A 57,671-nucleotide genomic window follows, 5' to 3' on the forward strand; every position below is an offset into this window, starting at 1 on the left:
ACCTGGCTGCCGGCGTGGCGGTGGGCGTGCTGCTCAGCGGCGTGTTCTTTATGTTCAAGGTGTCCAAACTGCTGCAGATCGAGCGCCGTGGCGATGCGCAGCTGGTGTATGCCGTGCGTGGCCAGGTGTTTTTTGCATCGGCCGATCTGCTGGTCGATGCCTTTGATGTGCGCGAGATCGAGTGCCGGCCGGTGTGCATCGACATGGCCCAGGCGCATCTTTGGGACGTTACTGCTGTGCAGGCGCTTGGCAAGGTTTGCGAACGCCTGCGCAAGCATGGCAGCACCGTGCAGGTGCTGGGCCTCAATGCCCAGAGCCAGGCGCTGGCCGCCCGGCTGGACCTGCGTCTGGACGGCATCTAGCCACGAGCTAATGCGGCCGTTGCCGGGAGATTTGCCCCCGGCGGTGCTGGCGGCGTAATCTTGACGCACAATAGCCGCAGTTGCTGCCTGGCCCGCCTGCGCAGCGTGTATATGCCCACCTCAGGAGAGCTTTATGAAAATGATTACCGCCGTTATCAAACCTTTCAAGATGGACGAGGTGCGTGAAGCTCTGGCGGATGTGGGCGTGACCGGTCTGACCGTCAGCGAAGTCAAGGGCTTTGGCCGCCAGAAGGGCCATACCGAGCTGTACCGCGGTGCGGAATATGTTGTGGACTTTCTGCCCAAGGTGAAGATCGAAGTCGCCGTGAAGAATGAAGATGTGGACCGCTGCGTGGACGCCATCGTCAATGCGGCCCGCACCGGCAAGATCGGCGACGGCAAGATTTTCATCACCGAGATCGAGCGCGTGATCCGCATCCGCACCGGTGATCTGGACGAAGCCGCAGTCTGATACCGACCGCGCCGTTATCCGCGAAAAGCGCTTGGGCAACCAAGCGCTTTTTTCATGTCTGCTGCCGGTTGCTGGGCAGCGGGTTCAGGGCTTGATCGTGGTGTGTGAGCAGATCCACAGCACCTGTGCATCCTCATCGCCGCCCGAGATGCAGGCATGGCCCATAACGCTGTCGAAGTAGCAGGAATCACCAGCGGCCAACTCCAGCGGCGCATAACTGTCGGTATGCACTACGACGGTGCCGCGCATCACATACAGCATCTCTTCGCCGTCGTGGCTCAGCAGCTGCGGGAAGGCGCTGCGCTCATGGGCTTTGATAGTGGTCAGCAGCGGGATAAAGCGCTTGTCCGCCAGGTCGGCGTGCAGCAGTTCATACACATACTGCGGAGTAGGGTGGACGAGGCCTTCGCCCCGGCGGGTGACGCTGCGCCGGGCGCGTAGCCCCGCTTGCTGCAGGGGGCTGAACAGCTCGCCCACATCCACCTCCAGCCCGCGCGCCAGGGCCGCAATCTTTTCATAGGTGGGGGAGAGCTGGCTGTGTTCGATCTTGGACAGCGCGGATGCCGAGATGCCGCAGCGCTGGCTGAGCTGCTGCAAGGTCAGATCGGCATTGCGCCGCAGCAGGCGCAACTTGGTAGCCAGCACATCGGTCGTGGCATCGGCGCCGGCGTTGTGGTGGGGAAGGGGGGCGTGGGGCATGGCAGGCTCTTATGGTGCTCGCCAGTGTAGGGCGCAAAGGCGCGGGCCCGTGGGCGAGCGCAGGTCTGGCGGCAGTGTTTGGGGTTCAATTCTGGGGTAAACCCTAGATATAAAGAGTGAATCCAAGAAATTAATTGTCTCAAACTGCATTAAATTTCGTATACGAAAATTATTTCTCTTTAGTAGATTATTGCCGTATGCAGATTCTGGACTCCGCCCACACCACGCAACAGCTGCCGATGGCCGCCTTGATCGACTGTCTTGAGCAGATGTTTATCGAAGGCTGCGAAGTGCCGCTGCGCCACAACCATAAGATCGCCGGCCAGACGGGTGGCGAAGACGGCATTGTGCTGCTGATGCCCGCCTGGCAAACCGGCAAGCGCATGGGGGTCAAGACGGTGTCCATCTTCCCGGGCAACCAGGCACGTGGCCTGCCGGGTCTGCATTCGGTGTTCATCCTGTACGACGCGACCACCGGAGCTCCCCTGGCCGTGCTCGATGGCGATGCGATCACCTCGCGTCGCACGGCTGCGGCATCGGCCTTGGCTGCGCGCTGGCTCAGCCGGCCCGATGCCAGCCATTTGCTGGTGGTGGGCGCGGGGCGGGTGGCCAGCTTGTTGCCAGAGGCCTACCGCTGCGTGCGTGCTATCCAGCAGGTACAGGTCTGGGATATCCGCCCCGAGTCGGCGCAAGCCATGGTGGAGCGCCTGCAGGCCCAAGGCATGCAGGCCTCGGTTGCCACCGATCTGGAGCCGGCCGTGCGGGCTGCCGACATCATCAGCTGCGCCACCCTGGCTACCGCGCCACTGGTGCAAGGCGACTGGCTGAAACCGGGCGCGCATCTGGATCTAATTGGCAGCTTTACCCCGGCGATGCGCGAGAGCGACGATGCCTGCTTTGCCCGCGCCACCGTGTTTGTTGATACGCCTGAGGCGCTGATGAAGGCGGGCGACATTCTGGAGCCCATTGCCAGCGGCGCCTGGGATGCAAACCGCCTGGGAGCCACCCTGGAGCAGCTGTGCCGTAGCCAGCATGCCGGCCGCAGCAGCGCCGACGAGATCACCTTGTTCAAGGCCGTAGGCACGGCGCTGGAAGACCTGGCCGCTGCATCGCTGGCTTTTGATGCCTACACCGCCACGCGCGGTTGATGTTCCGGGCTTGCACTTTCTCTATTTCTTTTGTTCTCTGATTCATCTCCAGCCATGCGCACATCTACGACCGAGCCCGCTGCGACTGCGGCCACCCATAAGCGAGTTCTGATTGCCAGTTTGATGGGCAGCTCCATCGAGTGGTTTGATTACTTTTTGTACGCCACCACGGCCGCTCTGGTCTTTGGCAAGGTGTTCTTCCCCACGGCCGATCCGGTTGTGGGGCTGATGCTGTCCTACCTGACCTTCTCGCTGACCTTCTTTATCCGGCCGCTGGGCGGCTTTATCTTCTCGCACATTGGGGACCGCATCGGGCGCAAGAAGACCTTGGTGATCACCTTGTCGATGATGGGCGGCGCCACGGTGCTGATCGGCCTGCTGCCAGGCTATGCGCAGATAGGGATATGGGCGCCGATCCTGTTGATCCTGCTGCGCCTGGTGCAAGGCCTGGGCATTGGCGGCGAGTGGGGCGGCGCGCTGCTGCTGGCCTATGAATACGCACCGAAGAACCGCAAGGGCTTGTTTGGCAGCGTGCCGCAGATGGGCGTGACCATCGGCATGGTGCTGGCCACCCTGTCCATCACCTTGATGAGCACCTTGCCTGATGAGCAGTTCCTGGCCTGGGGCTGGCGCGTGCCTTTCCTGCTGAGCGCCGTGCTGGTGTTCCTGGGCCTGTGGATCCGCAAGGGCATTGATGAGACCCCTGCCTTCAAGGAAGCCAAAGCCAGCGGCAATGTGGCCAAGATCCCACTGGTCGAAACGCTGCGCTACCACTGGCGTGCCGTGCTGGTCGCAGTGGCCATCAAGTTTGTCGAGACGGCGCCTTTCTATATCTTCTCGACCTTTATCGTCAGCTACGCTACGGCGACCCTGGGCTTTGAGCGTATCTCCGTGCTCAATGCCGTGACCATTGCCACCTTGCTCACCACCGTGATGATTCCGATCATGGGGCGCCTGTCGGACAGCATTGGCCGCAAGCGCATGTTTGTGGCCGGCACCTTGGTGATGGCGGCCTTTACCTTCCCGTACTTCATGCTGCTGGAGCAGCGCACGATGACCACCTTGGTGATCGCCACCGTTATTGGCCTGGGTCTGGTGTGGGCGCCCATTACTGCCGTGCTGGGCACTTTGTTTTCGGAGATTTTCTCGACCCGTGTGCGCTACACCGGTATCACCATGGGCTACCAAATTGGTGCGGCGCTGGCAGGCGGCACCGCCCCCTTGCTCGCCACCTGGCTGCTCAGCAAGTACAACGGCTCCTGGGTGCCGGTGGCCTGGTATATCGTGGCGACGGCGGTGATCTCGCTGATTGGCATCGCTTGTGCGAAGACCGTGGCGGACAACGACTAAGCACGCGCTCCCGTCGCTGCTGCCTCTTTATTCCAACAGGGGCTGGTGGCAATGGTGCCAAAGCAATCGGCCCGTTCAACGGGCCGATTTTGCGTTTGCTGGGCGCGGTTTAAATCACTTCGCGCAGTGCATCGTTTTGGCGCGACAGGCCGGCTTCTTCCACCAGTTGCTCCAGCAGGGTGGCATGGTTGTCGCCGCTCTTGATCAAGCCCATCTGCCACTCGTCCATAAAGCCCTGGCCCACGCATTGCTGCAGGAACTGCAGCATGCCGTCGTAATAGCCATGGGCGTTGAGGATGCCGATGGGCTTGTCGTGGTAGCCCAGCTGGCGCCAGGTCCAGATCTCGTACAGCTCTTCAAAGGTGCCGATGCCGCCAGGGATGGCGATAAAGGCATTGCTGCGCTCGGCCATCATGGCTTTGCGCTCGTGCATGGTGGTGACCACATGCAGCTCGTCGCAGAGCTCATTGGCCAGCTCGCGGTCCACCAGGGCCTTGGGGATCACGCCGACCACGCGGCCGCCAGCCTCGCGGGTGGCGCGCGCCACCGTGCCCATCAGGCCGGATTTGCCGCCGCCATAGACCAGTTGGCCGCCGTGGCTGCCAATCCAATGGCCAACGGCGTCGGCGGCCTCGCCAAAGGCGTCCAGCTTGCCGGGGCGCGAGCCGCAGTACACACACATCGAGAACGTGGGGGAAGTCGTCATTTCAGCAATCTTTCATACAAGGCAGGGAGCCACACCGCTGCGCAGAGCACCAGGGCCAGGAATACCGCCGCGCTGCCCATGTCCTTGGCCTTCTTGGCCAGTACATGCCATTCGGGGCCAAAGCGGTCCATCGCCATCTCGATGCCGGTGTTGAGCAGCTCGGCAATCAGCACCAGAAAAATGGGGGTGATCAGCAAGGCCCATTCGCGCCAATCTCGGGCCAGCCAGATGGATGCTGGCACCAGCACGAAGGCCAGCATGGCCTCCATGCGGAAGGCCTTCTCATGCCAGCCGGCCCGCAGGCCCTGCAGCGAATACCCAGCGGCATGCCAGACGCGCGACAGCCCCGTGCGGCTTTTTTGCGGGTTGGCGGCATGGGTGGCTTTCAGGCTGTGGTCTGGTTGGCCGGGGCCTTGGGGTGGGCGGGGATCGATCGGATTCATGGGCGGGGTCGTCATCGCCCATCATGGCACAGGGCGGGCAGGCTAAGCGATATTATTGCACTGCAGCATTGGTGCTGCGCGCATGCCAGACCGGCAATAAGCCTGCCTTATACCCGCGTCGAAAGAAATCTATGCCGATGGGTGGACCACTGGGGTTGCCGGGGCAGGGCGCTCCGCACTGACCAGGCGCGTGCCCGCCAGTACGTCGTGCCAGAACTGACCCTGCGGATGCAGCCGGCTGGCCAGCGCCCACACAACAATCCAGCCGGTGAGCAGCACCAAAATCTCTTTGACCGGCAAGCCAAAAGGCAGGCTGACGACCAGCGGCGGCAGAAACCACAGCCAGCTGCAGACATAGCGCAGCATGGCGCGGCCTTGGCTCAGGGGTTGGCCGTTGCGGCTGACGATGCGGATATGCCAGGTCTTCATCGCCAGGGTCTGGCCCTTGTGCCAGAACCAGGTGAAGTAGATGCCAAAGATGATAAACAGAAACAGCTGAAGGCCATGGCGGTTGTCCAGCCCATGGCGGGTCTGGCTCAGCGCGCTGTACAGGTAGCCGGCCATGAAGACCACGCCAAACATCAGCATGCCTTCGTACAGCCAGCAGGCCATGCGCCGGGTGAGGCGGGGCGCACGCAACAGCGGCTGGGCAACAGCACTGGGGCTGGTGGGTGGTTCTGCTGGGCGGGCGTCGGGCTGCATGCTGCCAGTATCAGGTAGGCGGGTGTACCGGGCTGTCGCTGCTGCGCGACTGCGGTGCGCTCATCGGCGGCCGGCTTGGGCTGTCGAGTGGCGGCAGCGGCGATGAGGTCACCGGCGCCGGCATCTGGATGGGGGCGATCTCCACCACGGGGGCCGCAGGCGCAGCGACCGGTGGTGCAGGCAAGGGAGCCGGTGCGCTGGGAGCCGGTGCCGGCGTGGGGGCAGGGCCCGTCAACGGTCCCACTTCCACCGGGGTGACCATGCCGCGCGACTGCACGCGGATCTCGGGCGGTGGCAAGATCTTGGGTGGATTGGCGCGGTTGGGATTGATGGCCGCTGCCGGCACCTTGACCAGGCGGCCCGCACTGCGGGCCGAGGGGCGGGGCGCCAGCGCCACGCCTCCGTGGTAGAGCACGCCGCCTTGGGCCAGGCGCTTGCGCTCACGGGCGCTCAAGGCCTGGTAGTCTTCCCAGAGTTTGCGTTTTTCTTCCGCAGTCAGGCTGCTGATGTTGCTGTAGTTGAGCCGCGCCTGGCTTTGGTCCGTCAGGCTGAACTTGGCCCATTCCTTCATGTGCTCGGCAATGCGCTGCTGCTCTTCAGGTGAAAAGTCGTCAAAGCTGTCGGCAATCATGGTCCAGCGGTTTTTTTGCTGGGTGGTCAGCCAGTTCCACTGCTCTTGGAGAGGGGCCAGCACGGTTTGCTGGTCGTCATCGAGCGCATCCCAGCTGGGGCCTTCGTTGCGGGGGCTGATGGAGCGGGTGACGCTGTTGGCGCTGACCAGGTCAGTGGCGGCGCTGCCGTAGATGTTGGCGGCCTTGTTGCCGGCATAGACGCCCACAACAGCAAAAGCAGCCAGCAAAATACTGGCTGCTATTGCGGGGATGGCCGAAGGGGCGGGCGTGCTGCCGGCTACCTCGTCGTTATCGTAATCGTGTCTCAACGCTTGTCATTGGGCTGCTTTTGGGCAGCAATCTTCAGAAACTGGGTAAAGCCAGGATCAGTATAGGCGCTTGGCGGCAGCTCGTCAGCCAGCAAGGTGGCATCGTACTCGGCCATTTCGCTGGCACCTTCATCGGCTTGCACGCCATTGAAGAAAGCCAGACCCGCGACCATGGCGCTCAGCGGCACCGCGGACACCACGGCGCGCCACCAGTTGCGCTTGCCAGAAGGCGCAGCGGCCTCTTGCTGGGGCTGGCGTGCAATGGCCGGCACCGCCACCACCTTGCGGCGTGACAGCGCGCGCTCCCGAGCCGCTCGCAAACGTTCGCTGATGTCGTAGTCGAGATCAGCCTCGGCTTCGCTCAGCCGGGCGGTAACGCGGCGGGCAAAAATTTCAGCATGGACAACGGTTTGGGCGGTGTTTAAGCGGTTCATAGCACGATTCCTTTGGCCTTGAGCACCTTACTCAAGGTTTGGATGGCGCGAAAGCAGTGGGTTTTTACACTTCCCTCTGAGCAGCCCATGGCTGCGGCAGTCTCTGCAATGTCCATCTCTTCCCAATAACGCATCAGGAACGCTTCGCGTTGACGCGCTGGCAACTGTTGTATCTCTTTTTCTATTAATGCAAGGGTTTGTTTGCGGTTGGTGTGGTCCTCGGCACTTTGCTCCGCGTCTCCATTGTCGGCGTTGTAGATATCGAGCAGGTTGAATTCCCCCTCGTCATCCGGGCCTTCAAAGTCGCTCATCGTCGTAAAGAGCGCATTGCGCGTCTTTTGACGGCGGAACCAGTCCAGAGTGCTGTTGGACAGGATACGCTGAAACAGCATGGGCAGCTCGTTGGGCGGCTTGTCCCCATAGTGCTCAGCCAGCTTCATCATGCTGTCTTGCACGATGTCGAGCGCGGCTTCCTGGTCGCGCACATGAAAAAGCGAGCGCTTGAAAGCTCGCTTTTCAACGCTTTTCAGAAAGTCGGACAGTTCTCGTTCTGTGGCCAAATCGTACCCAACACCGTGGTTATTCAGAGATTTCTCGCTTTTTACCCGGGCAAATAAACCAAGTGTGGCAAAAAACACCGCATCAAGCCCTAGATTATCGCATCCTATCGAAAAAAAATCCGTGGCTTGTCGCAAAGCAATGCTGCAGTGCGATAATGTATAAGCATCAAAAAGCAAAAGGGTCACGGTCCGGCGTCGCAAGCATCTCGCCTATGTCCGTTGGCCTCAAGTTCCAAGCAGGCTCCACAAGAGCTGGGCGAGGAGCACCAGAGGTTTTTCGTTAGAGAAATTCACAAAGGTTGATCATGGAAATGTCCAAGGCCGAACAGAACTCGGCGCAGGCGGCGAACCAGTCCGCACAAAAATCACAAGAACTCATGGGCGCTGAAGTGCTGGTCAAAGCACTGCAGGCCGAAGGCGTACAGCAGCTGTGGGGCTACCCCGGCGGTGCCGTTCTCTACATCTACGACGCGCTCTACAAACAAGACACCATCAACCATGTGCTGGTACGCCACGAACAGGCGGCCGTGCATGCAGCAGACGGCTTTGCCCGCGCCACAGGCGAGGTGGGTGTGGCCCTGGTGACCTCCGGCCCCGGCTTGACGAATGCAGTCACCGGTATTGCCACTGCTTACACAGACAGCATCCCGATTGTGGTGATTTCTGGTCAGACATCGACGACGGCCATTGGCTCCGATGCCTTCCAGGAATGCGACACCGTCGGTATCACGCGCCCCATCGTCAAGCACAATTTCCTGGTCAAGGATGTGCGCGATCTGGCGCTGACGATGAAAAAGGCTTTCCACATTGCACGCACGGGCCGCCCTGGCCCCGTGGTGGTGGATATCCCTAAAGACGTTTCCTTCAAGAAGGTGGCCTACAGCGGCTATCCCTCGACGGTGGAAATGCGCTCCTACAACCCGGTCAAGAAGGGCCACAGCGGCCAGATCCGCAAGGCGCTGCAGCTGCTGTTGGCGGCCAAGCGCCCCTATATCTATACCGGCGGCGGCGTGCTGCTGAGCGGCGCTGAGCAAGAGCTGCGCACCTTGGTGGATCTGCTGGGTTACCCGGTGACCCACACCCTGCTGGGTTTGGGCGCCTACCCGGCGAGCAACCCCAAGTACCTGGGCATGCTGGGCATGCACGGCACCATTGAAGCCAACAACGCGATGCAGAACTGCGATGTGCTGCTGGCCGTGGGTGCGCGCTTTGATGACCGCGTGATCGGCAATCCCAAGCACTTCATGTCGGTGGATCGCAAGATCATCCATATCGACATCGACCCGTCGTCGATCTCCAAGCGCGTCAAGGTGGATGTGCCCATCGTCGGCGACTGCAAGGAAGTGCTGGCCGAGCTGATCGCTATGGTGCGAGAGAGCGTGGCCGGCCCCGATGCCGACGCGCTGCAGAACTGGTGGAAGACTATCGAAGGCTGGCGCAGCCGCGACTGCCTGCGCTACGACCGCAGCAACACCGATGTCATCAAGCCACAGTTTGTGGTCGAGACGCTGTGGCAGATGACCCGCGATGCGGACTGCTATGTGACCTCGGACGTGGGCCAGCACCAGATGTGGGCGGCGCAGTACTACCGCTTCGAGGAATCGCGCCGCTGGATCAATTCGGGCGGCCTGGGCACCATGGGTGTCGGTATTCCGTATGCCATGGGTATCAAGCTGGCCAAGCCTGATGCCGAGGTGTTCTGTATTACCGGCGAAGGCTCGGTGCAGATGAACATCCAGGAGCTGGCCACCTGCCGCCAGTACGAGACGCCGATCATCATCTGCGCGCTCAACAACCGCTTCCTGGGCATGGTGCGCCAGTGGCAAGAGATCGAATACTCTGGCCGCTATAGCCACAGCTACATGGATTCGCTGCCTGACTTCGTCAAGCTGGCCGAAGCCTATGGCCACGCGGGCATTCTGATCGAGAAGCCCGAGGACGTGGAGCCGGCCCTGCGTGAAGCGCGGCGCATTGCCCGCGAAGAACGCAAGAGCGTGTTCCTCGACTTCCGCACCGATCCGACCGAGAACGTCTTCCCGATGGTCCAGGCCGGCAAGGGCATCACCGAGATGCTGCTGGGCGCGGACGATCTGTAAACGCGGTCCCTGCTGGGCGCGCGTTGTTGTCAGCGCGTGCCCTAGCACCCATCGATTTTCCCTTTCTGACGAATCTATTGTCTACCGAGCCCTGCGCTTACCGGCGCCGGGGGAGGGTAGCGAAAAGAGGACGCTGTTCTTATGAAACACATCATCGCTGTTCTCCTGGAGAACGAACCAGGCGCACTGTCGCGCGTGGTGGGCCTGTTTTCGGCCCGTGGCTACAACATTGAGTCGCTCACCGTGGCGCCGACCGAGGATGCCTCGCTGTCGCGCATGACGATCACTACCACCGGCTCGGACGACGTCATCGAACAGATCACCAAGCACCTCAACCGCCTGATCGAAGTGGTCAAGGTGGTGGACCTGACCGAAGGCGCCTATACCGAGCGTGAGCTGATGATGATCAAGGTGCGGGCGGTCGGCAAGGAGCGCGAAGAGATGAAGCGCATGGCCGATATCTTCCGGGGCCGCATCATTGATGTGACCGAGAAGAGCTACACCATTGAGATGACTGGTGACCAGGCCAAGAACGACGCGTTTTTGAGCGCGATTGACCGCTCGGCCATTCTTGAAACCGTGCGCACCGGTGCCAGCGGCATCGGTCGCGGTGAACGCATCTTGCGCGTGTAATGCGCTGGTGTCACCGGCTGCGACGCCATGCCCGCCAGGCGCTGGGGGTGGTGCTGCTGCTGGTGGGGCTTGTGCTGGTGGAGTCTTCGCTACAGCAAGATGATCCGGAATGCTCCTGGGAACAGGACGGCTGGACCCAGATTCGCCAATGCGATCCACTGCTTTCACAGGCCGATGCCTTTGCTACCCCTGGCTCCCACTTGTGGTTGTCCCTCATAGTAGGATTGGGCGCTTTTGTAGCGGGGGCTTATTTGCTGGCGTCAGGAAACACCGCAAGGCCCCCTGACGATACAGATTCTTGAACAAGTGTTTGTTTGCATTTTTGACTGATACCAACGGAGCGAAGCATGAAAGTTTTTTACGACAAGGACTGTGACCTGTCCCTCATCAAAGGCAAGACCGTGGCCATCATCGGCTACGGCTCGCAAGGCCATGCGCACGCGCAAAACCTGAACGAAAGTGGTGTGAAGGTCATCGTCGGTCTGCGCAAGTCCGGCGCTTCCTGGCCCAAGGCCGAGAAGGCCGGCCTGACCGTGATGGAAGTCAACGACGCCGTCAAGGCCGCTGACGTGGTCATGATCTTGCTGCCTGACGAAGACATCTCCAAGGTGTACAACGACAACGTCAAGGACAACATCAAGCAAGGCGCTTCGCTGGTGTTCGCACACGGCTTCAACGTGCATTACAACCAGGTCGTGCCCCGCGCTGATCTGGATGTGTGGATGGTCGCGCCCAAGGCCCCTGGCCACACCGTGCGCAACACCTACACCCAAGGCGGCGGCGTGCCCCACTTGATCGCTGTGCACCAGGACCAGTCCGGCAAGGCCCGTGACCTGGCTCTGTCGTACGCGATGGCCAATGGTGGCGGCAAGGCTGGCATCATCGAGACCAACTTCAAGGAAGAAACCGAGACCGACCTGTTCGGCGAGCAAGCCGTTCTGTGCGGTGGCGCGGTTGAGCTGATCAAGATGGGCTTCGAGACCCTGGTGGAAGCCGGTTACGCCCCTGAAATGGCCTACTTCGAATGCCTGCACGAGCTCAAGCTCATCGTGGACCTGATCTACGAAGGCGGCATTGCCAACATGAACTACTCGATCTCGAACAACGCCGAATACGGCGAGTACGTGACCGGTCCTGAAGTCATCAACGAAGAGTCGCGCAAGGCCATGCGCAATGCGTTGAAGCGCATCCAGGACGGCGAATACGCCAAGATGTTCATCCAGGAAGGCCGTCTGAGCTACCCATCGATGACCGCCCGCCGCCGCAACACTGCCGATCACCAGATCGAGCAAGTGGGTGGCCAGCTGCGCGCCATGATGCCTTGGATCGCCAAGAACAAGCTGGTCGACCAGACCCGCAACTAAACAGTGCCGGCCGCCGCTGCAGTGCAGTGGCGCCGACCTGGTTTTGAAGGACTGCTTTGGCAGTCCTTTTTTCATGGGCATGCCCGCTGGGCGCTGGCTGCCGAAAAGCTACACTGTAGGCCATGCTCCGGTGGGGTGACGCCCTCTGGAAACACTAAAATAAGCAGCTGTTTGCGCAGATATAGCTGGCGCTGGAGTGGATTGAATGCTGGACGATAACGAAACCAAGCCCAAGGCGGGCGCGCAGGCGCTGGCACAGGGGCAGCGCAATTGGCGCAAGGGCATTTATGTGCTGCCCAACTCCTTCACCCTGGCCGCCTTGTTTGGCGGTTTTTACTCGATTGTGATGGCCATGAATGGCCGCTTCGAGGCCGCTGCCGTGGGCGTCTTCTGTGCGATGGTGCTCGACAGTTTGGACGGCCGCGTAGCGCGCATGACGCACACGCAAAGCGCCTTTGGCGAGCAGATGGATTCGCTGTCGGATATGGTGTCTTTTGGCGCCGCGCCTGCGCTGATCGCTTATGAGTGGGCACTGCGCCCGCTGGGCCGCTGGGGCTGGATTGCGGCCTTTGTTTACTGCTCCTGTGCAGCCTTGCGCCTGGCGCGTTTCAACGTCAACACCGGTGTGGTGGACAAGCGCTATTTCCAGGGCATGCCGTCGCCTGCCGCAGCCGCGCTGGTAGCGGGCTTTATCTGGCTGACCAGTGCGCTCTTGGTATCGCACCGCGATGTGCCGATTTTTGGCCAGGTGATTGCGCTGTTTGGCGGTTACCCGGCCAGCCGCGATGACCTGTCCTGGATCATGTTTGCGATCACCTTGCTGGCAGGGCTGACCATGGTGACCAATATCCCGTACTACAGCTTCAAGGATGCGGGCGCTGCCAAGAGCGTGCCCTTTATCTCGCTGGTCGTGGTGGTGCTGCTGCTGGCCTTGGTCAGTATCGAGCCGGCCACCATGCTGTTCTTGATCTTTGTGCTGTATTCGCTCTCGGGCTATGTGATCTATGCCTGGCGCCGCTTTAAGGGTCAGCCGGTGTCGATCGTGGCGACCTCGACCGACGAGCCCGATGAACGCGGCCTGCATGACCACTGATTTTTTTGCACACAGCTGTGAAAACCTGTGTTAGAGTGATTGCCATGCAAAACCTGTCCCTAGCTCTACTACTAATGTCCAACGGGCAGGTAGAGTAGCGCGCAGTTTTTCACCCCTACACCTCGGCCCGTTTGCACCAGCAACGGGCCGATTTGCATTTCAGGTTGCTGGTTTCCTACCCCGAATTCTTTGATTCGATGCGAAAGACCAGACAACCATGTTGACCCAACCTTCCAGCAAATACCGCGCTTTTCCAGCCATTGCGTTGCGTGACCGCACCTGGCCTGATGCCCAGATCACCCAGGCACCGATCTGGCTGTCCACCGATCTGCGCGACGGCAACCAGGCGCTGATCGAGCCCATGGATCTGGCACGCAAGCTGCGGATGTTTGACATGCTGGTCAAGATTGGTTTCAAGGAAATCGAAGTCGGCTTTCCCGCTTCGTCGCAAATCGAATTTGACTTTGTGCGCCAGTTGATCGAGGGAAAGCGCATTCCCGCCGACGTCACCATCCAGGTGATGACCCCCGCCCGCCCTGAGTTGATCACTCGCACAGTGGAAGCCCTGCAAGGCGCGCCGCGCGCCATCGTCCACATCTACAACGCGGTGGCCCCCGTGTGGCGCAAGGTGGTATTTGGCATGAGCGTGCCCGAGGTGATGGCCTTGGTCAAAGACCAGGTGACTCATCTCAAGGCCTTGACCGATGCCCAGCCTGGCACCAAATGGGTCTTGCAGTACTCACCCGAGACTTTCTCGCTGGCAGAGCTGGAAGTGTCCTTGGAAGCCTGCGAGACGGCGATCGCCGCCTGGGGCCCTGGCCGCGACATCATCCTGAACCTGCCCACCACAGTAGAGAACGCCACCCCCAATGTGTTTGCCGACCAGATCGAGTGGATGGTGCGTAAGTTCGCCGACCGCCCTGAAGTGGTCGTGTCCGTACACCCGCACAACGACCGCGGCACCGGCACGGCCAGCGCTGAATTGGCTTTGATGGCTGGCGCCCACCGGGTCGAAGGCTGTTTGTTCGGCAATGGCGAGCGCACCGGCAACCTCGACATCGTCAATGTGGCCTTGAATATGTATGTGCAGGGCGTATCGCCCCAGCTCGACTTCTCCGATATCGATGCCATCCGTGCCGAGGTGGAGTACTGCAACCAGTTGCCTGTGCCGGCCCGCCACCCCTATGCCGGCGATCTGGTCTACACCTCGTTCTCGGGCTCGCACCAGGATGCCATCAAGAAGGCCTTTGCCGCCCGCCAGGATGCCGATATCTGGGCGATCCCCTACCTGCCGATTGACCCCAAGGACCTGGGCCGCAGCTACGAGGCCGTCATCCGCGTCAACAGCCAGTCGGGCAAGGGTGGTATCTCTTACCTGCTCGAAGAAGCCTATGGCTTGGCCATGCCGCGCCGCCTGCAGATCGAGTTCAGCCAGGTGGTGCAACGCGCTATGGACACCGCAGGCACCGAGTTCACCGCCAAGGATTTGTGGCAGATCTTTGAGCGCGAGTACCAACTCAGCGCCAACCACGCGCTGGCCCAGTACCGCGTGGAGTCTGACGATAGCGATGAAGTGCGCATCAGCGGCAAGCTGCAGTGGGCCGGCCAGCCAGTCAGCATTGCTGGCCAGGGCAATGGCCCCATCGATGCCTTTGTGCAAGCGGTCAGCAGCGCCATCGGTATCCCCGTGCGTTTGCTCGACTACAGCGAGCATGCGGTGGCTGCCAGCGATGCGCGCGGCGACAAGGGCGCCAATGCCACGGCTGCAGCCTATATCGAGCTGCGCGTGGGTGAGAACCAAAGCCTGTACGGCGTGGGCATGGACAGCAACAGCACCCAAGCTGCTTTCCGTGCAGTGATGAGCGCGGTAGCACGTAGCGGTGCTGTCGCCAGCGTGCAAACGGCAGCGCCACAAGCGGCTGCTCAAGAGGCTACTGTCTAACCACAGGCAGAGCAAAGCACGTAAACTGTAGCGCGGTTGATGCAGGCTGCAGGAGAGCGAGCAGATCGCTTTCCTGCAGCCTGTTTTAGAGATTCCACTCACCCACGGTGGCAGCACGGCGGCAGCGCATGATCAATGCCATGGAGAACACACGATGAGCGACCAACTGATTATTTTTGATACCACCTTGCGCGATGGCGAGCAATCGCCCGGCGCGTCGATGACCAAGGACGAGAAGCTGCGCATTGCGCGCCAGCTCGAACGCCTCAAGGTGGATGTGATCGAGGCCGGTTTTGCCGCCAGCTCCAACGGTGATTTTGATTGTGTGCAGAGCATCGCCTCCATCATCAAGGACTCGACCATCTGCTCGTTGGCGCGCGCCAATGACCGCGATATCGCCCGCGCTGCCGAGGCCCTGAAGCCCGCCAACCGTGCACGTATCCACACCTTCATTGCGACCAGCCCCTTGCACATGGAGAAGAAGCTGCGCATGTCTCCGGATGAGGTGTTTGAGCAAGCCAAGCTGTCGGTGCGCTTTGCCCGCAACCTGGTGGGCGATGTCGAGTTCAGCCCGGAAGACGGCTACCGCAGCGACCCCGATTTTCTCTGCCGCGTGATTGAGGCGGTGATTGCCGAAGGCGCCACCACCATCAATGTGCCTGACACCGTCGGCTACGCGGTCCCTGAGCTGTATGGCCAGTTCATCCTCAACCTGCGAGAGCGCATTCCCAACAGCGACAAGGCTATCTGGTCGGTGCACTGCCACAACGACCTGGGCATGGCGGTGGCCAACTCGCTGGCCGGCGTCAAGATCGGTGGCGCACGCCAGGTGGAGTGCACCATCAACGGCCTGGGCGAGCGTGCGGGTAACTGCTCACTTGAGGAAGTCGTCATGGCCGTGAAGACGCGCCGCGACTACTTTGGCCTCGATGTCAACATCGACGCCCAGCACATCGTGGCGGCCAGCCGCCTGGTGAGCCAGACCACCGGTTTTGTGGTGCAGCCCAACAAGGCGGTGGTAGGGGCCAATGCCTTTGCCCATGCCTCCGGCATCCACCAGGATGGCGTGCTCAAGGCCCGCGACACCTACGAGATCATGCGTGCCGAAGATGTGGGCTGGAGCGCCAATAAGATCGTGCTGGGCAAGCTCTCGGGCCGCAATGCCTTCAAGCAGCGCCTGCAGGAGCTGGGCGTGGTGATGGACAGCGAGAGCGAGATCAATGCCGCGTTCACGCGCTTCAAGGACTTGGCCGATCGCAAGAGCGAAATATTTGACGAAGACATTCTGGCGCTGGTGCACATGGAAGGCGCCGAAGCGCAGGCCGAAGCCTACCGTTTTGTGTCGCTGTCGCAATCGAGCGAGACGGGTGAGCAGCCCAAGGCCAATGTGGTGCTGATCGCCAACGGCCAAGAGGTGCGCGGCGAGTCCACTGGCAACGGCCCGGTCGATGCCTCGATGAAGGCTATCGAGTCGCAGGCGCACAGTGGTGCAGAGATGGTGCTGTATGCCGTCAACGCCATCAGTGGCTCGACCGAGAGCCAGGGCGAAGTGACGGTGCGCCTGCAAAAGGGTGGCCGCGTGGTCAACGGTGTAGGCGCAGACCCCGATATTGTGGTGGCGTCAGCGAAGGCTTACATCGCGGCCCTTAACAAGTTACAAAATCCTATCGAGAAGGTAGCTGCACAAGGATGACACTTCGGAATATAATTTCACTTAAATAATTGAAGCGTCGCGTAAGTTCATGAATTTACGCAATTTTTCAAATCGAAATTTCCGCTGTCAGCTATCGTTTTTGTAGGGAGCAGAATAATGGCGCTACGTCATCGCAGTGTTTTGCGTCGTTTTTCACATTTGTTTGCAATTTGTGCCCTCGCCTTTGGTCTGGCCGCGCCCGGCGCCCATGCCAGCACCAAGAGCAAGGCAGCGCCTAAAGCGCAGGTGCAGGCCAAGGCAGGCAAAAAGCAGGCGGCTGTGGCCTCCAAGGGTGAGCGCAATGGCCGCCACAAGCAGGCCGCTGCCCCCGCTTCCAAAAAGGTGGCCGCCAAGGGCGTGAAGGGCAAGACCACGGTTGCCAAGGCGGGCCGCCATGCCGCCCGCGCTGCAGTGGCTGCGGCCGTCATCATCCCCGAACGCCAATCCTTTGGCCAGCTGGCCGGTCTGCATGATGTGACCGATCCGCTGGCGCTCAAGTCCAGCGTGGCCCTGGTGCTCGACCAGGATACGCATGAAGTGCTGCTGTCCAAGAACGACCACGCCGTGCTGCCGATCGCATCGCTCACCAAGCTGATGACCGGCCTCATCATCTCCCAGGCCCAGCTGCCCATGGACGAGATGATCACCATCACCCAGGATGATGTGGACACCGAAAAGCACAGCAGCTCGCGTCTGCGTGTGGGTACCACCTTGATGCGTGGCGAGCTGCTGCACCTGGCGCTGATGTCCAGCGAAAACCGTGCAGCCCATGCGCTGGGCCGCACCTACCCCGGTGGCATGCAGACCTTTGTTGGCCTGATGAACATGAAGGCCAAGATGCTGGGTATGGCCGATACCCGCTATGTCGAGCCCACCGGCCTGTCGAGCTCCAACCAATCGAGCGCCTTTGACCTGGCCACCCTGGTGAACGTAGCGCACTCCGATCCGCTGATGCGTGATCTGACGACCTCGCCTTCGTACCAAGTGGAAGTGGGCGAGCGCACCGTACAGTTCAACAACACCAACCGCCTGGTACACAACCCGGAATGGAATATTGGCCTGCAAAAGACCGGCTATATCTCCGAAGCAGGACGCTGCTTGGTGATGCAAACCCAGGTCGCTGGCCGCAAGCTGATCATGGTGTTCCTGGATTCGGCCGGCAAGTTCGGCCGTCTGGCCGATGCCGAGCGCGTGCGCCATTGGGTCGAAGGCTCGGGCACGCAACTGCTGGCGAAGCACTGAGCGGCAAGCACCCCTTAAAAAAACCTGCCTCGGCAGGTTTTTTGCGTCTAGAAGCTATGAATTTTGAGAAGCGGGATTGGCCTTAGCGTGCGCTGGGCTGGCGCTGCTGGTCAAAGCCCAGTGCCGACGAGATCTCCGTGGCGGTGGCCTGCAGCCGCGTGGTCCAGGCGTCTTCCAGCCGGTCAGCAGGGGCGGAGACGGACAGGCCCGCTACCAAGCGGCCCTGGTCGTCATAGATGCCCGCGGCCATGCAGCGCACGCCCAGCTCCAACTCTTCATTGTCGCGTGCCACGCCGTACTGGCGGGTTTTGGACAGCTCGCGCTCCAGTACCGCCAGGTTGGTGATGCTGTTCTTGGTATTGCCTGCCAGGCCGGTGCGCATGGCATAGGCCCGCACGCGCTCGGGCTCGTCGTCTGCCAGGAAGAGCTTGCCGGTAGAGGTGAGGTGCAAGGGGGCATGGCCGCCGATGGCGCGCACCACCTGCATGCCAGAGCGCTCACTGAAGCTGCGCTCCACATAGACGATCTCATCGCCCTGGCGCATGCTCAGGTTGATGGCCTGCTGGGTAGCCAGGTGCAGTCGGCGCATCGGCAGCAAGGCCACTTCCCGCACATTGATGCGGGCCTTGACCAGGTTGCCCAGCTCCAATAGGCGCATGCCCAGGCGGTAGCTGCCCGATTCGGGGCGGTCCACAAAGCGGCCGATGGTCAGGTCGTTCAAGATGCGGTGGGTGGTGGAGGGGTGCAGGCCGGTGATCTCGCTGAGCTCTTTCAGAGACACCGCTTCCTCGCGCGTGGCGAGCACGTCCAGCAGCGTAAACATGCGTTCGAGCACTTGCACGCTGGGCTTGGTGACGGTGTCATGGGTTGTTTTGGTCATGCGTAGACTGGCGCTCAAATAACAAAAATAGGGGTGGCTGCTGGATCGGGCAGATCAAGCGGCGCCATGGTGGGCGAGCTGGCCCGGCTGCCAGCGCTGGTCAATGTAGACCTCGTAGGGCTGGTAGTCGGCCTTGTACTGCATCTTGGGGCTGGCGGCAATCCAGTAGCCCAGGTACAAATAAGGCAGGCCCATGGTGCGGCACTGGGCAATCTGCCAAAGCACGTTGTAGGTGCCGTAGCTGGTGTGGGCCTCGGGCTCATAGAAGGTGTAGACGGCTGACAGGCCGTCGTTGAGGATGTCGATGATGGAGACCATCTTCAAGGCACCGGGTTGCTGCGCATCGCCGGGCTCGCGGAACTCCACCAACCGGCTGTTGACCCGGCTTTGCAGCATGAACTGTGAATACTGCTCAATGCTGTCCTCGTCCATGCCGCCGCCGGTGTGGCGCGCCGATTGGTAGCGCAGGTAGAGCTCATAGTGCTCGCGCAAAAAGCCCAGGGGCAGCACGCGCACGTCCAGGGCCTCATGCTGTTTTTGGGCCCGGCGCTGGTGGCGCTTGGGCTTGAAGTCCTGCACATGCACACGCAAAGGAACGCAGGCCTGGCAGCCATCGCAATAAGGGCGGTAGGTAAACAGGCCGCTGCGGCGAAAACCTTGCTGGATCAACTCCGAATACACATCGTTCTGGATGGCGTGGCTGGGCGTGGCTACCTGAGAGCGCGCCATGCGCGCTTCGAGATAGCTGCATGGGTAGGGCGCTGTCGCATAAAACTGCAGTGACTGCAGTGGTAGTTCGTTCAGCCTACTCATCCGGATGCGGAGATGTCATTTCAGATAGTGGGATTATGTCAGTCCAATCGCCAGATGCAAGCTCCCAACACATAGGCGGCAGTGCTATTTGCGCCTCTACGCTGGCGACAAACTGGCTGCGTGGCATTTCGGCAGCGCCCATGAAGGCCAGGTGCCCGGTATTTTGCTGGCAGTCGATCATCGGCACCTGCTCGCGCTTGCAGATCTGCACCAGCGCTGCCAGCGCAATTTTGGAGCCATTGGGGATGGTGGTGAACATCGATTCGCCAAACACCGCGCGCCCTATGGCCACGCAGTACAGGCCGGCGACCAGGCGGCCGCCCTGCCACACTTCCACGCTGTGGGCATAGCCGTCGCGGTGCAACTGGGTGTAGGCGGCCTGGATGTCGTCGACGATCCAGGTGCCATCCTGGCCTTCGCGCGGCTGCTGGCTGCAGGCGGCAATCACCGCGGCAAAGTCGCTGTCGATGCGCAGTTCGCAATCGGCCTGCTGCGCAAATTTGCGAATCGCCTGTTTGAGCGAGCGGTGCAGCCTGAACTGGGCCGGCTGCAGCACCATGCGCGGATCGGTGGACCACCACAGAATCGGCGAGCCCTCGCTGAACCAGGGAAAGATGCCCCGGCGGTAGGCCTGCTGCAGATGGGCGCTGTCGAGCACGCCGCCGGCGGCCAGCAGGCCAGGGTGGATGGTGTCCGGGCCCCAGGCATGGTCAACGGGTGGAAAGGCGTCGTCGGCTTGCAGCCAGGCGAGAGGGGGGGTGTGGTGGTCGGCGCTCATGGTGTGAGCTGCCATGGTAGCGGCCAAATGGCAGGCGCCGGGCGCCCTGGCGGGCAGCGAGGGCACAAAACCGGCAGATCTATCGCCCTGTGGGCTGCGCTGCGATCGGCGCAGGCGCGCGCAGAAACAAAAAAGCCTGCACACGGGGTGCAGGCTTTTCGAATGGCTCCTCAACCTGGGCTCGAACCAGGGACCTACGGATTAACAGTCCGGCGCTCTACCAACTGAGCTATTGAGGAATAACGGTGAACAGGCTTTGTGCGATTGCAAAGCCAAAAATGCTTTGGCTCCTCAACCTGGGCTCGAACCAGGGACCTACGGATTAACAGTCCGGCGCTCTACCAACTGAGCTATTGAGGAACAAATTTTTTGGTGTTGCCCTGAACGATTGCAGGGCAGATAAGTGATGGCTCCTCAACCTGGGCTCGAACCAGGGACCTACGGATTAACAGTCCGGCGCTCTACCAACTGAGCTATTGAGGAATATCGGTAAACAGGCTTTGTTCGATTGCAAAGCCAAAAAATTCTTTGGCTCCTCAACCTGGGCTCGAACCAGGGACCTACGGATTAACAGTCCGGCGCTCTACCAACTGAGCTATTGAGGAACAAGACTGCGATTATAGAACGTTTTTTTGGCCTGAAAAAGCGACGAGGCCATTTTTTGCCGCAGCGTGCTGGCTTGCGACAGGCTGACGCTCAGTGCGGCGCCTGTGGCTCGGGCCGGCACCACAGCCAGGCCAGCACGCAGGCCATGCAGCTGATCGACAGCACTTTGGCCCAGACGGGGGCTGGCACCAGCAGCATGATGACGGCGCACACCGCCATGGTGATGCTGGCGCTCCACTTGGCTTTGCGGCTGACAAAACCGCCTGCTGCCCAGTTGCGCAGCATGCCGCCAAACAAACGGTGTCGCCACAGCCAGGCATGCAGGCGCGGGGAGCTGCGTGCGGCGCAGGCGCCGGCCATCAGGATGAACACCGTCGTGGGCAGGCCCGGCACAAAGATGCCAATGATGCCCATCGCCAGGCAGGCCACCGCCGCCAGCAGCAGCAGCCAGCGCAACACCGGACTGCGGATGGGGCAGTAGGCCGGCGTCTGCAGGTCTTGCAGCGCAGTGGAAGAGGCTCCGGGCTCGTTCATGGTCTCGCATTGTGCATCGCGCCGCATAACAGTGTCTTGATGCTGGGCAAGGTCGGCATAGCGCTGCAGTGCTGCAACGGCGCGCTGCGGTGCTGGAGCTTTGGATGGCAAAAGGCAGCAAATGGTCGGGCCCGCTGCGCTACCATGCCGGCATGGCGATCTATCCAATCTTGAAAATGGGCGATGCCCGTTTGCTGCGCACTGCGCAGCCCGTTACCGAATTCGACACCGATGCGCTGCACCAGCTGGTGCAGGACCTGCTCGACACCATGCGCGATGCCAATGGAGCAGGCCTGGCGGCGCCTCAGATCGGGGTGGACCTGCAGGTGGTGTTTTTTGGCTCGCCCGATCGCAACCCGCGCTACCCGGATCGCCCGCTGGTGCCGCCTACGGTGCTGATCAATCCGGTGATCACGCCCTTGTCGGACGAGGAAGAGGATGACTGGGAAGGTTGTCTGTCGGTGCCTGGCCTGCGTGGCATGGTGCCGCGCTGGCACAAGATCCGCTACACCGGTTTTGACCAGTATGGCGACCCGATCGACCGAGTGGCCGACGGCTTCCATGCCCGGGTGGTGCAGCATGAATGCGACCACCTCTGGGGCAAGCTCTACCCGATGCGGGTGCGCGACTTCAGCCAGTTTGGCTTTACCGAGGTGCTGTTCCCCGGCATCAGCGCGGCTGAGGACGACTGAGTACGGTCCACTTTCAAGCGGCGGCGCCGCTGCCCGTCGCCGCCAGCGCCCAGAGCAGCTCGGTTTCAATCGCGATCTGGCTCACATTGTTCTGCAGCTCCGGGCCCTGCAGCAAAAAGCTGTCTTCCACGCGCTCGCCCAAGGTACTGATCTTCGCCAGCTCCACGCTCAGCTGGTGGCGGGCCAGGATGCGCGCGACGGTGTAGAGCAGGCCGGCACGGTCGGCGGCAGAGATCGACAGCAGCCAGCGCTGGCCCTTGTCATCGGGCCGCAGCAGCACGCGCGGTGCCACTGGAAAGCTCTTGACCCGGCGCGATACCCGACGCTGCGCTGGCTCGGGCAGCGGCTGGGCGTCCACCAGTACCCGCGTCAGCTGGCTCTCCACCAGGTTGATCAGCTCGCGGTAGCTTTGCGGTACATCGGTAGCGACCACCTGGAAGGTGTCGAGCGCATAGCGATTGAGGGCAGTGTGTACCCGGGCATCCAGAATCGAGAAGCCCGCTTGGTCGAAATAGCTGCAGATGCGAGCAAACAGATCGGGCTGGTCAGGTGCATACACCATCACCTGCAGGCCTTCGCCAGCCAGCGACTGGCGGGCGCGGACCAGAGCGGACTTGCTGCCCACTGCGCGTGACAGATGGCGGGTGTGCCAGGCGATATCGGCAGCGTCATGGCGCAGGAAGTAGTCCAGGCCCAGGGTGTCCCACAGCGCCTTTTGCGATTCATGCGGCTGGGCCGACAAGGCCAGCAGCACCATCGCTTCACGCTTGCGGATTTCCACCTGCGCAGCCACATCGGGCGCCCGGCCGCCCAGCACGCGCAAGGTGGCGCGGTACAGGTCTTCCAGCAGCTTGCCTTTCCAGGCGTTCCAGACCTTGGGGCTGGTGCCACGGATGTCGGCCACGGTCAGCAGGTAGAGGGCAGTCAGCCGGCGCTCGTTGCCCATGCGCTGCGCAAAGGCGGTGATCACCTCGGGGTCGGAGGTGTCCTGCTTTTGCGCCACCTGGCTCATCGTCAGATGCTCGCGCACCAGAAACTCGACCAGTTGCCGGTCTTCCTTGGCAATCTGGTGGTCGCGGCAAAAGCGCTTGACCTCCAGCGCGCCAATCTCCGAATGGTCGCCACCCCGGCCCTTGCCAATATCGTGGAAGAGGGCGGCCAGGTACAGAATCCAGGGCTTGTCCCAGCCAGCGGCCAGCTGGGAGCAATACGGGTACTCATGCGCATGCTCGGCCATGAAAAAGCGGCGCACATTGCGCAGCACCATCAGGATGTGCTGGTCCACCGTGTAGACATGGAACAGGTCATGCTGCATCTGGCCCACGATGCGGCGGAAGGGCCAAAGGTAGCGTCCCAGCACGGAGGTCTGGTTCAACAGCCGCATCGCATGCGTGATGCCCTGGGGCTGCTGCAGGATCTGCATGAAGGTGGCGCGGTTGACCGGGTCGCGGCGGAACTTGGCATCCATCAGCTGGCGCGCATGGTAGAGCGCGCGGAAGGTGCGGGCCGACAGGTCTTTCAGCCCCGGCTCGGTCTCGTAGAGCAAGAAGGTGCGCAAGATCGCATGCGGGTTGCGCTGGTAGACCTCGTCGTCGGCCACCTCGATGAGGCCGGCCTTGTCATAGAACTCGTCATCAATGCGCCGCAAGCTATGGTTGCCCGGGTGCAGGCGCTCATCCATGTTCAGCATCAGGATCTGCGTGAGCTGGGCCACCGCCTTGGCGGCCCAGTAGTAGCGCTTCATCAGCTCCTCGCTGGCGCGCTTGGGAAAGCGCTGGCCGGCTGGCGTCACGGTCTTGAAGCCAAAGGATTCGGCCACCGGCGTTTGCAGATCAAACACCAGCCGGTCCTCGCGGCGCTTGGCCACAATGTGCAGCCGCGCGCGTATCAGGCAAATCAGGTCCTCGTTGCGTTGCAGGTTGCGCACCTCGTAGACAGTGGCCAGCCCTTTGTCGGACAACTCTTTCCAACGACTGCCCAGGCCGGTGGCGCGGCCCAGCCACAGGATGAGCTGCAGATCGCGCAGGCCGCCGGGCGATTCCTTGCAATTGGGCTCCAGCGCGTAAACGGTGTTTTCGTATTTGTTGTGGCGCTGCTGCATCTCCAGCACCTTGGCCACGACAAAGGCATCGGGCTTGATGGACTGGGCCAGCGCCGCCTGGAACAGGCGGTAGAGGCGCGGCGAGCCGATGATGCGGCGCGACTCCAGCAGCGCCGTCTGCACCGTCACATCCGCCTGCGCCTCGCTGATGCACTGGCTGATGGTGCGCACACTCGATCCGATCTCCAGCCCCGCATCCCAGCAGGAGCCGATGAACTGCTCAATCGCACTGCGCAATTCGCTGTCCTGCTCGGGGTCGGTGCCGTCGGGCAGCAGCAGCAGCACATCGATATCCGAATAGGGGAAGAGCTTGCCCCGGCCAAAGCCGCCCACCCCCACCAGGTTCAGGCGGCCGGGCAGGCCGGCCAGGTGCCACAGATCGCGCAAAAGCACATCGGCCAGTTGCGAGAGCTTGCGCAGCTGCGTCTGTATGCCCCGGGTGCTGCTGCCCCCGGCCATGATGTCGTCAAACAGGGCGCTGCGTTGGGCCTGGTACTGCTCGCGCAGCTGCGGAATGCGAGGATCGTTCATGGTGCCTAACTGTGCTGTCGCTGGCAGTGTGCCATAGCAATAAACAGCGCATGCGAATAAGCACATTCCGTGCCACGGCGCACCAAATGAGGGCGTCCAGGCGGCAGGGGCCGCCATAACAAAAGGCGGCACGCTGGTCGCGGTGCCGCCTTCAGGGCGCGTTGTATGGCTGCGCTATGGCAGTGCCATCAGCACTTGATGCTGGTCACAAAGCTCGGTGGCGTGGGCGAACCTTCCGACCAGGTCAGCACTTCGTAGCCGGTGTCGGTCACCACCACTTCGACTTCCCATTGGGCCGAGAGGCTGTGGTCCTTGGTGATGACGGTCCAGCCGTCATTGCCCAGATCCTTGATGTCCTTCTTGCCGAGGTTGAGCATGGGCTCGATCGTGAAGATCATGCCGGTTTTCAGCTCGACGCCGGTGCCCGGGCGGCCGTAGTGCAGCACCTGGGGCTCGTCATGGAACACCTTGCCAATGCCGTGGCCGCAGTACTCGCGCACGACAGACAGGCCCTGGCCTTCGGCAAACTTCTGGATCGCATGGCCGATATCGCCCAGGTGGGCGCCATTCTTGACCTGCACGATGCCATGCCACATAGCCTCGAAAGTCAGCTGGCACAGACGTTTGCCGGCGATGGTTCCTTCGCCGATCACAAACATACGGCTGTTGTCGCCAAAATAGCCTTCGGGCGTGATGATGGTCACGTCCACATTGACGACGTCGCCCTTCTTGAGTGGCTTGTCATTGGGAATGCCGTGGCAGACCACATGGTTCACCGAGGTGCAGACATAGGCCGGGTAGGGCGTCATGCCCGGTGGCTGGTAGCCCAGGCAGGCCGACTTGGTGCCTTGCTTCTCCATAACTTCGGCGCACAGCATATCGATCTGCTTGGTGGTGATGCCCGGTTGGATGTGGGGGGTGATGTAATCCAAAACCTCCGAGGCCAGGCGGCCGGCGATGCGCATCTGCGCAATATCTTCATCGCTATTGATTTTGATGGTCATAGCCCATGATTATCCCACCGCTGCCATTGGCATGTTGTCCACGCGGCTACGTGTCCTGGCGAGGCACAGTAGAATCCCGGGTTATCCCGCCCTTGTCATTGTGCTGCCACGGCCTGCCCGTAGCAGTGTGCAAGGCGCATGCGTGCTTTCTTCCCATCCTCCTAGTCCACATAGGCTGCCACGTGACACTGCACCTGACTCAGCTTCCAGGCGGTAACGCCCTCAGCTCCTTCCGCGCCCAACAACTGCAGACCGCATTGACGGCGATCCATCCAAAGATAACGGGCATTGCTGCCCGTTTTGTGCATCTGGTAGCCACGGAGCAGCCCCTGGCGGGTGCTGAGGCCGAGCGCGTAGCGGCCCTGCTGACCTATGGCGACCCTTATGAAGGCGGCAGCGATGGCCTGGCGTTTATCGTCACCCCGCGCATGGGCACCATCTCGCCCTGGGCCTCCAAGGCCACCGACATTGCCCGCAACTGCGGCCTGGATGTCTTCCGTGTCGAGCGCCTGACCGAGTTCCGCATTGACTTGAAGGCCGGTTTGCTGGGCGGCAAGCCCGAGCTGAGCGCCGAGCAGACCGCGCAGATCGCCGCACTGCTGCACGACCGCATGACCGAATCGGTGTTTGCGACCCGCGCCGAAGCCGAGCAGCTGTTTTCCACCCTGCAAGCCCAGCCGATGGCCTTTGTCGATGTGCTCGGCGGTGGCCGCAGCGCGCTGGAAAAAGCCAACAAGCAGTGGGGCCTGGCGCTGGCTGAGGACGAGATCGAGTACCTGGAAAACGCCTTCAAGGGCCTGGCGCGCAACCCCAGCGATGTCGAGCTGATGATGTTTGCCCAGGCGAACTCCGAGCACTGCCGCCACAAGATCTTCAACGCCAAGTTCACTATCGATGGTGTGGACCAAGACAAGAGCCTGTTCGGCATGATCCGCCACACCGAGGCCGTGTCGCCCCAGCACACGGTGGTGGCGTACTCGGACAATGCCTCCATCATGGAAGGCCACCAGGTTGAGCGCTTTGTTGCGCCATTCAATGCCCAGGCCGATGCGGTGACGGCACCCAGCTACCAAAAGCAGGCGGCCACCAGCCATGTGCTGATGAAGGTCGAGACCCACAACCACCCCACGGCCATCTCGCCCTTCCCCGGTGCCTCTACCGGCGCTGGTGGTGAGATTCGTGACGAAGGCGCCACTGGCCGGGGCTCCAAGCCCAAGGCTGGTTTGACTGGTTTCACTGTCTCCAAGCTCTGGGGCAGCGAGGTCGGCAAGCCCGAGCACATCGCCAGCCCGCTGCAGATCATGATCGAAGGCCCGCTGGGCGGCGCCGCGTTCAACAACGAATTCGGCCGCCCCAACCTGACCGGCTACTTCCGCGAGTACGAGCAGCAGGTCGGTGACATCACCCGTGGCTACCACAAGCCCATCATGATCGCCGGTGGACTGGGCGTGATCGATGCCGAGCAGACCCAGAAGATCCTCTTCCCGGCCGGCACCTTGTTGATCCAGCTGGGCGGCCCGGGCATGCGCATCGGCATGGGCGGTAGTGCCGCCAGCTCCATGGCCAGCGGCACCAATGCGGCCGAGCTGGACTTTGATTCGGTGCAGCGCGGCAACCCCGAGATCGAGCGCCGTGCGCAAGAGGTCATCAACCACTGCTGGCAGCAGGGCGCGGCCAACCCGATCCTGGCGATCCACGATGTGGGCGCCGGTGGCCTGTCCAATGCCTTCCCCGAGCTGACCAATGACGCCGGCCGTGGCGCGCGCTTTGATTTGCGCAAGGTCAACCTCGAAGAATCGGGCCTGGCGCCCAAGGAAATCTGGTCCAACGAAAGCCAGGAACGCTATGTGATGGCGATTGCGCCGGAGTCGCTTGCGCAGTTCACCGCGTTCTGCGAGCGCGAGCGCTGCCCGTTTGCCGTCATCGGCACGGCGACCGAAGAGCGCCAGTTGGTGCTGCAAGACCCGGACGCGACCGCTGACGACCAGAAGTTGCCGGTCAATATGCCGATGGAGGTGCTGCTCGGCAAGCCGCCCAAGATGCACAAGGATGTGCAGACCGTGGTGCGCAGCCTGCCCGCCATCGACCTGACCGGTGTGCCTTTGGAAAAGGCCGTGATCGATGTGCTGGCCCACCCCACGGTGGCCTCCAAGCGCTTTTTGATCACCATTGGTGACCGCGCCGTCGGTGGCCTGACCCACCGCGACCAGATGGTCGGCCCCTGGCAGGTGCCGGTGGCCGACGTGGCCGTGACCCTGGCCGACTTCCAGAGCTTCAAGGGCGAGGCCATGGCCATGGGCGAGCGCACGCCGCTGGCGTCCATCAATGCGCCCGCTTCCGGCCGCATGGCCGTGGCCGAAGCCATCACCAATATGCTGGCCGCGCCGATTGCGCTGTCCAAGGTGAAGATGTCGGCCAACTGGATGGCCGCTTGCGGCGAGCCGGGTGAAGACGCCGATCTGTACGCGACCGTCAAGGCCGTCGGCATGGAACTGTGCCCGCAGCTGAACATCTCCATCCCGGTGGGCAAGGACAGCCTGTCGATGCGCACGCAGTGGAGCGAAGGCGGCCAAACCAAGAAGGTCACCTCGCCGATCAGCCTGGTCATCACCGGCTTTGCTGCGATTGATGATGTGCGCAGCACCTTCACCCCGCAGCTGGATGCGAACGAGCCCGACACCACCTTGGTGCTGGTCGATCTGTCCCGGGGCAAGATGCGCATGGGTGGCTCTATCCTGGGCCAGGTGCTGGGCCAAAGCGGCAACGAGACGCCGGACCTGGACGACGCCAAGGACCTGATCGCACTCGTTGATGCCGTCAATTCACTGCGTGCCGAGGGCAAGATACTGGCTTACCACGACAAGGGCGATGGCGGCCTGCTGGCCACCGTGGCAGAAATGGCCTTTGCCGGCCATGTCGGCGTGGCGCTGAATGTGGACATGCTGATCACTGAAGGCGATGGCATCTCCGACAGCCGCATGGACAGCGGCGAAGGCAAGAACTGGAGCGGCCAGGTATCGGGCCGCCGCGAAGACCTGACCTTGCGCGCACTGTTCAACGAAGAGCTGGGCGCCGTGCTGCAGGTCAAGACCAGCGACAGCGCCGAGGTGCTGCAGACCCTGCGCGCGCACGGCCTGTCCACCTGCAGCCATATCGTCGGCAAGACCCGTCCCGCCTCGTCCAGCATGGACATGGGCAAGGGCGAGCTGCAGGTTTGGCGCGATGCCAAGAAGGTGTTTGGCGCCACCTTGAGCGACCTGCACCAGGTCTGGGATGCCGTGAGCTGGAAGATTGCCCAGCAGCGCGACAACCCGGCCTGCGCCGACAGCGAACACGCCTCGGTCGGTGTGCCGTCTGACCCCGGCATGCATGTACACCTGACCTTTGACCCGCAAGAAGCGCTGTCTGCGCCCTTCGTCAATGTGGCAGCCAAGCCCCGCGTGGCAGTGCTGCGCGAGCAGGGTGTGAACTCGCACGTGGAAATGGCCTATGCCTTTGGCGAAGCCGGCTTTGAAGCGGTCGATGTGCACATGACCGATCTGCAGACCGGCCGTGCCCAGCTGCGTGACTTCGCCGGTATCGTCGCCTGCGGCGGCTTCAGCTATGGCGACACCCTGGGCGCCGGCATTGGCTGGGCCCGTTCGATCACCTTCAACGAGCCGCTGTCCGAGCAGTTCCAGACTTTCTTCAGCCGCAAGGACACCTTCGGCCTGGGCGTCTGCAATGGCTGCCAGATGTTTGCCGAGCTGGCCGACATCATCCCCGGTGCGCAAGACTGGCCGCGTTTCACGCAAAACCAGAGCAACCGCTTCGAGGCGCGTCTGTCGATGGTCGAAGTGCTGGAGTCGCCCAGCCTGTTCCTGCAAGGCATGGCTGGCTCGCGCCTGCCGATCGCCGTGGCGCACGGCGAGGGCTATGCCAACTTCCGCTTCCGTGGCAACGCCGATGCGGTGATCGCAGCGATGCGCTATGTGGACAACCATGGCCAGGCGACCGAGCAGTACCCGTTCAACCCCAACGGCTCGGCCGGCGGCTTGACCGCTGTCACCACCGCCGATGGCCGCTTTACCGCGATGATGCCGCACCCCGAGCGCGTGTTCCGCAACGTGCAGATGAGCTGGACCGATGGCGACCGCTCGGCGCAGAGCCCCTGGATGCGCGTCTGGCGCAATGCCCGCCACTGGCTGGGCTGATCTGCGCAACGCCCCATAAGCGAAGGCCCTGCACTGCAGGGCCTTTTTACATGCTGGGTGTCAACGCTCAGAGCTTCATCACCACCGGGCCGCCCTTGGCAATCGCCCGCTGGTAGGCCTCACGTGCCTGCATGCGCTGGCGGTAGGCGTGCAGATGGGGCCAGTCAGCGGGATTGGCGCAGCGGGCCAGCGCAGCTTCCACCGCAAAACCCATCTGAAAATCGGCCATCGTCAGGTGCTCACCGGCAAACCAGGGTTGCTGGGCCAGGTGGTTGTTCATATAGGCCATCGCTGCATCCATGTGGGGCGCAATCAGCTGTTTATGCACCTGCTGGCGCAGGCCGCGCAGCACCGGGCCCACAACGGGGCGCAGCAACAGCGGCAAGGGCTTGGCGGCGATGCTGTCAAACACCAGCTGCAGCAGCATCCAGTTCATCAGCGAGCCCTCGGCAAAATGCATCCAGTAGCGGCACTGCAAATGCTCGGGGCTGCCGCGCGGCGGATCCAGGTAGGCCATGTCAGGGGGCGCCCAGGCGCCATAGCGTTCGGCCAGGTATTCGATGATGGCGCCGGATTCGGCAATCACCAGGCCCCGGTCGCAGAGGATGGGTGAGAGGCCCAGCGGGTGGATGCGCTTGAGCGCCGGCGGTGCCAGGCGGGTCTTGGCATCGCGCGGGTAGGTCTGCAGCGCATAGGGCAGGTTCAGCTCTTCAAGCAACCACAGAACGCGCTGCGAGCGCGAGGTCTCCAGATGGTGCAGCGTCAGCATGGTTCAGTTCCCCTGTAAACGGCGCAGCCAGGCAAAAAATCCTGGTGCGGAAGTGGCTTGACCCGAACGCCGGCCCAGTTTGCTGCGCCAAGGCAGCGCCAGTTGGAAGCTGCCCCGCGCCCAACCTTGCAGCATGGCGCTGGCCGCTTGTTCCGGTTGGGCCCAGGGGGGCTGGGTGCCGGGGTGGGGTTCGGTAAACGGTGTGGCCACCAGGCCGGGCTTGACGACGGCCAGGCTCACGCCCACGCCCTGGGGGGGCAGCTCCAGCTGCAGGGTCTCAGCCAGGTTGATGAGTGCGGCCTGGCTGGGTCCGTAGGCCAGATTGCCCGGCAGACCCCGCAAGCCCGCCACGCTGGCCACCAGGCTCAGATGGGGATGGCGGCCCGCACGCGCCGCTGCCAGCAGATGGGGGGTCACGGCGGCAAACAGATGCAAGGCACCGATCAGTGCGACCTCGCGCTGCTGGAGCAGGGCGTTCAGGTCCAGGTCATCGGCCTGCATGGTCTGGTGTTGGCCTGCACAGTAGCAGACCAGATCCAAGGGTGCCTCGTCGACCAGCTGCATGACGGCATTGATGACGGCCTGGCGGTCGGTCACATCCAGCGACAGCGCCTGGCTGCCGGGGTGCGATTTCGCAAAATCCTCCAGAATCGCCTGCCGGCGCGCCGACACAATGACTTGGGCGCCCGCCGCATGCAGCTGCTCCGCCAATGCCAGGCCAACGCCCGAGCTGGCCCCGACCAGCCAGACCCGCAAACCGTACCAGCGCTCGATGGGCGTGTTCAGTGGCATGGCTGCCTCCCGGCGGTGGCACATGGCTTGGATGACTGGGTAAATGCGGCGATAGTGGCTGTTTTCATAGGAACTCCGGCTTTCCGACCCGTCTGGGCAGGGTCTACGCCATTCACTACGCGCCAGCAGCGGGTTTGGATTCAGTGCGCCCCATTATTTTTTTGCATCGTTTATGCATCCAAGCGGCGATTTGCTGCGTATAGCGGCTAGACGCATGGAAGTCTGTGGGGTGAGCGAGTGCTTACCTGTAGTCCTTGGGATGGTTTGGCCTTTTGGCTTGCTGCTTGGCAGCAATACAACGGATACACCGGCTGAGCAGGCTTCGCCCCACAATGCTTAGATGCGCACCTCTACCACACCGGACTCTGAACTGATGCTTTTGTTAGACCGCATAGCCGCCCGCGACGAAAAAGCGCTGCGGCTGTTGTACGACGACACCGCCTCGCGGCTGTACGGGTTGGCGCTGCGCATTCTGGGCAACAAGGCCTGGGCCGAAGATGTGTTGCAGGACAGCTTTGTCGCTATTTGGCACAAAGCGGGCAGCTACCGCGATTCGCTCAGCCCGCCGCTGGCCTGGATGGGCCTGCTGGTGCGCAGCAGGGCGCTGGATTTTTTGCGCCGGCGCCGGGCCGAGCGGCTGGACCAGCATGCGGTTGTGGACGACATGGATGATTTGCCGCAGGCAGAAGATGCACAAAGCCCCATGCAATGGGCAGAGGCCAGTGAGCAGGCGACCGTTTTGCACCAGTGCATGGACCGGCTGCAGCAGGCCCAGCGCCAAGTGGTGAGCCTGGCCTATTTGCGCGATTTGAGCCACAGCGAGCTGGCCAGCCACTTCCAGCTGCCGCTGGGCACCGTCAAAACCTGGATGCGGCGCAGCCTGGAGCAGCTGCGCAAGTGCATGGCCCGCCACGTATAGGCGCAAGGAGTGCTCTGATGAACCTCGTACAACACCCCGAACTGCTGGACCGCCTGGCCGCCTCCTATGCCTTGGGTACCCTGCGTGCCGGTGCGCGCCGCCGCTTTGAACACATGGCCCGCACCCATCCGCAGGTGCGTGCTGCCGCCTTGCTGTGGCAGGGCCGCTGGTCGGCGCTGTCGGAGCTGCAATCGCCCGTGCAGCCCGATGCCGCCGTCTGGACCCGTATCCAGAACCTGGTCGATGCCGACCAGGCAGGCCTTGCGCTGGAACAGCAGCGCGCTGCTGCCAACGCCCGTACCCCAAAGGCGCTGGCCTGGTGGCGCTCACTGGCGCTGACTGGTGCCGTGGCCACCGTGGCTGCCGTGGCCATTGGCCTGTTTGCACAGCAAAGCCTGCAAAAGACCTCGGGCCAGCAGCTGTCTGCCTTGCAAACCCAGCTGCAAACCGCGCAGACCGCCTTGCAGACCATGCCGCAGGTGCAGTACGTGGCCGTGCTGGCCGATGGCAAAGCCCAGGCTTCGATGCTGGTGACCTTTGATGCGCGCCAAGGCCAGTTGGCACTGCAGCGGGTGGGCGGTTTCCAGGAAGCCGCTGACCGCTCCCTGCAACTCTGGGCTTTGCCAGCGCAGGGTGCGCCGCAGTCGCTCGGCGTGATGGGTGAGGGGCGTCTGGAGCAACTGCAGGCCCAACTGGCCCAGGTACAGGCCGTCCCAGCGCTGGCCATCAGCCTTGAGCCCAAGGGCGGCGTGCCCAGCGAGACGGGCCCCACCGGGCCGGTTTTGTTCAGCGGTGCTTTGATCAAGCGCGACCTGTAAGCGGCTTTGTCTGCGACCACGCCCTGCATCGGAGCTGCAGGGCGTTTTTTATGGCCTCATCCCAGAGGCAACGGCGAGCTGACGGCCAGCAGTAACCGCCCCCGCGAGCGGGCAATTAAGGCGCTGTTTTTAAAGAGAATTTGTATAACAATGAGATCCATTCTCATTCGTAATATACTGACGCGCCTTTATCGTTCATCTCTCTGTCCGTCCCCCTCATGTCCGCCCTCCCGTTGGAAGCCTTTCGCGATAGCTACCGTGAACTGATCGCCTTTGTTGCGCGCCGTACCGGCAGCCGCCAATCGGCCCAGGATATCGTGCACGACGCCTGGCTGCGCGTGGTGGAAGCCGGTCCGGCGGCCCAGACCAGCCACCCGGCGCCCCGCGCCTATCTGTACACGGTGGCCGAGCACCTGGTGGTAGACCACCTGCGCAGGGCAGCCCGCACGTCGGAGCGCTTTGACAGCGCATTCCATGACAACACTGTCGGCATGCACGCGATGGGCCAGGATGTGGCGGAGGCCTGCCTGCAGCGTGAGGCGCTGGCGGCCGTCGATGCGGCAATTGCCGCCTTGCCTGAGCGTTGCCGCAGCATGTTTTTGGCCGACCGGCTCGATGGCGAATCCCAGATGGCGATTGCGGCTGCACATGGCGTGTCGGTCAAGACGGTGGAGCGCGACATCATGCGCGCGATGGACGCGATTGAAGCGGCCTTGCATGAATGGCGTGGTGACGCAGCGGTGCAGAGCATGCCGCGCAAAGGCCGGCGCCGGGCGCTGTCCGCCTTGTTGGGGGTGGCCGGCTTGGGTGCCAGCGGCAGCCTGGCTTGGCGCCTGTACCAAAGCCAGGTAGCGACATGGCAGATCCAGCTGGGAACCGCCACCGGCCGCCAGCTGACTCAGCCGCTGCCCGATGGCGGCAGCATCGCCCTCGATGCCCAAACCCGCCTGGATGTGCGCTATTACGGCACACGCCGCTATGTGCAGATGCACCACGGAGCAGCCTTTTTCAGTGTGGCGCGCAATGCCGATGCGCCGTTTATCGTCGATGCCGGCCCGGCCCGTATCACCGTGCTGGGTACCCGCTTTGAGGTGGCCCTGGACGCCCAGGGTGGCGTGCGGGTGGCCGTGGAAGAGGGGCGCGTGCGCGTGCAAAACCGGGGCCGCGATGGCGACACGGCCGATGCCAGCGATGGCTGGGAGCTGACCGCCAGCCAGACCCTGGATTGGCAGCTGGGCCAGACACCCCGACGCGACAGCAACCCGGACGAGGTGGCGGCCTGGCGCAACGGCTGGCTGGACTTCCGCCACGAGCCGCTGGGCCTGGCCGTGCAGCGCCTGGCCCGTTACGGCCAGGTGCCCATGCAGGTGGCACCGGATGCTGAACACCTGACGATTTTTGGCCGGGTACGCATTGCCGATGCCCGCAGCTGGCTGCAGCTGCTGCCGCGCAGCCTGCCGGTGGTCGTGCGCGAAGAAGGCCAGGGCGCCGCGCGCCGCATCACGATTGCACGGCGCAAAGCGCAGAGTTGAGCGATGGCGCGCGTTCACTATCGGCCGGCATTCGGCCATTTAAAAATACTGTCGCTGTTGTTGAGGGAAAACTGCGTCTCGTTCGTATTACCTCTTGTGAACCACATGAGGAAAGTACCCAACGATATGTCGCACCCCTGCAAACGCCACCTGATTGCCCTGGCCATTGCCGCTTTGGCCGGCGCAGCCTCGGCCGCTGATTTTGATATTTCCGCCCAGCCGCTCGACAGCGCACTGGCCCAGCTGGCCCGCCAGGCCGGTCTGCAGCTGATGGCGCCGCCCGCGCTGGTGCAAGGCCGCCCGGGAGCGGCCGTCAAAGGCAGCATGAGCGCCCAGGACGCCGTGCGCCAGCTGCTGCGCAACACCAACCTAGTGGCCCGCATTGAAGGCAGCACCCTGGTGATCGACAACGGCCAGACCGCCGCCGAAGTAGCGCTGAACCCGGTGGTGGTAACAGCGCCCGCGACCCGCGCCGGCGACCGGCCCGAGGCCTATGCCGGCGGCAAGCAGGCGCGCGGCAGCCGCATTGGCATGCTGGGCGACCAGGATGTGATGGACACGCCTTTCTCGACCGTGGCCTACACCGCAGAAGCGGTGGCCGACCAGCAGGCGCGCACCTTGGGCGAGGTGCTGGCCAACGATGCCTCGGTGCGCCTCACCACTGCCTCGCAGGGTTTCAGCGAAGACATCCAGGTGCGTGGCTTTGGCATCAGCGGTGGCGATGTGGGCCTCAACGGCCTTTATGGTTTGACCTCGTCAAGCCGCGTGCCGGCGGAGATCCTGGAGCGCGCCGAACTGCTCAAGGGCCCGGGCGCGATGGTGGGCGGCATGCCACCGGGCGGCAGCATTGGCGGTGCCATCAATGTGCAAACCAAGCGTGCCGGCGATGCGCCGCTGAACCGCGTGGGCCTGCAGTACCTGGGCCGTGCGCAGTTTGGCACCAGCGTCGATATCTCGCGCCGCTTTGGCGAGAACAAGGAATGGGGCGTGCGCGTCAACGGCGCCTTGCGCGATGGCGAGGCCAGCATCCGCGGCGGCGACCAGAAGGTGGGCGTGGGCGCGATTGCCGTCGACTACCGGGGCAGCAACCTGCGCTGGTCGCTCGATGCCTATGCGCAGCGCGAAGAGCTGGAAGACTACCGCCCCCAGATCGGCTTCAACCCCGCGTTGACGGCGCTGCCCAAGCCGCCCGAGGCACGTGGCAACTGGTTTCCCGATACGGAACTGTCGCTGGATGACAAGGTCATTGCCTCGCGCCTGGAAGTGGACCTGAACGACCAGGTCACCGCCTTTGCAGGCGTGGGCTACCGCAAGGGCAAGGCCCAACAGATTTTCCCGACGACCACGACGTCGATGAATGCTGCGGGCGACTTCACGGTGCGCAGCAGTTTCTATGACTCGTACAGCGAAACCAGCAGCGCCGATGTGGGCCTGCGTGCCAAGTTCGCCACCGCTGGCGTCAAGCATGCACTGGTGGTGAGCGCCACCGACCTGCGCCAGGAGGCCGGCAATGCCTATGTGTCGGGCCTGACCACCGCGCCATCGAACATATACAACCCCTCTCCGCTGCCGCCTGTTGAAGGCGCGCGCACGGAGCCCAACAAGGCCTCCAAGGCGCACAACTACGGCATTGCGGTGACGGACACCATGGCCTTTGCCGATGACCGCCTGCTGCTGACCTTGGGTCTGCGCCGCCAGACGGTGGACCTGCGCAACTTCAGCACTGCCACCGGCAACCAGACCAGCAGCTACAAAAAGAGCGCTACCACGCCCTTGGTGGGCCTGGTGGTCAAGGCCAGTGACCAGGTTTCGCTGTACGGCAACTACACCGCCGGCCTGTCGCGCGGCGCCACCGCGCCCAACACGGCGGTCAATGCCGGTGAGGTGTTCCCACCGTTCAAATCCAAGCAGTACGAAGCGGGTGTGAAAGTGGATTGGGGCAGCTTCATGACGACGGCCAGCCTGTTCCAGATCAGCCGGCCCAACAGCATGACCGACCCGACCACCAACATCTACAGCTTTGATGGTGAGCAGCGCAACCGGGGCCTGGAGCTGGCCGCCTATGGCGAGCTGCAGCGCGGTCTGCGTTTGATGGGCGGTGTCACCTTCAACCGCGCCAAGGTTACCAAGGCGGCGCAGTACCAGGGCAACGACGCTTACGGCGTGCCCAAGGTCAATGCCAATCTGGGCGCCGACTGGGATGTGCCCGGCGTGCAGGGCCTGTCGGTCAACGGCCGTGTGATCCGCACCGGCTCGGCCTGGGCCAGCAATGCCAACACGCTCAAGCTCTCGGGCTGGACCCGCTTTGATGTGGGCGCGCGCTACCGCACCCAGGTCAGCGGCAAGCCGGTGGTGCTGCGTGCCAATGTCGAGAACCTGACGGGCAAGAACGTATGGATGATCAGCGGCAACAACTACCTGACCTTGAGCGCGCCGCGCACCGTGGTGTTGTCGGCAACGGTTGATTTTTAAGGCGTGGTTTGCGGGCCTGCGCAGCATGCCCGCAGTATTTTTATCAAAGAGGAGAGAGAGCATATGTTGAAGAAATCCCTGTCTGCCCTGAGCCTGGCCGTGCTGGCCCTGTCCGCCCAAGCCCACCAGATCTGGCTGGAGCCCGCCGGTGCAGACAATGCCGTGGTGCTGCGCTTTGGCGAGTTTGGCGACAACCTGCGCGAAGCATCGCCCGGCCTGCTGGACCACTTTGGCAAGCCACAAGGCGTGCTGATCAATGCCAAGGGCGAAGAAAAAGCCGCTGCCGGCAGCAAGACCGCCAATGGCTTCAGCTTGCCGTTCACGATCCAGGAAGGCGTGTCCATCGTGGCTGAAGATGCCAGCTACCCGCTGTCCAAGTTCAAGCGCGATGGCAAGGATGTGACCAGCTGGTACCACCCCGCTGCACGCCTGGTCACCGGCTTTGCTGCCCAAAAGCCCAAGCTGACCTTGGACCTGACACCGACGGGCAAGGACGGCGAATTCAAGGCCACCTTCAAGGGCCAGCCACTGGCCAAGACCCAGGTCGGCATCGTCACCCAATCGGGCTGGATGAAAGAAGGCCACACCGATGCGCAAGGCCTGGTGCATTTTGACCTGCCATGGCAAGGCCAGTATGTGGCCGAGATCAAGCACAACGACCGCAACCCTGGCGAGCGCGCTGGCGAGAAGTACGACGGCGTGAGCTATGTGACCTCGGTCACCTATGTGAAGCCCCAAGGCGTGGCGCCTGTGGCTGCGGGCCCTGTGGCAGCACCTAACCCCGCCAAATGACCTCTAGCGCAGTAAGCGGCGCCTTGCGCGCCGCGCTGGCCAAGGCCTGCCAGGTCGGGCCGCTGCTCTCGCGCATCGTCGCTGCCATTGGCGGCGGCTATGTGCTGGGGGCGGTGGCCAGCGTGGCCGTGCTGGCCTTGCCCATGGACAAGCCCCAAGCGGTGCTGGCCGGCACCATGGCCAGCTTTCTGGTCTATACCGGCGCGGTGATCTGGGTGTTTGCGGTGCGCTCGGCCACCCGTGCCTGGGTGGGGCTGCTGCTGGCAGCGCTGCCGCTGGTACTGGCCGCCTGGCCGGTGTGGAATGGAGTGAACCCGGCATGACTGCCATCGAGAAAAAAAATAGCAAACCTGGCAAGCCCGCCGCACGCGGCATTCGCCAGACCATGTCCGACCTGCACATCTGGGCCGGGCTGCTGGTGGGCTGGATTCTGTATGCGATGTTTCTCACCGGCACGGTGAGCTACTTCAAGGAAGAGATCTCGCAGTGGATGCGGCCCGAGCTGGCGCACCAGGCGGTGGTGCCCGATCCGGCGGAGGTCGTGCCCCGTATTGCGCAAGAGATGCAACAGGTGGCGCCTGGCAGCAACCAGTGGAGCCTGGGCATGCCCGATGCGCGCAACAACGTGGTGAGTGCGTTCTGGCGCATTGCCAAGCCCGAGAAGGGCGAGCGCGGCTTTGGCAGCGCGGTGTTTGATCCGCAGACCGGCCAGAAGGTGGCCAGCCGCGAGACGGTAGGCGGCGAATTCTTCTACCGCTTCCATTTTCAGTTCCATTACATGCCGGTGCTCTGGGCCCGCTGGCTGGCCAGTTTCTGCGCCATGTTCATGCTGGTGGCCATCGTCAGCGGCGTGATCACGCACAAAAAGATTTTTGTCGACTTCTTCACCTTCCGGGGTGGCAAAGGCCAGCGCTCCTGGCTGGATGCGCACAATGCGCTGTCGGTCTTCGGTCTGCCCTTCCACGCGATGATTACGTACACCGGTCTGGTCACCCTGATGACCATGACCATGCCCTGGGCCAGCACCGCAGCGTTCAAGACCCAGGCCGAGCGCCAGGCCATGCAAAGCGAGATCAGCGCCTTTATCCCCGCCGGCAAACCCAGTGGCGAAGCGGCGCCGCTGGCCCCCTTGGGCGATATGGTGCGCCAGGCCCAGCAGCGCTGGGGCGAGGACCGCATTGGCCGCGTCACCGTCAACAACGCCGGCGATACCTCCGCACGCGTGATCGTCACCTACGGCGATTTCGAGCGGGTGTCGATCAGCCCCAAATACATGCTGTTCGAGGGCAGCACAGGCAAGCTGCTGGAGGTCAAGGACCAAGTGGGTGCGGCGGCCGAGACCCGTGGCGTGCTGTACGCATTGCACCTGGGCCGTTTTGGCGATACCACCGTGCGCTGGCTGTACTTTCTGACCAGCCTGGCGGGCACGGCGATGGTGGGCACGGGCCTGGTGATGTGGACTGTCAAGCGCCGCACCAAGCTGCCCAATCCGGACAAGCCTTACTTTGGCTTCTGGCTGGTGGAGCGGCTGAACATTGCCGCCATTGCCGGGCTCAGCATCGCCATGGCCGCCATGCTCTGGGCCAACCGCCTGCTGCCGCTGGAGATGGAAAAGCGCAGCGACTGGGAGATCCACTGGTTCTTCATCCTCTGGGGTGCCAGCCTCGTCTGGGCCATGCTGCGGCCTGCCAAGCGCGCCTGGGTGGAGCTGCTCTGGGCCGGTTGTGCGGCGCTGGCCTTGCTGCCAGTCGTCAATGTGCTGACCACCGACCGCCCGCTGTGGCGCAGCTTGATCGAGGGTGACTGGGTGTTCAGCGGGCTGGAGCTGAGCTTGCTGGCGCTGGCCGCGCTGCATGCCTGGCTGGCGGTGCGCACCTGGCGCCACAAACCCAAGCCCAAGCCGCAGCGCCAGGTGGCGCCACGCCCGGCACCTGCTCGCGCTGCGGATGTTGGCGCTGTGGTACCAAGTGCTGTGGCAAATAGCGCCGTCATTGCTACCGATCTGCAGGAGGCCCGGCCATGAACCATCTTGCGATTCAACTGCTGTCGCTGCCCGCCTTTGCACTGCTGGCGCTGGCCATGGACCGCCACCAGCTCGACCTGTTTGGCCGTGAGCTGGCGCCTGGTCAAACCCGGGGCCTGCGCCGGTTTGGCTGGCTGGCGCTGCTGGCCTCGCTGGCCGTTGCCGTGGCGCTCAAGGGCTGGTCGCTGGGCCTAGTCACCTGGTGCGGCCATATCTCGCTCAGCGCGGCCATCGTCATCCTGTCGATGATGGCTTGGGAACAGCGCAAATCTGTAAAAAAGTGAGACGCCAGGCGGGTTCGAGGCCCGTCTTGCATGGTTTTGTCTTGGACCCTGCCTACAATCTCCGTTGCCGCGACTAATAAACACATATAGCCGGTAACTAACAGATTGAACGGAAGGGGAGGCGGTTTGTCACGTGTCTTAGCAACCGAAGCCGAGGTGGTGGCGCTGTCACCGGACGCCTCTTCCACCAAGGCGGCGCAAGGGTTGAAGAACCCCAGCAAATGGCCCAGCCTGGGCTGCAACGAAACGGCAGCCTGGGGCGAATGCCAGGGCAGCGGCTCCAAGCCCTACCAGACCCAGGTGGACCTGAGCGGGCCGTCCTTCAAGTGCTCTTGCCCGAGCCGTAAATTCCCCTGCAAACATGGCCTGGCGCTGATGCTGTTGCGCGCGGCTGGCCAGGTGGCAGACAGCGCCGAGCCACCCGCCTGGGTCAGCGCCTGGCTGGATGGCCGCGCTGAAAAGGCGGAGAAAAAAGAAGCCAAGGCCGCCGCCATTGCCGCTGCGCCCCCTGCCGATCCCGAGGTGCTGGGCAAGCAACAGGCCAAGCGCGACGACAAGCGCTGGGACAAGGCGGACGCCGGCATGCAGGAGCTGCAGCTGTGGATGCAGGACATGCTGCGCAATGGCCTGGCCAACCTCTCGGGCGACCAGCAAGCCCGCCAGCATTGGAACACCATGGCTGCGCGCATGGTCGATGCACAGGCCAGCGGCATGGCCGCTCGCATCAAAGAAGCCTGGGAGCTGGTGGACAGCCACCCGCAATGGTCGCGCGACCTGTTGGTGCAGCTGGGCCACTGGCAGTTGCTGGCCGATGCGGTGGCAAGCCGCGATGCTCTGAGCGCCGAGACCCGGGCCGATGTGATGGCCGCCTTGGGCTGGCCCATGGACAAGGCCGAGGTGCAAGCGCGAGGCCAAGCGGTGGCCGATGACTGGTTGGTAGTGGGCCTGCGCCAGATTGAGCGCGAAGGCCGTTTGCTGGAGCGCCGGGTATGGCTGCAAGGCCTGCACAGCGGGCGCATGGCCTGGCTGCTGGATTATGCGCAGGGCGGGCGCGGTTTTGAGACCGCCTGGGTACCGGCGCAAAGCTACCGGGGCAGCCTGCATTTCTACCCCGGCCAGGCGCCGCTGCGTGCCATCGCGGGTGCTGATATCGAACTGCTGGCGCCTGGCGCCGGCGCCCCTTTGGGCGATGCGGCATGGCGCGATGCCTTGGTGCAGCTGAGCCAGCGCATTGCCGCCAACCCCTTGCAGGCTGTGCAGCCGCTGTGGTGCGGCCAGGCGCGTTTGCAGACCAGCGATGGCCAGTGGTATGCGCTGTGGCCGCAACACCAGCAAACCCAAGCCCTGGTGCCATTGGCGATTGATGACGACCAGGCCTGGCAACTGCAGGCGCTGGGCGGCGGCGCGCCCATGGCGCTGTTTGGCGAATGGGAAAGCAGCCCCCACCAAGGGCGCTGGCGCCTGCTCAGTGCCTGGCAGCAGCCAGGCGGCGAGGCGCCATGGACCAACATCTGGCAGAACCGGGGTGACGTGCAGTGAGCCAAGCAAATCTATGGACTGCGCTGCAGCAATCGGCGCTGGTCGGCGCCGAGCGGCTGGCGGTGCCGGCCATCTTTACCCAGGGCATCGACCGCAGTGCGCCCGCCAGCCAGCAGGCGCTGCAAGCAGCGCTGCTGCAGCCAGCCGATTCCAAGGCCGTGCAGCTGCTGCGCGCCACCGCTGTCGCGGCGGTATTGGAGCGCGCCGGCTGGCAACCCGGTGCAGCGCAGCCGCAGCGGGCGGTAGCAGCCGTTGCTGCGCCTGTGCCGCCACCCGCAAAAGAATCACGCCCGGCGCCGCAGGGCGAACCCCTGCTGGGCCTGCTCGGCGAGGTACTGCAGGGCAATGCGCCTGAGCTGCTGGCCTTGGCGCTGGCCAGCCTGGACGAGGCCGGCCAGCGCCTGCCTTACACGCTGCTGGTGCCGGCCTTGCACCAGGGCCGCCAATCGGTGGAGCTGCGCCAGTGGCTCACGCCGGTGCTGGGCGAGCGCGGCCGTTGGTTGGCTGCCCAGAACCCGCAATGGGCCTATGCCCATGGTGTGCAAGAGACGGCCGATGCCGAGCAGATCTGGCAAGAAGGCTCGCTGGAGCAGCGCGTGGCCTTGCTGCAGCAGCAGCGCGACACCGATCCAGCAGCGGCCCGCGCCCGCCTGGAAGCCAGCCTCAAGGAGCTGAGCGCCCGCGAGCGTGCGCCTATGGTGCAGAGCCTGGCGCGTGGCTTGTCAGGTGACGACGAGGCCTTGCTGGAAAAGCTGCTGGGCGACCGCAGCAAAGAGGTGCGCGAATCGGCAGCCAGCCTGCTGTCCTGCCTGCCGCAAAGCCCGCACAGCCAGCGCCTGGCCGCCTGGTTGCAGGCGATGCTGTGCCAGGATGCCAAGGGCGAGTGGCAGATCGAGCCACCCGAAGAGGGCAATAAGGACTGGGAGCGCGATGGCGTCACCCTGCTGCCGCCGGCCTACATTAAGGGCCAGCGCGCCTGGTGGCTGCAGCAGCTGGTGGAGCTGACGCCGCTGGGTTTTTGGCAGCAGCAGCTGGGTAAAACGCCTGAGCAGCTGTGGGATTGGAGCCGCCACAGCGATTGGAAGACTGCGCTGCGCCAGGGTTGGCTTGCGGCACTGCGCGCCCAGCGCGATGTGCGCTGGCTGCCTCTGATCCAGAGCATGGAGAGCGACTCGCGCAGCAGCAATTTGCTGCCGCTGCTGATGGCCAAGCTGAGCGCTGAAGAGCGCGAAACCCAGTGGCTGGCGCAGTTGCAGGCCAAGCGGGGCAAGAGCGCTTTTATCGAAGCGATCCACCGCATTGACGAGACCATGGCGCGCACCGAATTGCTGTCGCCTGAGATGTCCCGCTGGTTGCTGGACGCCTTGCTGGGCACCCTGCAGTCGCGCCAACCTGCCGGCAACTGGCACAGTTGGCAGGCCGACCATGCCATTCTGGCCTGTGCCCGCCGCCTGCAGGTGGGTGACCTGGAACGCTTTGCGCAGCTGTGGCGCGCGCCAGTAGCTGCTGCGCCTGCCGAGCCGGAGCCTGCCGATGACGCCGCTGCATTGGTGGTGCCCGAAGGCAGCACCGAGGCCGACATCGCCAAGCTCAAGCAGGAGCAGCAAGCGCGCCTGGAGCGCTCCCGCCTGCGCCCCTGGGACGATGCGCAGGTGCTCGCCCAACTCAACCGCATTGTCGATCTGCGCCTGGCGCTGCAAGCAGCCCAGCCCGCCTGATGGCGCCCCCACCACCGAACCTTTTGATCTCTACCGGAAGCACACCATGAGCCAAGTACTACGCCAGCACGCCGAACAGCAATTTGCCGAAGAACTGGATGCCCTGCAAAAGGCCGATGACCGTCCGCGTCCGCCCAACTGGAAGCTCTCGCCCTGGGCCGTGCTGCAGTACCTGATGGGCGGCAAGCTGAGCAATGGTTTTGAAGTGAGCGCCAAGTACATCGGCAGCCCGCGTTTGATGGAGATTGCGGTCTCTACCTTGGCCACCGACCGCGCACTGCTGCTGTACGGCGTGCCCGGCACCGCCAAATCCTGGGTATCCGAGCATCTTGCGGCGGCGGTGAGCGGCGACTCGACCATGCTGATCCAGGGCACCGCCGGCACCAGCGAAGAGCAACTGCGCTACGGCTGGAACTATGCGCAACTGCTGGCCCATGGCCCGTCGGAAAAGGCCCTGGTCCCCAGCCCCTTGGTGCATGCGATGAAGCTGGGCAAGATTGCCCGCATTGAAGAGTTGACCCGCATCCCCGCCGATGTGCAGGACAGCCTCATCACCGTGCTGTCGGAAAAGACACTGCCGGTGCCCGAGCTGTCCACCGAGTTCCAGGCCGTTACCGGCTTCTCGGTGATCGCCACGGCCAACAACCGCGACAAGGGCGTCAATGAGCTGTCGAGCGCGTTGAAGCGCCGTTTCAACACCGTCGTGCTGCCCGTGCCTGCCTCGCAGGACGAAGAGGTAAAGATCGTCACCAAGCGCGTGGGCGAGCAAAGCCGTGCGCTGCAGCTGCCCGCCGAGGCACCGGCGCTGGAGGAAGTGCGCCGTGTGGTGCAGATCTTCCGCGAGCTGCGCAATGGCCAGACCGAAGACGGCAAGACTGTGCGCATCAAGTCGCCCAGCTCCACCTTGTCGACCGCCGAAGCGATCTCGGTGATCAACAGCGGCATGGCCCTGGCCGGCCATTTTGGCGATGGTGTGCTGCGCGCGCACGATGTCGCCTCCGGCTTGCTGGGTGCCGTGATCAAGGACCCTGTGCAGGACAGCGTGGTCTGGAAGGAATACCTGGAGACCGTCGTCAAAGAACGTGCCGAATGGAAAGACCTGTACCGCGCCTGCCGCGAGCAAATCTAAGTCGCTGACGCCGTTCTTCATCTGCCCCCGACAACGCTGACCGAGCCCATGGCCACTTCTGCTGACAACGTCCATTTCTTTGGCATTCGCCACCACGGCCCCGGCTGTGCGCGCAGCCTGCTGCAAGCGCTGGCGCAGCTGCAGCCCGACTGCCTGCTGGTGGAAGGCCCGCCCGAAGGCGAGGCCTTGCTGCCGATGCTGCGCAGCGCCGAGCTGCGCCCGCCCGTCGCCATGCTGGTGTACATGCAAGACGAGCCCAGCCAGGCGGCTTTCTACCCCTTTGCCGAGTTCTCGCCCGAGTGGCAGGCGCTGCAATGGGCGAGCGAGCAGGGGGTGGTCACCCGCTTTATCGACCTGCCCCAAACCCATGCAATGGCCCAGGACTGGGCGCGGCGCCAGACGCTGATAAAGCCCGAGCCTGCGCAGGATGTGGAGAGGGAGCACGGGGAAGAGGGTGAGGACCTGGACACCGCCGAAGAGGCAGCGCCAGGCGATGCCGCTGAGACCGATGACGACAGCGCGCAAGCTGCTACTGCAGACGATGGCGAGATGGACGACAAGGACGACAAGGACGATCTGACCGCCGATGACCAGCAGCCCATCCGCGACCCGCTCGACTGGCTGGCCCACGCAGCCGGCTTTGAGGATGGCGAAAGCTGGTGGAACCGCCTGGTGGAAGAGCGCGGCGACAGCGAAGCGCTGTTTTCCAGCATCAACGAAGCCATGACGGCGGTGCGCAGCGAGCTGGGCGACGAGGGCGAGGCACGACGCGGTCGGCACTATGCGCTGCGCGAGGCCCAGCGCGAGGCGCATATGCGCCAGTGCATCCGTGAGGCAGTGAAGGCCGGCTACCAGCGCATTGCCGTGGTCTGCGGCGCCTGGCATGTGCCTGCCCTGCAGCAAAACACTACCGCCAAGGCCGACAGCGCCGTGCTCAAGGGCTTGCCCAAGGCCAAGGTGCTGGCAACCTGGGCGCCCTGGACCTACCGCAACCTGGCCAGCCGCAGCGGCTATGGCGCAGGCGTCACCTCGCCGGGCTGGTACGCGCATCTCTGGCAGTGCTACCGGGCCGATGCGCCCTTGGCACAGCAAGCGGCGCAAGGCCATCCGCTGTCCGCACGCAGCACCCGCGATGCCGCCACCTTGCGCACTGCAGGCTGGCTGACCCGCGTGGCACGCCTGCTGCGCGACAAGGACCTGGATTGCTCCAGCGCCCACATCATCGAGGCCACCCGCCTGGCCGAAGGCCTGGCTGCCATGCGTGGCCAGCCGATACCAGGGTTGCAAGAGATCAACGAGGCCATCGTCACGGTGGTCTGCATGGGCGAGACCGCACCTCTGAACCTGATTGACGACGAGCTGACCGTGGGCCATGTGCTGGGCATGGTGCCGGCCGATGTGCCGCAGGTACCGCTGCAGCGCGATATTGAACAGCAGCAGAAATCGCTGCGCATGAAGCCCGAGGCGGCCAGCAAGCTGCTGGCCTTGGATCTGCGCAAGGAAACTGATCTGGCGCGCAGCCATTTTCTGCACCGCCTGCGCTTGCTGGGCATCGGATGGGGCACGCGCGCCGCCGATGCGCAGCGCAACCGGGGCACCTTCCGCGAGAGCTGGCAGATGCAGTGGGAGCCCGAGCTGGCGGTGCGCATCATCGAGGCCAGCGTGCATGGCGCCACCGTGGCGCAGGCCGCCACCGCGCGCCTGCGCGCCAGCCTATCGCCCGATACACCTTTGCCCGATATCGCGCAGGCGATTGACGACGCGCTGCTGGCCAATCTGCCGCAGCTGGTCGAATCGCTGATTGCCACCCTGGCCGAGCGCGCCGCCACCACCGGCGATGTGGCACAGCTGCTGCAGGCACTGCCGCCGCTGGCCAATGTGTACCGCTACGGCAGCGTGCGCCAGACCGATACGGCCTTGCTGGCCACCGTCATCGATTCGCTGGTGCTGCGCGCCGCCATTGGCTTGCCAGTGGCCTGCATGGCCATGGACGAAGACGCGGCCGCTGCGATGAAGGGCAAGGTGCTGGCCGCGCAGGAGGCCTTGCGCCTGCGCGGCACCGATGCCCAGGCCCAGGCTGCTGTGGACGCCTGGCGCGCCGCGCTGCGCAGCCTGGCGATGGGCGATGCTGCAGCGGCCTTGCTGCGCGGCATGGCTTGCCGGTTATTGCTTGACGAGCATCTGCTGGAAAGCTCCGAGGTGGTGCTGCAGTTCAACCGCAACCTCTCGCTGGGTGCTGCGCCGCTGGATGTGGCCGCCTGGCTGGATGGCTTTTTGAACCAGCAGGCGCTGGTGCTGCTACACGACGAAGCCATTTGGGGCGCCGTTGATGCCTGGCTGGCCGGGCTGGGCGAGCTGCAGTTTGCGCAGATCTTGCCGCTGGTGCGGCGCAGCTTTGCCAACTTCAGCAAGCATGAGCGCCAGAGCCTGGGCGACAAGGCCCGGCGCGCGCCGGTGGCTGGCGGTGTTGCGCCTGTCGCCGTACTGCCCGCTGGCGATGAAGATGCGCCCTGGGATGAGTCCCGCGCCGTGCTGGCACTGCCGCTGCTGAACGCCATGCTGGGGCTGGATCTGCCGCCCGAGTTGCTGGCGCAGATAGCGTCTGCCTCAGCCCCCCGCAACGAAGCCCCAACGCTGGAGTGATGACGATGACGAATGCCACCCATCCCGCGCCAGGCCCGGCGCAAGACGATTTGCAAACCCTGCCACCCGACGAGGCAGACGCGATGCAGCCGACCACCCGCTTGCAGCGCTGGCGCATGGTGCTGGGCAGCCCGGCCGATGCCAGCTGCGGGACGGTGGGCGGGCGCCTGCAAGAGATGGACCAGGCGCTGGCCGCACTCTACGAGGGCGACAGCCAGCTGGGTTCGCGTAAGGGCGGCCGGGGCAATTCCTCGCCGTCGGTATCGCGCTGGCTCGGCGATATCCGCAAGTACTTTCCCAGCCAGGTGGTGCAGGTGATGCAGCGCGACGCCATGGAGCGGCTGCAGCTGCGAGAGTTGTTGTTGCAGCCCGAGATGCTGGAGAATGTGCAGCCCGATGTACACCTGGTGGCCAACCTGATTTCGCTGGGCTCGGTCATCCCGCAAAACACCAAGGCCACTGCACGCCTGGTGGTGCGCAAGGTGGTGGACGAGCTGATGAAAAAGCTCGAAGAGCCCATGCGCAGCGCCGTGGCCGGCGCGCTGGACCGCAGCCAGCGCAACCGCCGCCCACGCCATGCTGAGATCGACTGGAACCGCACGATCCGCGCCAACCTGCGCCACTGGCAGCCCGAGTACCGCACCATCGTGCCGGAGACCTTGATCGGCTACGGCCGCAAGGCGCGCCGCCCGCAGCGCGAGGTGATTCTGTGCATCGACCAAAGCGGCTCCATGGCCAACTCGGTGGTGTACTCCAGCATCTTTGGCGCGGTGATGGCCAGCCTGCCTGCGGTAGCGACCAAGCTGGTGGTGTTTGACACGGCGGTGGTGGACCTGACCGAAAAGCTCGACGACCCGGTGGATGTGCTGTTTGGCGTGCAGCTGGGCGGCGGCACCGACATCAATGGTGCCGTCGGTTACTGCCAGAGCCTCATTAGCGAGCCGCGCAACACCATTCTGGTGCTCATCTCGGACCTGTACGAGGGGGGAGTGGAGTCAGGCCTGCTGCGCCGCGCCCATGAACTGGTGGAATCGGGTGTGCAGTTCATCACCTTGCTGGCGCTGAGCGACGAGGGCGCCCCCGCCTACGATGCCGCGCTGGCCGCCAAGCTGGCCGCCTTGGGTGTGCCTTCCTTTGCCTGCACGCCCGATGCCTTCCCGCAGCTGATGGCCGCTGCGATCCGCCGCGACGATGTGGCGGCCTGGGCGGCGACCCAGGGGTTCAAGACCAGCCAATAGCAGCCAGAAAAAAGCCCTGCGGAGCAGGGCAGTTGGAGTCAACAGAGGCTGGTTCTTGGAAGGCGTTCAGCGGCCCAGCGAATCGGGCAGCGGAAAGCCGGTAATCCGCTTGGCGCGGGGCGGCGCATAGGTGCGCACCTTGGAGGTCTTCAGGCCCAGGCGCACCAGCGATTCGGCAATGGTCACCGCCGCAGCCACGCCATCGACCACGGGCACGCCGGTGCGGCTGCGCACCTTGTCTTCGAGTTCGGCCATGCCACCGCAGCCCAGGCAGATGACCTCGGCATGGTCTTCTTCCACTGCCTTGGCGGCCTGCTGTACGATGGCATCGACCGCGCGCTCGGGCTGGCTTTCCAGCTCCAGCACGGCCATGCCGCTGGCGCGCACCGAGGCGCAGCGCGCATCCAGCCCGGCCAGCTTGAGCCTGTCTTCGATCAAGGGTACGGCGCGGTCCAAGGTGGTGACCACAGAATATTTGTGGCCCAGGAACATGGCGGTCGATGCCGCCGCCTCGGTGATGTCTACAACGGGCACTTCCAGCAGCTCTTGCAGGCCTTCGCGGCCATGCTCGCCGTAGCCGGCCTGGATGACGGCATCAAAGGGCTGGTCATAGCGCATGACGGCATCCATCACGCCGACAGCGCAGAGGTAGCTCTCAAAATTGCCCTCCACCGATTCGGCGCCAAAGCGCGGAGTGAGGGCGACGATCTCGGTGCCTGGTGCCGCAGCCCGACGGGCCTGGGCGCCGATGGCCTCGGTCATGCTCTCGGTGGTGTTGACGTTCACGATCAGAATACGCATGCAAAAAACTCCGTCTCAATGTTGGGCATGGTCCACCGCAATGGCCTCGCCGTCCTGGTCTTCGTAGTGCTGGCCCTTGGGGGTCAGCAGCCAGTAGAACAGGCCGCCGAGCCCGGCTGCGATAAACCAGGAAAAGTGCGATACCGATTCCAGTGCGGGCAGAAAGGCAAACAGCAGCGCAATCAAGGCTGAGGGCACCAAGGCCTGGATGGCGCGGCGGTTGACGCCGTTTTGGTAATGGTAAGGGCCGTTGCGGTCATCGCTGTAGAGCGCAGGCACATGGACACGCTCTTTGCGGATCAGCCAGTAGTCGGCCATGACGATGCCAAACAGTGGGCCGAGGAAGGAGCCCAGGCCACCCAGGAAATACAGAATCACCAGCGGCGAATCGTAGAGGTTCCAGGGCAGGATCACAAAGCCGAGGATGGCGCTGACCAGCGCTGCACGGCGGAAGTTGAGGTGGCGAGGCAGCAGGTTGGCCAGGGCCAGCGCAGGAGCCACAAAGTTGGCCATCAGGTTCACGGCGATGGTGAGGATCAGCAGCGACAGGCTGGCCAGAATCAGCAGCGGCTTGTTGGGGATCTTCTCGACAATGTCGGTCGGGCTGAGGATCAGGGTGCCATCAATCGCCAGCTGGCCGCCGGTGAGCACAACGACGATCAGGCCGAAGATCAGCATGTTGATCGGAATGCCCCAGAAGTTGCCCTTGACCACCGCACTGCGCGAGGTGGCGCCCCGCGTGAAGTCGCAGAAATTGAGCACAAAGGTGCCATAGATGGCGACCCACAGCGAGGCCGCACCCATGATCTGCACCCACATCGCCCCACCAGTGCTGGGCTGGGGCGCCGTCCACTGGATCTTGCCGCCCGAGCTGTAGAGCACCCAGCCGGCCAGCGCGATAAAGGTCACCAGAATCACCGGTCCGGCGAAGGCCTCGTACTTGCGGATGCTCTCCATGCCCCAGCAGGCAATCATCGTCTGCACCACCCACAGCAGGCTAAAGCTGATCCAGCCCAGCACCGGCAGCCCCAGTACATGGTGTGCCAGCAGCGGCTGCAGGCTGGGGAAGAGGGTGATCAACAACACGTCGAGCACCTTGGAGGCCAGGTAGGTCTGGATGCCGAACCAGGCAATCGCCACGCCGCCCCGGATCAGCGCAGGAATCTGCGCGCCCCGGGTGCCAAAGCTGATGCGGCTCATCACCGGAAACGGCACCCCCGTCTTGGGACCCATAAACCCGGACAGGGTCAGCAGCACAAACAGCAGCCCCGCACCCAGCATCAACGCCGTCAGAATCTGCCAACCGCCCAGGCCCAGCGCAAAAAGGCCGATGGCAAAGGCGTAGTTGCCAAGGCTGTGCACATCATTGGCCCAGAGCGTGAACAGGCTGTAGGCCCCCCAGGATCGGCTGTCTTGCTTGGTTGGGGCCAGGTCCTTGTTGTAGAGCGAGGGGCATACGCCCGCCGGCAAATGGCCTGCCTCTGCGGGCCGCTGCTGGGCCGGGTTGAAGGCATAGCCTGCGTTCTGGTTCGCTGCAAGATCGTTCATTGGCATCCTTGGATTTGTCTCGCCATGCACACTTATAAACAGGCGCTCAATGGCGTTGTTTTGTGTGCGAATATGCATACATTAAGTGTATACAAAGCGTTCAAAAATGAACTAGGGCCAACCCTGGGTTGGTCTATATCCGCCACAAAGCTGCCGATCGAAACCTTCAGTATGTTAGATTAAAACTAACCATCGATCGTTTTCGATTGGAGATCTTATGTCCGGAAAGCCCGCAGCCCGCATCGATGACAAGGTCAAATACGCACGGATCGTCACCGGTTCCAGGACGGTTCTGATCGGCACTCAAGGCGGTGTCGCATGCTCCGTCTGCCCCGGCGGCAAGGCAGAGAGCAAAGAGGATGGCAAGGGCATTGGCAACCCCGTCAATGCGCAGCTCGGCGCCAAAGTGTTGTCTGGGTCTTCTGACTTGGACTTCGCATTGCCAGGCGCGATGCCCATCATCTGGCAGCGCCAGTACAGCAGCTATGTCAACGCGCAGCACGGCGGCCATTGCGGGGTGTTGGGCTATGGCTGGGGCCTTCCAACAGATTTGCGCATCAAGGTAGAAGCTAGCGCCACCTTGCTGCATGACAGCCAGGGCCGAACTATCACATTTGATGCGCTTGCGGCGGGTGAATCCATTTACAGCCCCAGCGAAGATATCTGGCTGCTGCGCTCGGGCAGGCATCCGGGCAATTTGTCTAACGATCTGGCTGCCATGACGGCGCCCGCCAAGTTCAACGAGCGCGGCGCAGCAGATAGCTTTGAAGCCCCGCCGCCGCACAGCCAGCAGGCGCCCTTGTGGTGGCAGGGGCGCTTTTCTTGGATTCGGCGCGATATGGCTTGCGGGGATTTGATGATCCTGGCGGCCAATGGGAGCGGGGACACGGTCTGGGTGTTTGGTCCCGCCAACTGGCAGGCGATTGAAGCGGCGCGCAAGGCGATGAAGGCGCAAAAGGCTGAAGGCAAACCAGTCACGGTCGAGGAACCGGACATCGATTCAAACTGGATTCCGCTGGGCAAGGTGGACCGGCTGGGCCGCTCCCAGCGCTACTTCTGGTCTGCGGTTTTGGGCCAGGAACGCATCACCACCATCGACGATGGCGTGGGCCGTGGCTACGAGCTGCATTACACACAAGCGATTGCAGCGCAAGATGCCCAGCACTACACCCATGCAGATGGCAACTTCTTCTGGCAAGCCGACAGCCGCTTTGCGTACGACGGGGCAGGACGCCTGACCGGCGCCCACACGCCGCATGCCGGATCGCAACGCTGGCAATTCGACCCCGCAGGCAACCGCCTGCCCATCGCAGGCCCCGAGACTAAGCCCGCAACCCCAGACGCCATCACCGGCCACCTCAACGAAACCGACCGCCTGCGCGCCCAGCAACGTGCGGCCACCCAAGCCAACCCCATCACCAAAGAGCAACTGCTGCGCAGCGACTTCAATCCACTGCAGGCGGACCCTGACCCCGCACACAACCAGCCTGTACAAACTAGCAAACGCTGGGCCGGCAACCGCGTGGCGTATTACGAGAATCAGGAAGACGCGAGCAGCGCAGGCGCAAAAATCCACTACCAGTACGACAGCCGAGGCAATCGCACACAAAGCTTGGATGAGGAGACAGGCCGCAAGCTGGAGCTGACGTATGACAGCGGAAACCAACTGGTGCAGGTAGTCGTCACAGAAAACGAAAAACAGACCGGCCAGCAGTATCGCTACGACGCGTTTGGGCGGCGGCTAGTCAAATACTACATACGCGCCAACTCAGCAGCGGGCGATTTAGGCGAAACAGACTACTTCGGCTGGGATGGCGACCGCTTGATCCACACCGAGCGGTTCAACAGCGCGAACGTGAGAGACAACGACGGCGCAGCCCAACCCGAAGTCATCCACACCATCTACGAGCCTGGGTCGTTCACTCCGCTCGTCCAGCTGCGCAGAGCCAGCAAAGCCGCCCCCGATCTGGCCGAAGAGCTCCTCGCACAAATCCAACCCGGCATCGCGCAAGACGCGCTGCGCTCCATGTTCACGGACCTCAGCGCCACAACAGCGCGCATCAACGAGAACATCGGCAAGCTGGGCATCAGTGGCGAAGTGCAGCAGTTCATGCGCCAACAGCTCCACGAGTTTGAGCAGGCCGTCAAAACCCAGCGCGAAGAAGCGGCGAAAAAGGTAGAGATCCGCCACTACCTCTGCGACCACCTGGGGACGCCCAACGCCTTGATCCGGGAAGACAGCCGGCTGGACTGGGCAGTGCAATTAGACGCTTGGGGGAATGTGCGGGTGGAGCATAACCCGGGTGAGCTGTACCAGCCGATTCGGCTGCCGGGGCAGCATGCGGATGGGGATACGGGGCTTTATTACAACCGGCATCGGTATTATGACTCCACTGGGGGTTGCTATGTAAACCAAGACCCCATTCATTTATTAGGGGGGAATAATTTTTTCATGTATCCGTTAAATCCTCTTCAGTATGTGGATCATTTGGGGTTGCATGCATCTCAAAAAGGATTTTATGTTCACCAAAATGCAACCCTTCAGGTTCTCGGTGGGGAAATCGGATACTTAAAAGGAGTGTCTATCATAAACAAAGGTCAAGTGTGGGCAGATTCGGGAATTAATCAGACGGCAGATAAGTCATTTATGCATGCCATGAGTAATGGCGATGCAAGGCAGTCATCCGGTGATGCATGCGCGCAATCAAATGACTTCCTAAAAATTGTTGGTCAAGCAGCTATAGATGAAAAAACTAAGGGTAACAACTACGAATCTCTTTTCCTTTTTGGAGTTGCACTGCACGTAATGCAAGATTCAACCTCTGCTCAACATGCCGGATTTCAACCTTGGTCAGATAGTGTGCCATGGTATGACTTATGGGGACATGCTCTTAACGAATTGAAAATGCCTGTGGAAGGTCATCCGTTATATAGGGTAACAGAGAATGCATGGCAGGCTTACAAAAATAATAATGTTGCAGGACTTAAAATAGGATGCAAATGCGAAAAATAATATTTTTATTAATTGGATTAATGGATTTTAATGCTGTTGCGTCTGGTGATCCGTTGGTTGCGGTAATGGGGGTAGGGTCAATAATCCTGTGGCTATTTGCAATATTTTTGCAATTTTTCATAAAATCCAGCAAAAAAGGTAAGATTTTATCTGCATTGAATTTATGTTTGGGGTTGGTGATTTTTTTATTTCTCGTTAGTCTTCCTTATGGCTACAAAACATATTTGATTGGTACCCTAATTATGGTCATGCCAATTTTTTTCGGAATTGTAAATCTATTTATATTGAGAGTTTTAAGGTGAGTGAGTGCAGGCAGCTCCGAAGCTGGCTATAATAATTATCTGGTTCGGTTTGGAATAATTGGAATGAATCCAGTAAAAACAAAAGCTCGTAAATCTTTCGTGGCCGCTGAGCATCGTTGTAACCACTACTTAAGTGGCTTCGAAACGCTCCATTGCGCAATCACAGCCGTGGTTCTGCGCACGGGGTATCTGGCTGGGATGGTTTCCGATTTCTCACGCGCAGAGACAGAAATGCGATCCATTTCTAATGAGCTTGGCGCCCTTGGGGCCATGCGCCCCGAAGCGCTGCGCAGCGTTTAGACTGCGGGCTCCCTTGGGGAGTAGCCTGCTTCCGCGCTGGAAGCGTCTGCGTCAACATACTCGGCATTTCGCATGCTGTGGCGCAGACATCCGTTCTTCGGTTGGCGAGACCATCGGCATGTCAGCACGACTTGGGTCGGGCAGTGGTGGCGTGCCGTTGTGCTCATGCCCGACCGTCCTAGAAGAACTCCCGATGAACGCTGCTTCCATCACCCTGTTGGCGCTTGCCATGTCTACCGATGCCTTTGCCGCCGCGATTGGCAAAGGATCCGCTCTTGTCAAACCCCGTTGGTCGGAGGCGCTGCGCACCGGCCTGATTTTTGGCGTCATCGAGGCCATCACGCCGCTGGTGGGCTGGGCACTAGGCTATGCCGCTTCCGATTATGTAAAGGCCTGGGACCACTGGATTGCGTTTGTGCTGCTCTTGGTGCTGGGTGGCCGCATGGTGCTGGGCGCTTTCAAAAGCGCTGATGAGCCCGAGATGAGCCGGCCGGCGCGGCATGGTTTCTGGCTGCTGGTGGCGACGGGCTTTGCGACCAGTATTGATGCGATGGCGGTGGGTGTGGGCCTGGCCTTCCTGGATGTGAACATCACCCTGGTGGCGCTCAGCATCGGCTTTGCGACCTTTGCGATGGTGACCTTGGGGGTTATGGTGGGGCGCCTGCTGGGCAATATCACCGGCCGCTGGGCAGAGGCGGTGGGTGGCGTGGTGCTGATCGCGATTGGCTCGCTGATTCTGTACGAGCACATGGTCGCGGTTTAAAAACCAAAGCCCTCTGCGGTTGTCACGGCAGAGGGCTTGAAGTGTTGCCCTGTAGGCGCATTGCTACAGGCGAAACAAAGCCCCGCAGAGCGGGGCTAAAGTGAGAGAGATCAGTGGGCTTGCAATCGATGCGGGCGCCGGGTTTTTAGTTCTGGCTCAACCGCTGGCAAGCTGCGCTGGTATCAGAAGCGGGCAGGAGCACGCTTACGGTCACGTTCGTCTTCAGGCCAAATAGCAAACACTTCAGTCATTTCAGTCCTTTCACCTTTCTGGTGTAGATGGGTGTACAACGGGCGGCGCGCTGAAGTTGTTGACAAGGCCTACATAAAGTTTTGTGAACAACATCCAACAAAACGTAGAAATCACCGTTTTACGGGGCCTGACACGGCATTGCTTTGTGAAATCGCTATGATTTGCCACCGAATTTGATAGGGAGTGCGTAATGGCTGGTGCTGGTTTGTTGATGTTGCTCGATGATATTGCGACTTTGCTCGACGATGTTGCGCTGATGACCAAGACGGCGGCGGGCAAAAGCACCGCCATCCTCGACGATGTGGCCACGCAGACCAAGGTAGCGGTACAAAAGACGGCGGGGGTGTTGGGCGATGACCTGGCGCTGAACGCCGAGCAGGTGACAGGCGTGAAGGCCAACCGCGAATTGCCGGTGGTTTGGGCCGTTGCCAAGGGCTCCATGAAGAACAAGGCCATTCTGGTACCGGCGGCGTTGCTGATCAGCGCATTTGCGCCTTGGCTGATCACGCCCCTGTTGATGCTGGGGGGCGCTTTTCTGTGCTTTGAAGGGGTGGAGAAGGTGCTGAGTCTGTTCCACAAGCCCAAGCAGGCCCACGATGCCGTGAAGGATTCGCAGCAGGCCGAGCAGATGGGCGTGGCGCCGTCGTCGGTCAAGGCGGCGAGCGAAAAGAACATGGACCCGGTGGCCTATGAAAAAGCCAAGGTGGCCGGCGCCGTGCGGACCGACTTTATTCTGTCGGCAGAAATCATGGCGATTGCCTTGGGCACCGTGGCCAGCAAGCCCCTGTGGGAGCAGTTTGCCGTGCTGGTCGCTGTGGCGCTGGCGATTACCGTGTTTGTCTACGGCCTGGTAGCCGGCATTGTGCGCATGGACGATGTGGGCATGTGGCTGATGCGCAAGTCCAGCGCTGCTGCCAAGGCCTTTGGCCGGGGCCTGATTGCCTTCACGCCCTGGTTGATGCGCGGCCTGTCGATTGTGGGAACCGCCGCCATGTTCATGGTGGGAGGCAGCTTGCTGGTGCATGGCATCGGCCCGATTGAGCACTGGCTGGAGAGCACCGTGGCCCCCATGGGCGGCGTGGTGGCCTTGCTGGCGCCCACCCTCGTACACGTGGTCGTTGGTGCTGCTATCGGCGGCTTGGTGGTGCTGGCGGTGGAGGCCTGGCACAAGGTACGCGGGCACTGAGCGCAAGGCATCGCGGATAGCTGCTGACCACGCCCCTGGGGCGCGGTCTAGCAAACCATAGAAGGCGGCATCGCAACAGCGGGCCGCCTTTTTTTCATTGCTTGTTTTGTCTCGTTGATCTGGGTCAGGGCTGTCTGGCCCGCATCGGAAGAAGATGCAAAGCATGGATGCCAGAGAGGGATCTGCAGCTGGTGAGGTGGCTTTGGGCGCCGGGCAGCTGCAGGCGGACTTTGGGCCCATCCAGCTACTTTTCAATCCATGCGAGCAAGATCGCAGTGAGGGCAAATGACGATGAAAAAAATGATATTGGCAGCAGCGGCTGTCTGTGCAATGACTTCGGGTGCGGCGATGGCGCAGGAGGCGCAAAGCCCTTGGCAAGTGCGTTTGCGTGCGGTGCATCTGGACAGCGCCAACAAGGATTCCACCGGCCTGGGTCTGTCGATCAACGACAAGACCATTCCTGAAGTGGATGTGACCTATTTCTTCACGCCCAATATCGCGGCTGAATTGGTGCTGACCTACCCACAAAAGCACGATCTGCGCTCGGACGGCGCCAAGATCGGCTCGCTCAAGCACCTGCCTCCCAGCCTGCTGGCACAGTACCACTTCACCAACATGGGTGCGTTCAAGCCCTACCTGGGCGCGGGCGTGAACTACACGCGTTTCTCGAACGTGAACTTTGCCCCTGCGGTAGAGGCCGCGCTGGATCCATCGATCAAGAAGAACAGCTTTGGCGCTGCGCTGCAAATCGGCTTTGACTACATGCTCGACAAGAACTGGTCCATCAATGTGGACGTGAAGAAGGTCTACATCAAGACCGATGTGCG

The 57,671-nt window shown here is 62.6% G+C and carries 47 protein-coding genes, 4 tRNA genes and 1 riboswitch (2 of these 52 running past the window's edge); of the genes, 30 read left to right on the forward strand and 21 right to left on the reverse strand.

Features of this window, described 5'->3' with window-relative positions; genetic code table 11:
• Both HS961_RS09870 and HS961_RS09875 read left to right on the forward strand, forming a co-directional pair.
• Positions 1–362, forward strand: the end of a protein-coding gene (locus HS961_RS09870; RefSeq protein WP_182327527.1) for a SulP family inorganic anion transporter. The gene continues 1,096 nt to the left of window position 1, outside the view; 362 of the gene's 1,458 nt are visible here — the last part of the coding sequence; its start codon lies beyond the left edge, outside the window; it ends in the stop codon at positions 360–362.
• A 133-nt stretch (positions 363–495) separates the two neighbouring features.
• On the forward strand, positions 496–834 hold the full coding sequence (locus HS961_RS09875; protein ID WP_182327529.1) for a P-II family nitrogen regulator: 339 nt from the start codon (positions 496–498) through the stop codon (positions 832–834).
• 84 nt (positions 835–918) lie between these two features.
• Here HS961_RS09875 and HS961_RS09880 read toward each other — a convergent pair whose 3' ends face one another.
• Entirely contained in the window at positions 919–1,533 is a 615-nt protein-coding gene (locus HS961_RS09880) for a helix-turn-helix domain-containing protein (RefSeq protein WP_182327531.1), read from the reverse strand.
• Between the two features lie 197 nt (positions 1,534–1,730).
• Between HS961_RS09880 and HS961_RS09885 the strand changes: the two genes are divergently transcribed.
• Both HS961_RS09885 and HS961_RS09890 read left to right on the forward strand, forming a co-directional pair.
• On the forward strand, positions 1,731–2,681 hold the full coding sequence (locus HS961_RS09885; RefSeq protein ID WP_182327532.1) for an ornithine cyclodeaminase family protein: 951 nt from the start codon (positions 1,731–1,733) through the stop codon (positions 2,679–2,681).
• A 54-nt stretch (positions 2,682–2,735) separates the two neighbouring features.
• Entirely contained in the window at positions 2,736–4,031 is a 1,296-nt protein-coding gene (locus HS961_RS09890; RefSeq protein WP_182327534.1) for an MFS transporter, read from the forward strand.
• Between the two features lie 109 nt (positions 4,032–4,140).
• On the opposite strand, the gene HS961_RS09895 is transcribed toward HS961_RS09890, so the two are convergent.
• The 6 genes from HS961_RS09895 to HS961_RS09920 all read right to left on the reverse strand — a co-directional run bounded on the left by HS961_RS09895 (position 4,141) and on the right by HS961_RS09920 (position 7,816).
• Positions 4,141–4,737: a TIGR00730 family Rossman fold protein gene (locus tag HS961_RS09895; RefSeq protein ID WP_182327536.1), complete on the reverse strand. Its 597-nt coding sequence runs from the start codon at positions 4,735–4,737 to the stop codon at positions 4,141–4,143.
• The gene (locus HS961_RS09900) at positions 4,734–5,180 is read right to left on the reverse strand and encodes a diacylglycerol kinase (protein ID WP_182327538.1); all 447 of its coding nucleotides are present in this window, start codon (positions 5,178–5,180) and stop codon (positions 4,734–4,736) included. The genes HS961_RS09895 and HS961_RS09900 overlap by 4 nt, the downstream gene beginning before the upstream one ends.
• 129 nt (positions 5,181–5,309) lie before the next feature.
• On the reverse strand, positions 5,310–5,882 hold the full coding sequence (locus tag HS961_RS09905) for an RDD family protein (RefSeq protein ID WP_272956295.1): 573 nt from the start codon (positions 5,880–5,882) through the stop codon (positions 5,310–5,312).
• 10 nt (positions 5,883–5,892) lie between these two features.
• On the reverse strand, positions 5,893–6,822 hold the full coding sequence (locus HS961_RS09910; protein ID WP_182327540.1) for a DUF3106 domain-containing protein: 930 nt from the start codon (positions 6,820–6,822) through the stop codon (positions 5,893–5,895).
• Entirely contained in the window at positions 6,819–7,256 is a 438-nt protein-coding gene (locus HS961_RS09915) for a DUF3619 family protein (protein WP_182327542.1), read from the reverse strand. The genes HS961_RS09910 and HS961_RS09915 overlap by 4 nt, the downstream gene beginning before the upstream one ends.
• The gene (locus HS961_RS09920; protein WP_182328207.1) at positions 7,253–7,816 is read right to left on the reverse strand and encodes an RNA polymerase sigma factor; all 564 of its coding nucleotides are present in this window, start codon (positions 7,814–7,816) and stop codon (positions 7,253–7,255) included. Before HS961_RS09920 ends, HS961_RS09915 begins: the two co-directional genes overlap by 4 nt.
• A gap of 305 nt (positions 7,817–8,121) precedes the next feature.
• Here HS961_RS09920 and HS961_RS09925 point away from each other — a divergent pair, with 305 nt between their 5' ends.
• The 7 genes from HS961_RS09925 to HS961_RS09955 all read left to right on the forward strand — a co-directional run bounded on the left by HS961_RS09925 (position 8,122) and on the right by HS961_RS09955 (position 17,879).
• On the forward strand, positions 8,122–9,912 hold the full coding sequence (locus tag HS961_RS09925) for an acetolactate synthase 3 catalytic subunit (protein ID WP_182327544.1): 1,791 nt from the start codon (positions 8,122–8,124) through the stop codon (positions 9,910–9,912).
• Positions 9,913–10,053: 141 nt separating this feature from the next.
• A complete protein-coding gene (ilvN, locus tag HS961_RS09930) occupies positions 10,054–10,545 on the forward strand; it encodes an acetolactate synthase small subunit (RefSeq protein WP_182327546.1) in 492 nt (163 codons plus the stop codon).
• A gap of 347 nt (positions 10,546–10,892) precedes the next feature.
• The gene (ilvC, locus tag HS961_RS09935) at positions 10,893–11,909 is read left to right on the forward strand and encodes a ketol-acid reductoisomerase (RefSeq protein ID WP_182327548.1); all 1,017 of its coding nucleotides are present in this window, start codon (positions 10,893–10,895) and stop codon (positions 11,907–11,909) included.
• Between the two features lie 205 nt (positions 11,910–12,114).
• The gene (gene pssA / locus HS961_RS09940) at positions 12,115–13,002 is read left to right on the forward strand and encodes a CDP-diacylglycerol--serine O-phosphatidyltransferase (RefSeq protein WP_182327550.1); all 888 of its coding nucleotides are present in this window, start codon (positions 12,115–12,117) and stop codon (positions 13,000–13,002) included.
• A 217-nt stretch (positions 13,003–13,219) separates the two neighbouring features.
• A complete protein-coding gene (gene leuA, locus HS961_RS09945) occupies positions 13,220–14,944 on the forward strand; it encodes a 2-isopropylmalate synthase (RefSeq protein ID WP_182327552.1) in 1,725 nt (574 codons plus the stop codon).
• Between the two features lie 154 nt (positions 14,945–15,098).
• The gene (locus tag HS961_RS09950) at positions 15,099–16,637 is read left to right on the forward strand and encodes a 2-isopropylmalate synthase (protein ID WP_182327554.1); all 1,539 of its coding nucleotides are present in this window, start codon (positions 15,099–15,101) and stop codon (positions 16,635–16,637) included.
• 117 nt (positions 16,638–16,754) lie between these two features.
• Complete coding sequence (locus HS961_RS09955) at positions 16,755–17,879, forward strand: serine hydrolase (protein ID WP_182327556.1); 1,125 nt, start codon at positions 16,755–16,757, stop codon at positions 17,877–17,879.
• A gap of 82 nt (positions 17,880–17,961) precedes the next feature.
• Here HS961_RS09955 and HS961_RS09960 read toward each other — a convergent pair whose 3' ends face one another.
• From HS961_RS09960 to HS961_RS09995, 8 genes are all read right to left on the reverse strand, one after another.
• Positions 17,962–18,759, reverse strand: coding sequence for an IclR family transcriptional regulator (locus HS961_RS09960; RefSeq protein WP_182327557.1), 798 nt, complete (start codon positions 18,757–18,759; stop codon positions 17,962–17,964).
• Positions 18,760–18,813: 54 nt separating this feature from the next.
• The gene (locus HS961_RS09965; RefSeq protein ID WP_182327559.1) at positions 18,814–19,572 is read right to left on the reverse strand and encodes an arginyltransferase; all 759 of its coding nucleotides are present in this window, start codon (positions 19,570–19,572) and stop codon (positions 18,814–18,816) included.
• Positions 19,565–20,365 carry a leucyl/phenylalanyl-tRNA--protein transferase gene (gene aat, locus HS961_RS09970; RefSeq protein WP_238347877.1) on the reverse strand — a complete coding sequence of 267 codons (801 nt, stop codon included), beginning with the start codon at positions 20,363–20,365 and terminating at the stop codon, positions 19,565–19,567. The genes HS961_RS09965 and aat overlap by 8 nt, the downstream gene beginning before the upstream one ends.
• 148 nt (positions 20,366–20,513) lie before the next feature.
• A tRNA-Asn gene (locus tag HS961_RS09975) sits at positions 20,514–20,589 on the reverse strand.
• A 45-nt stretch (positions 20,590–20,634) separates the two neighbouring features.
• Positions 20,635–20,710: transfer RNA gene (locus tag HS961_RS09980), tRNA-Asn, on the reverse strand.
• Between the two features lie 47 nt (positions 20,711–20,757).
• Positions 20,758–20,833, reverse strand: a tRNA-Asn gene (locus HS961_RS09985).
• A gap of 46 nt (positions 20,834–20,879) precedes the next feature.
• Positions 20,880–20,955: transfer RNA gene (locus HS961_RS09990), tRNA-Asn, on the reverse strand.
• Positions 20,956–21,046: 91 nt separating this feature from the next.
• Positions 21,047–21,490: a YbaN family protein gene (locus HS961_RS09995; RefSeq protein ID WP_182327561.1), complete on the reverse strand. Its 444-nt coding sequence runs from the start codon at positions 21,488–21,490 to the stop codon at positions 21,047–21,049.
• A gap of 152 nt (positions 21,491–21,642) precedes the next feature.
• Here HS961_RS09995 and def point away from each other — a divergent pair, with 152 nt between their 5' ends.
• Positions 21,643–22,182 (forward strand): peptide deformylase, encoded by a 540-nt coding sequence (gene def / locus HS961_RS10000; RefSeq protein WP_182328209.1) that lies wholly within the window; start codon positions 21,643–21,645, stop codon positions 22,180–22,182.
• A 13-nt stretch (positions 22,183–22,195) separates the two neighbouring features.
• On the opposite strand, the gene HS961_RS10005 is transcribed toward def, so the two are convergent.
• Together HS961_RS10005 and map are read right to left on the reverse strand one after the other, a co-directional pair.
• Positions 22,196–24,814 (reverse strand): [protein-PII] uridylyltransferase, encoded by a 2,619-nt coding sequence (locus HS961_RS10005; RefSeq protein WP_182327563.1) that lies wholly within the window; start codon positions 24,812–24,814, stop codon positions 22,196–22,198.
• A gap of 188 nt (positions 24,815–25,002) precedes the next feature.
• The gene (map, locus tag HS961_RS10010; RefSeq protein ID WP_182327564.1) at positions 25,003–25,818 is read right to left on the reverse strand and encodes a type I methionyl aminopeptidase; all 816 of its coding nucleotides are present in this window, start codon (positions 25,816–25,818) and stop codon (positions 25,003–25,005) included.
• 182 nt (positions 25,819–26,000) lie between these two features.
• On the opposite strand from map, the gene purL reads away from it, so the two are divergent.
• Positions 26,001–30,011, forward strand: a complete 4,011-nt coding sequence (purL, locus tag HS961_RS10015) for a phosphoribosylformylglycinamidine synthase (RefSeq protein ID WP_182327566.1) — start codon at positions 26,001–26,003, stop codon at positions 30,009–30,011.
• A gap of 67 nt (positions 30,012–30,078) precedes the next feature.
• Here the strand turns inward: purL and HS961_RS10020 are convergent, their stop codons facing one another.
• Positions 30,079–30,780, reverse strand: coding sequence for a glutathione S-transferase family protein (locus tag HS961_RS10020; RefSeq protein ID WP_182327568.1), 702 nt, complete (start codon positions 30,778–30,780; stop codon positions 30,079–30,081).
• Between the two features lie 3 nt (positions 30,781–30,783).
• On the reverse strand, positions 30,784–31,572 hold the full coding sequence (locus tag HS961_RS10025) for an SDR family NAD(P)-dependent oxidoreductase (RefSeq protein WP_182327570.1): 789 nt from the start codon (positions 31,570–31,572) through the stop codon (positions 30,784–30,786).
• Between the two features lie 373 nt (positions 31,573–31,945).
• Between HS961_RS10025 and HS961_RS10030 the strand changes: the two genes are divergently transcribed.
• From HS961_RS10030 to HS961_RS10090, 13 genes are all read left to right on the forward strand, one after another.
• Entirely contained in the window at positions 31,946–32,491 is a 546-nt protein-coding gene (locus HS961_RS10030) for a sigma-70 family RNA polymerase sigma factor (RefSeq protein ID WP_238347879.1), read from the forward strand.
• Positions 32,492–32,508: 17 nt separating this feature from the next.
• Positions 32,509–33,309 carry an anti-sigma factor gene (locus HS961_RS10035; protein WP_182327574.1) on the forward strand — a complete coding sequence of 267 codons (801 nt, stop codon included), beginning with the start codon at positions 32,509–32,511 and terminating at the stop codon, positions 33,307–33,309.
• Positions 33,310–33,527: 218 nt separating this feature from the next.
• Entirely contained in the window at positions 33,528–34,841 is a 1,314-nt protein-coding gene (locus HS961_RS10040) for a sigma-70 family RNA polymerase sigma factor (protein ID WP_182327576.1), read from the forward strand.
• 126 nt (positions 34,842–34,967) lie between these two features.
• A complete protein-coding gene (locus HS961_RS10045) occupies positions 34,968–37,313 on the forward strand; it encodes a TonB-dependent receptor (protein WP_238347880.1) in 2,346 nt (781 codons plus the stop codon).
• A 63-nt stretch (positions 37,314–37,376) separates the two neighbouring features.
• Complete coding sequence (locus tag HS961_RS10050) at positions 37,377–38,105, forward strand: cobalt ABC transporter substrate-binding protein (protein WP_182327578.1); 729 nt, start codon at positions 37,377–37,379, stop codon at positions 38,103–38,105.
• Positions 38,102–38,428 carry a DUF3649 domain-containing protein gene (locus tag HS961_RS10055; protein WP_182327580.1) on the forward strand — a complete coding sequence of 109 codons (327 nt, stop codon included), beginning with the start codon at positions 38,102–38,104 and terminating at the stop codon, positions 38,426–38,428. The genes HS961_RS10050 and HS961_RS10055 overlap by 4 nt, the downstream gene beginning before the upstream one ends.
• Positions 38,425–40,128, forward strand: coding sequence for a PepSY-associated TM helix domain-containing protein (locus tag HS961_RS10060; RefSeq protein ID WP_182327581.1), 1,704 nt, complete (start codon positions 38,425–38,427; stop codon positions 40,126–40,128). Before HS961_RS10055 ends, HS961_RS10060 begins: the two co-directional genes overlap by 4 nt.
• Positions 40,125–40,412 (forward strand): DUF3325 domain-containing protein, encoded by a 288-nt coding sequence (locus tag HS961_RS10065; RefSeq protein ID WP_182327582.1) that lies wholly within the window; start codon positions 40,125–40,127, stop codon positions 40,410–40,412. The genes HS961_RS10060 and HS961_RS10065 overlap by 4 nt, the downstream gene beginning before the upstream one ends.
• A 126-nt stretch (positions 40,413–40,538) precedes the next feature.
• Positions 40,539–41,951: an SWIM zinc finger family protein gene (locus HS961_RS10070; protein ID WP_182327583.1), complete on the forward strand. Its 1,413-nt coding sequence runs from the start codon at positions 40,539–40,541 to the stop codon at positions 41,949–41,951.
• A complete protein-coding gene (locus HS961_RS10075; protein WP_182327584.1) occupies positions 41,948–43,669 on the forward strand; it encodes a DUF5691 domain-containing protein in 1,722 nt (573 codons plus the stop codon). The genes HS961_RS10070 and HS961_RS10075 overlap by 4 nt, the downstream gene beginning before the upstream one ends.
• Before the next feature lie 46 nt (positions 43,670–43,715).
• Positions 43,716–44,798: an ATP-binding protein gene (locus tag HS961_RS10080; RefSeq protein ID WP_182327585.1), complete on the forward strand. Its 1,083-nt coding sequence runs from the start codon at positions 43,716–43,718 to the stop codon at positions 44,796–44,798.
• A gap of 48 nt (positions 44,799–44,846) precedes the next feature.
• Positions 44,847–47,441, forward strand: a complete 2,595-nt coding sequence (locus HS961_RS10085; RefSeq protein ID WP_182327587.1) for a DUF5682 family protein — start codon at positions 44,847–44,849, stop codon at positions 47,439–47,441.
• A gap of 83 nt (positions 47,442–47,524) precedes the next feature.
• Positions 47,525–48,679, forward strand: coding sequence for a VWA domain-containing protein (locus HS961_RS10090; RefSeq protein WP_182328211.1), 1,155 nt, complete (start codon positions 47,525–47,527; stop codon positions 48,677–48,679).
• Positions 48,680–48,745: 66 nt separating this feature from the next.
• Here the strand turns inward: HS961_RS10090 and HS961_RS10095 are convergent, their stop codons facing one another.
• Positions 48,746–49,480, reverse strand: a complete 735-nt coding sequence (locus HS961_RS10095) for an aspartate/glutamate racemase family protein (protein WP_182327588.1) — start codon at positions 49,478–49,480, stop codon at positions 48,746–48,748.
• Positions 49,481–49,495: 15 nt separating this feature from the next.
• Complete coding sequence (locus HS961_RS10100) at positions 49,496–51,028, reverse strand: NCS1 family nucleobase:cation symporter-1 (RefSeq protein ID WP_182327590.1); 1,533 nt, start codon at positions 51,026–51,028, stop codon at positions 49,496–49,498.
• 217 nt (positions 51,029–51,245) lie between these two features.
• On the opposite strand from HS961_RS10100, the gene HS961_RS10105 reads away from it, so the two are divergent.
• From HS961_RS10105 to HS961_RS10120, 4 genes are all read left to right on the forward strand, one after another.
• Positions 51,246–54,041, forward strand: a complete 2,796-nt coding sequence (locus HS961_RS10105; RefSeq protein WP_182327592.1) for an RHS repeat-associated core domain-containing protein — start codon at positions 51,246–51,248, stop codon at positions 54,039–54,041.
• A 612-nt stretch (positions 54,042–54,653) separates the two neighbouring features.
• Positions 54,654–54,821, forward strand: a riboswitch (yybP-ykoY riboswitch).
• A 15-nt stretch (positions 54,822–54,836) separates the two neighbouring features.
• Positions 54,837–55,406, forward strand: a complete 570-nt coding sequence (mntP, locus tag HS961_RS10110; protein WP_182327593.1) for a manganese efflux pump MntP — start codon at positions 54,837–54,839, stop codon at positions 55,404–55,406.
• Between the two features lie 442 nt (positions 55,407–55,848).
• Entirely contained in the window at positions 55,849–56,844 is a 996-nt protein-coding gene (locus tag HS961_RS10115; RefSeq protein ID WP_182327595.1) for a DUF808 domain-containing protein, read from the forward strand.
• Positions 56,845–57,135: 291 nt separating this feature from the next.
• Positions 57,136–57,671: the 5' portion of an OmpW/AlkL family protein gene (locus HS961_RS10120; protein ID WP_182327597.1), read on the forward strand. It continues 76 nt past the right edge of the window; only the first 536 of its 612 coding nucleotides appear in the window; its start codon is at positions 57,136–57,138; the stop codon falls past the right edge of the window.

Source organism: Comamonas piscis, from assembly GCF_014109725.1.
Taxonomy (GTDB): domain Bacteria; phylum Pseudomonadota; class Gammaproteobacteria; order Burkholderiales; family Burkholderiaceae_C; genus Comamonas; species Comamonas piscis.

Coding starts and splice junctions, on each gene's coding strand:
- HS961_RS09875 (WP_182327529.1), top strand. CDS start 496: ATGAAAATGATTACCGCCGTTATCAAACCTTTCAAGATGGACGAGGTG.
- HS961_RS09880 (WP_182327531.1), bottom strand. CDS start 1,533: ATGCCCCACGCCCCCCTTCCCCACCACAACGCCGGCGCCGATGCCACG.
- HS961_RS09885 (WP_182327532.1), top strand. CDS start 1,731: ATGCAGATTCTGGACTCCGCCCACACCACGCAACAGCTGCCGATGGCC.
- HS961_RS09890 (WP_182327534.1), top strand. CDS start 2,736: ATGCGCACATCTACGACCGAGCCCGCTGCGACTGCGGCCACCCATAAG.
- HS961_RS09895 (WP_182327536.1), bottom strand. CDS start 4,737: ATGACGACTTCCCCCACGTTCTCGATGTGTGTGTACTGCGGCTCGCGC.
- HS961_RS09900 (WP_182327538.1), bottom strand. CDS start 5,180: ATGAATCCGATCGATCCCCGCCCACCCCAAGGCCCCGGCCAACCAGAC.
- HS961_RS09905 (WP_272956295.1), bottom strand. CDS start 5,882: ATGCAGCCCGACGCCCGCCCAGCAGAACCACCCACCAGCCCCAGTGCT.
- HS961_RS09915 (WP_182327542.1), bottom strand. CDS start 7,256: ATGAACCGCTTAAACACCGCCCAAACCGTTGTCCATGCTGAAATTTTT.
- HS961_RS09925 (WP_182327544.1), top strand. CDS start 8,122: ATGGAAATGTCCAAGGCCGAACAGAACTCGGCGCAGGCGGCGAACCAG.
- ilvN (WP_182327546.1), top strand. CDS start 10,054: ATGAAACACATCATCGCTGTTCTCCTGGAGAACGAACCAGGCGCACTG.
- ilvC (WP_182327548.1), top strand. CDS start 10,893: ATGAAAGTTTTTTACGACAAGGACTGTGACCTGTCCCTCATCAAAGGC.
- pssA (WP_182327550.1), top strand. CDS start 12,115: ATGCTGGACGATAACGAAACCAAGCCCAAGGCGGGCGCGCAGGCGCTG.
- leuA (WP_182327552.1), top strand. CDS start 13,220: ATGTTGACCCAACCTTCCAGCAAATACCGCGCTTTTCCAGCCATTGCG.
- HS961_RS09950 (WP_182327554.1), top strand. CDS start 15,099: ATGAGCGACCAACTGATTATTTTTGATACCACCTTGCGCGATGGCGAG.
- HS961_RS09955 (WP_182327556.1), top strand. CDS start 16,755: ATGGCGCTACGTCATCGCAGTGTTTTGCGTCGTTTTTCACATTTGTTT.
- HS961_RS09960 (WP_182327557.1), bottom strand. CDS start 18,759: ATGACCAAAACAACCCATGACACCGTCACCAAGCCCAGCGTGCAAGTG.
- HS961_RS09965 (WP_182327559.1), bottom strand. CDS start 19,572: ATGAGTAGGCTGAACGAACTACCACTGCAGTCACTGCAGTTTTATGCG.
- aat (WP_238347877.1), bottom strand. CDS start 20,365: ATGGCAGCTCACACCATGAGCGCCGACCACCACACCCCCCCTCTCGCC.
- HS961_RS09995 (WP_182327561.1), bottom strand. CDS start 21,490: ATGAACGAGCCCGGAGCCTCTTCCACTGCGCTGCAAGACCTGCAGACG.
- def (WP_182328209.1), top strand. CDS start 21,643: ATGGCGATCTATCCAATCTTGAAAATGGGCGATGCCCGTTTGCTGCGC.
- HS961_RS10005 (WP_182327563.1), bottom strand. CDS start 24,814: ATGAACGATCCTCGCATTCCGCAGCTGCGCGAGCAGTACCAGGCCCAA.
- map (WP_182327564.1), bottom strand. CDS start 25,818: ATGACCATCAAAATCAATAGCGATGAAGATATTGCGCAGATGCGCATC.
- HS961_RS10020 (WP_182327568.1), bottom strand. CDS start 30,780: ATGCTGACGCTGCACCATCTGGAGACCTCGCGCTCGCAGCGCGTTCTG.
- HS961_RS10025 (WP_182327570.1), bottom strand. CDS start 31,572: ATGCCACTGAACACGCCCATCGAGCGCTGGTACGGTTTGCGGGTCTGG.
- HS961_RS10030 (WP_238347879.1), top strand. CDS start 31,946: ATGCTTTTGTTAGACCGCATAGCCGCCCGCGACGAAAAAGCGCTGCGG.
- HS961_RS10035 (WP_182327574.1), top strand. CDS start 32,509: ATGAACCTCGTACAACACCCCGAACTGCTGGACCGCCTGGCCGCCTCC.
- HS961_RS10040 (WP_182327576.1), top strand. CDS start 33,528: ATGTCCGCCCTCCCGTTGGAAGCCTTTCGCGATAGCTACCGTGAACTG.
- HS961_RS10045 (WP_238347880.1), top strand. CDS start 34,968: ATGTCGCACCCCTGCAAACGCCACCTGATTGCCCTGGCCATTGCCGCT.
- HS961_RS10050 (WP_182327578.1), top strand. CDS start 37,377: ATGTTGAAGAAATCCCTGTCTGCCCTGAGCCTGGCCGTGCTGGCCCTG.
- HS961_RS10055 (WP_182327580.1), top strand. CDS start 38,102: ATGACCTCTAGCGCAGTAAGCGGCGCCTTGCGCGCCGCGCTGGCCAAG.
- HS961_RS10060 (WP_182327581.1), top strand. CDS start 38,425: ATGACTGCCATCGAGAAAAAAAATAGCAAACCTGGCAAGCCCGCCGCA.
- HS961_RS10065 (WP_182327582.1), top strand. CDS start 40,125: ATGAACCATCTTGCGATTCAACTGCTGTCGCTGCCCGCCTTTGCACTG.
- HS961_RS10080 (WP_182327585.1), top strand. CDS start 43,716: ATGAGCCAAGTACTACGCCAGCACGCCGAACAGCAATTTGCCGAAGAA.
- HS961_RS10085 (WP_182327587.1), top strand. CDS start 44,847: ATGGCCACTTCTGCTGACAACGTCCATTTCTTTGGCATTCGCCACCAC.
- HS961_RS10090 (WP_182328211.1), top strand. CDS start 47,525: ATGCAGCCGACCACCCGCTTGCAGCGCTGGCGCATGGTGCTGGGCAGC.
- HS961_RS10095 (WP_182327588.1), bottom strand. CDS start 49,480: ATGCGTATTCTGATCGTGAACGTCAACACCACCGAGAGCATGACCGAG.
- HS961_RS10100 (WP_182327590.1), bottom strand. CDS start 51,028: ATGAACGATCTTGCAGCGAACCAGAACGCAGGCTATGCCTTCAACCCG.
- HS961_RS10105 (WP_182327592.1), top strand. CDS start 51,246: ATGTCCGGAAAGCCCGCAGCCCGCATCGATGACAAGGTCAAATACGCA.
- mntP (WP_182327593.1), top strand. CDS start 54,837: ATGAACGCTGCTTCCATCACCCTGTTGGCGCTTGCCATGTCTACCGAT.
- HS961_RS10115 (WP_182327595.1), top strand. CDS start 55,849: ATGGCTGGTGCTGGTTTGTTGATGTTGCTCGATGATATTGCGACTTTG.